This is a genomic window from Ruegeria sp. HKCCD7559, assembly GCF_013110575.1.
Taxonomy (GTDB): domain Bacteria; phylum Pseudomonadota; class Alphaproteobacteria; order Rhodobacterales; family Rhodobacteraceae; genus Ruegeria.
In genome coordinates this window covers 113,799-170,654 of record NZ_WVQU01000003.1, presented here as the reverse complement: position 1 = coordinate 170,654, position 56,856 = coordinate 113,799, and the positions used below count along the sequence as shown (strand labels likewise).

General features: G+C 58.4%; 58 protein-coding genes, 1 tRNA gene and 1 riboswitch (2 of these 60 running past the window's edge). Of the genes, 22 read left to right on the top strand and 37 right to left on the bottom strand.

Going from position 1 to position 56,856, the window contains the following annotated elements:
* The 3 genes in view from GS605_RS11340 to GS605_RS11330 are tightly spaced (at most 18 nt apart) and all read left to right on the top strand, a layout consistent with a single transcriptional unit that may run on beyond the window.
* On the top strand, nt 1-77 hold the end of the coding sequence (locus tag GS605_RS11340) for an ABC transporter permease (protein WP_171724056.1). Its footprint begins 775 nt before the window's first position; 77 of the gene's 852 nt are visible here — the last part of the coding sequence; the start codon falls outside the window, past its left edge; its stop codon occupies nt 75-77.
* A 7-nt stretch (nt 78-84) separates the two neighbouring features.
* Nucleotides 85-906 (top strand): ABC transporter permease, encoded by an 822-nt coding sequence (locus tag GS605_RS11335; RefSeq protein WP_010442232.1) that lies wholly within the window; start codon nt 85-87, stop codon nt 904-906.
* A gap of 18 nt (nt 907-924) precedes the next feature.
* Nucleotides 925-1,683, top strand: coding sequence for an SDR family NAD(P)-dependent oxidoreductase (locus GS605_RS11330; RefSeq protein WP_170343551.1), 759 nt, complete (start codon nt 925-927; stop codon nt 1,681-1,683).
* 229 nt (nt 1,684-1,912) lie between these two features.
* Here GS605_RS11330 and GS605_RS11325 read toward each other — a convergent pair whose 3' ends face one another.
* From GS605_RS11325 to GS605_RS11310, 4 genes are all read right to left on the bottom strand, one after another.
* Nucleotides 1,913-3,469 (bottom strand): relaxase/mobilization nuclease domain-containing protein, encoded by a 1,557-nt coding sequence (locus GS605_RS11325; RefSeq protein ID WP_171724055.1) that lies wholly within the window; start codon nt 3,467-3,469, stop codon nt 1,913-1,915.
* Nucleotides 3,466-3,792, bottom strand: coding sequence for a plasmid mobilization relaxosome protein MobC (gene mobC / locus GS605_RS11320; RefSeq protein ID WP_371807753.1), 327 nt, complete (start codon nt 3,790-3,792; stop codon nt 3,466-3,468). Before mobC ends, GS605_RS11325 begins: the two co-directional genes overlap by 4 nt.
* A gap of 139 nt (nt 3,793-3,931) precedes the next feature.
* Nucleotides 3,932-4,789: a hypothetical protein gene (locus tag GS605_RS11315; protein WP_171724054.1), complete on the bottom strand. Its 858-nt coding sequence runs from the start codon at nt 4,787-4,789 to the stop codon at nt 3,932-3,934.
* A 155-nt stretch (nt 4,790-4,944) separates the two neighbouring features.
* Nucleotides 4,945-5,021: transfer RNA gene (locus GS605_RS11310), tRNA-Arg, on the bottom strand.
* Between the two features lie 115 nt (nt 5,022-5,136).
* Here GS605_RS11310 and GS605_RS11305 point away from each other — a divergent pair.
* Together GS605_RS11305 and GS605_RS11300 are read left to right on the top strand one after the other, a co-directional pair.
* Nucleotides 5,137-6,162, top strand: a complete 1,026-nt coding sequence (locus GS605_RS11305; protein WP_171724053.1) for a LacI family DNA-binding transcriptional regulator — start codon at nt 5,137-5,139, stop codon at nt 6,160-6,162.
* Nucleotides 6,159-7,379: a winged helix-turn-helix domain-containing protein gene (locus tag GS605_RS11300; protein WP_171724052.1), complete on the top strand. Its 1,221-nt coding sequence runs from the start codon at nt 6,159-6,161 to the stop codon at nt 7,377-7,379. The genes GS605_RS11305 and GS605_RS11300 overlap by 4 nt, the downstream gene beginning before the upstream one ends.
* 3 nt (nt 7,380-7,382) lie before the next feature.
* Here the strand turns inward: GS605_RS11300 and GS605_RS11295 are convergent, their stop codons facing one another.
* Nucleotides 7,383-8,081, bottom strand: coding sequence for a fumarylacetoacetate hydrolase family protein (locus GS605_RS11295; protein ID WP_171635793.1), 699 nt, complete (start codon nt 8,079-8,081; stop codon nt 7,383-7,385).
* A gap of 608 nt (nt 8,082-8,689) precedes the next feature.
* Nucleotides 8,690-9,124: a homoprotocatechuate degradation operon regulator HpaR gene (gene hpaR / locus GS605_RS11290; protein WP_171206457.1), complete on the bottom strand. Its 435-nt coding sequence runs from the start codon at nt 9,122-9,124 to the stop codon at nt 8,690-8,692.
* A 232-nt stretch (nt 9,125-9,356) separates the two neighbouring features.
* Here hpaR and GS605_RS11285 point away from each other — a divergent pair, with 232 nt between their 5' ends.
* Nucleotides 9,357-10,127 (top strand): HpcH/HpaI aldolase/citrate lyase family protein, encoded by a 771-nt coding sequence (locus tag GS605_RS11285; RefSeq protein ID WP_171724051.1) that lies wholly within the window; start codon nt 9,357-9,359, stop codon nt 10,125-10,127.
* A 4-nt stretch (nt 10,128-10,131) separates the two neighbouring features.
* Here the strand turns inward: GS605_RS11285 and GS605_RS11280 are convergent, their stop codons facing one another.
* Entirely contained in the window at nt 10,132-11,274 is a 1,143-nt protein-coding gene (locus GS605_RS11280) for a DUF3095 domain-containing protein (protein ID WP_171724050.1), read from the bottom strand.
* Nucleotides 11,275-11,415: 141 nt separating this feature from the next.
* Here GS605_RS11280 and GS605_RS11275 point away from each other — a divergent pair, with 141 nt between their 5' ends.
* The 5 genes from GS605_RS11275 to GS605_RS11255 all read left to right on the top strand — a co-directional run bounded on the left by GS605_RS11275 (nt 11,416) and on the right by GS605_RS11255 (nt 17,041).
* Nucleotides 11,416-12,588, top strand: coding sequence for an MFS transporter (locus GS605_RS11275; RefSeq protein ID WP_171635481.1), 1,173 nt, complete (start codon nt 11,416-11,418; stop codon nt 12,586-12,588).
* A 19-nt stretch (nt 12,589-12,607) separates the two neighbouring features.
* On the top strand, nt 12,608-13,663 hold the full coding sequence (locus tag GS605_RS11270; RefSeq protein ID WP_171724049.1) for a glycosyltransferase family 4 protein: 1,056 nt from the start codon (nt 12,608-12,610) through the stop codon (nt 13,661-13,663).
* 95 nt (nt 13,664-13,758) lie between these two features.
* Nucleotides 13,759-14,781: an aspartate-semialdehyde dehydrogenase gene (locus tag GS605_RS11265; protein WP_171724048.1), complete on the top strand. Its 1,023-nt coding sequence runs from the start codon at nt 13,759-13,761 to the stop codon at nt 14,779-14,781.
* Between the two features lie 150 nt (nt 14,782-14,931).
* A complete protein-coding gene (locus GS605_RS11260; protein ID WP_171724047.1) occupies nt 14,932-15,858 on the top strand; it encodes a DMT family transporter in 927 nt (308 codons plus the stop codon).
* Nucleotides 15,859-16,123: 265 nt separating this feature from the next.
* On the top strand, nt 16,124-17,041 hold the full coding sequence (locus GS605_RS11255) for an endonuclease/exonuclease/phosphatase family protein (protein WP_171724046.1): 918 nt from the start codon (nt 16,124-16,126) through the stop codon (nt 17,039-17,041).
* Between the two features lie 47 nt (nt 17,042-17,088).
* On the opposite strand, the gene GS605_RS11250 is transcribed toward GS605_RS11255, so the two are convergent.
* Both GS605_RS11250 and GS605_RS11245 read right to left on the bottom strand, forming a co-directional pair.
* Entirely contained in the window at nt 17,089-17,625 is a 537-nt protein-coding gene (locus GS605_RS11250; protein WP_171635473.1) for an SRPBCC family protein, read from the bottom strand.
* Between the two features lie 98 nt (nt 17,626-17,723).
* Nucleotides 17,724-18,374, bottom strand: a complete 651-nt coding sequence (locus GS605_RS11245; RefSeq protein WP_152459543.1) for a carbonic anhydrase — start codon at nt 18,372-18,374, stop codon at nt 17,724-17,726.
* Between the two features lie 144 nt (nt 18,375-18,518).
* On the opposite strand from GS605_RS11245, the gene GS605_RS11240 reads away from it, so the two are divergent.
* From GS605_RS11240 to GS605_RS11230, 3 genes are all read left to right on the top strand, one after another.
* Nucleotides 18,519-18,908 (top strand): hypothetical protein, encoded by a 390-nt coding sequence (locus GS605_RS11240; RefSeq protein WP_170345768.1) that lies wholly within the window; start codon nt 18,519-18,521, stop codon nt 18,906-18,908.
* 63 nt (nt 18,909-18,971) lie between these two features.
* The gene (locus GS605_RS11235) at nt 18,972-20,354 is read left to right on the top strand and encodes a M17 family metallopeptidase (RefSeq protein ID WP_171724045.1); all 1,383 of its coding nucleotides are present in this window, start codon (nt 18,972-18,974) and stop codon (nt 20,352-20,354) included.
* A complete protein-coding gene (locus tag GS605_RS11230) occupies nt 20,351-21,088 on the top strand; it encodes a C40 family peptidase (RefSeq protein ID WP_171724044.1) in 738 nt (245 codons plus the stop codon). Before GS605_RS11235 ends, GS605_RS11230 begins: the two co-directional genes overlap by 4 nt.
* Here the strand turns inward: GS605_RS11230 and GS605_RS11225 are convergent.
* The 14 genes from GS605_RS11225 to GS605_RS11160 form a co-directional block, all read right to left on the bottom strand.
* A complete protein-coding gene (locus tag GS605_RS11225; protein ID WP_117871396.1) occupies nt 21,085-21,435 on the bottom strand; it encodes a DUF2794 domain-containing protein in 351 nt (116 codons plus the stop codon). The two genes, GS605_RS11230 and GS605_RS11225, sit on opposite strands and share 4 nt — an antisense overlap.
* A gap of 73 nt (nt 21,436-21,508) precedes the next feature.
* The gene (locus tag GS605_RS11220) at nt 21,509-23,173 is read right to left on the bottom strand and encodes an iron ABC transporter permease (protein ID WP_171635788.1); all 1,665 of its coding nucleotides are present in this window, start codon (nt 23,171-23,173) and stop codon (nt 21,509-21,511) included.
* 122 nt (nt 23,174-23,295) lie between these two features.
* Nucleotides 23,296-24,513, bottom strand: a complete 1,218-nt coding sequence (locus GS605_RS11215; RefSeq protein ID WP_171724043.1) for a phenylacetate--CoA ligase family protein — start codon at nt 24,511-24,513, stop codon at nt 23,296-23,298.
* Nucleotides 24,514-24,532: 19 nt separating this feature from the next.
* The gene (locus tag GS605_RS11210; protein WP_171724042.1) at nt 24,533-25,366 is read right to left on the bottom strand and encodes an ABC transporter ATP-binding protein; all 834 of its coding nucleotides are present in this window, start codon (nt 25,364-25,366) and stop codon (nt 24,533-24,535) included.
* A 107-nt stretch (nt 25,367-25,473) separates the two neighbouring features.
* Nucleotides 25,474-26,757: an ABC transporter substrate-binding protein gene (locus GS605_RS11205; RefSeq protein WP_171724041.1), complete on the bottom strand. Its 1,284-nt coding sequence runs from the start codon at nt 26,755-26,757 to the stop codon at nt 25,474-25,476.
* A 74-nt stretch (nt 26,758-26,831) separates the two neighbouring features.
* A complete protein-coding gene (locus tag GS605_RS11200) occupies nt 26,832-27,908 on the bottom strand; it encodes a branched-chain amino acid ABC transporter permease (RefSeq protein ID WP_171635463.1) in 1,077 nt (358 codons plus the stop codon).
* A gap of 3 nt (nt 27,909-27,911) precedes the next feature.
* Nucleotides 27,912-28,169: a hypothetical protein gene (locus GS605_RS11195; protein WP_170345775.1), complete on the bottom strand. Its 258-nt coding sequence runs from the start codon at nt 28,167-28,169 to the stop codon at nt 27,912-27,914.
* 3 nt (nt 28,170-28,172) lie between these two features.
* On the bottom strand, nt 28,173-29,159 hold the full coding sequence (locus GS605_RS11190) for a branched-chain amino acid ABC transporter permease (protein ID WP_171635458.1): 987 nt from the start codon (nt 29,157-29,159) through the stop codon (nt 28,173-28,175).
* Nucleotides 29,160-29,188: 29 nt separating this feature from the next.
* On the bottom strand, nt 29,189-30,007 hold the full coding sequence (locus GS605_RS11185) for an ABC transporter ATP-binding protein (RefSeq protein ID WP_171635456.1): 819 nt from the start codon (nt 30,005-30,007) through the stop codon (nt 29,189-29,191).
* Nucleotides 29,997-30,260: a hypothetical protein gene (locus GS605_RS11180; protein ID WP_171724040.1), complete on the bottom strand. Its 264-nt coding sequence runs from the start codon at nt 30,258-30,260 to the stop codon at nt 29,997-29,999. The genes GS605_RS11185 and GS605_RS11180 overlap by 11 nt, the downstream gene beginning before the upstream one ends.
* Nucleotides 30,257-32,200: an AMP-binding protein gene (locus GS605_RS11175; protein ID WP_171724166.1), complete on the bottom strand. Its 1,944-nt coding sequence runs from the start codon at nt 32,198-32,200 to the stop codon at nt 30,257-30,259. Before GS605_RS11175 ends, GS605_RS11180 begins: the two co-directional genes overlap by 4 nt.
* Nucleotides 32,201-32,373: 173 nt before the next feature.
* A complete protein-coding gene (locus GS605_RS11170; RefSeq protein WP_171635455.1) occupies nt 32,374-32,772 on the bottom strand; it encodes a (deoxy)nucleoside triphosphate pyrophosphohydrolase in 399 nt (132 codons plus the stop codon).
* On the bottom strand, nt 32,769-33,995 hold the full coding sequence (argJ, locus tag GS605_RS11165) for a bifunctional glutamate N-acetyltransferase/amino-acid acetyltransferase ArgJ (protein WP_171724039.1): 1,227 nt from the start codon (nt 33,993-33,995) through the stop codon (nt 32,769-32,771). Before argJ ends, GS605_RS11170 begins: the two co-directional genes overlap by 4 nt.
* A gap of 6 nt (nt 33,996-34,001) precedes the next feature.
* Nucleotides 34,002-34,850, bottom strand: a complete 849-nt coding sequence (locus tag GS605_RS11160) for a peptidylprolyl isomerase (RefSeq protein WP_171724038.1) — start codon at nt 34,848-34,850, stop codon at nt 34,002-34,004.
* A 176-nt stretch (nt 34,851-35,026) separates the two neighbouring features.
* Between GS605_RS11160 and secA the strand changes: the two genes are divergently transcribed.
* From secA to GS605_RS11145, 3 genes are all read left to right on the top strand, one after another.
* Nucleotides 35,027-37,744 (top strand): preprotein translocase subunit SecA, encoded by a 2,718-nt coding sequence (gene secA, locus GS605_RS11155; protein ID WP_171724037.1) that lies wholly within the window; start codon nt 35,027-35,029, stop codon nt 37,742-37,744.
* Nucleotides 37,745-37,843: 99 nt separating this feature from the next.
* On the top strand, nt 37,844-38,761 hold the full coding sequence (locus tag GS605_RS11150) for a hypothetical protein (protein WP_171724036.1): 918 nt from the start codon (nt 37,844-37,846) through the stop codon (nt 38,759-38,761).
* Between the two features lie 24 nt (nt 38,762-38,785).
* Nucleotides 38,786-40,342: a phosphate ABC transporter substrate-binding/OmpA family protein gene (locus GS605_RS11145; protein ID WP_171724035.1), complete on the top strand. Its 1,557-nt coding sequence runs from the start codon at nt 38,786-38,788 to the stop codon at nt 40,340-40,342.
* 3 nt (nt 40,343-40,345) lie between these two features.
* On the opposite strand, the gene radC is transcribed toward GS605_RS11145, so the two are convergent.
* The 13 genes from radC to dnaK all read right to left on the bottom strand — a co-directional run bounded on the left by radC (nt 40,346) and on the right by dnaK (nt 52,016).
* Nucleotides 40,346-41,101, bottom strand: a complete 756-nt coding sequence (radC, locus tag GS605_RS11140; protein ID WP_171724034.1) for a DNA repair protein RadC — start codon at nt 41,099-41,101, stop codon at nt 40,346-40,348.
* Nucleotides 41,102-41,136: 35 nt separating this feature from the next.
* Complete coding sequence (locus GS605_RS11135; protein WP_152459564.1) at nt 41,137-41,871, bottom strand: ABC transporter permease; 735 nt, start codon at nt 41,869-41,871, stop codon at nt 41,137-41,139.
* On the bottom strand, nt 41,868-42,596 hold the full coding sequence (locus tag GS605_RS11130) for an ABC transporter ATP-binding protein (protein ID WP_171724033.1): 729 nt from the start codon (nt 42,594-42,596) through the stop codon (nt 41,868-41,870). The genes GS605_RS11135 and GS605_RS11130 overlap by 4 nt, the downstream gene beginning before the upstream one ends.
* Nucleotides 42,593-43,267 carry a thiaminase II gene (tenA, locus tag GS605_RS11125; RefSeq protein ID WP_171724032.1) on the bottom strand — a complete coding sequence of 225 codons (675 nt, stop codon included), beginning with the start codon at nt 43,265-43,267 and terminating at the stop codon, nt 42,593-42,595. The genes GS605_RS11130 and tenA overlap by 4 nt, the downstream gene beginning before the upstream one ends.
* Complete coding sequence (locus tag GS605_RS11120; protein WP_171724031.1) at nt 43,264-44,199, bottom strand: ABC transporter substrate-binding protein; 936 nt, start codon at nt 44,197-44,199, stop codon at nt 43,264-43,266. The genes tenA and GS605_RS11120 overlap by 4 nt, the downstream gene beginning before the upstream one ends.
* A 20-nt stretch (nt 44,200-44,219) precedes the next feature.
* On the bottom strand, nt 44,220-45,185 hold the full coding sequence (locus tag GS605_RS11115) for a HesA/MoeB/ThiF family protein (protein ID WP_171724030.1): 966 nt from the start codon (nt 45,183-45,185) through the stop codon (nt 44,220-44,222).
* The gene (locus GS605_RS11110) at nt 45,182-45,778 is read right to left on the bottom strand and encodes a thiamine phosphate synthase (protein ID WP_171724029.1); all 597 of its coding nucleotides are present in this window, start codon (nt 45,776-45,778) and stop codon (nt 45,182-45,184) included. The genes GS605_RS11115 and GS605_RS11110 overlap by 4 nt, the downstream gene beginning before the upstream one ends.
* Nucleotides 45,775-46,539 (bottom strand): thiazole synthase, encoded by a 765-nt coding sequence (locus GS605_RS11105; RefSeq protein ID WP_171635428.1) that lies wholly within the window; start codon nt 46,537-46,539, stop codon nt 45,775-45,777. Before GS605_RS11105 ends, GS605_RS11110 begins: the two co-directional genes overlap by 4 nt.
* Nucleotides 46,540-46,541: 2 nt before the next feature.
* Entirely contained in the window at nt 46,542-46,736 is a 195-nt protein-coding gene (gene thiS, locus GS605_RS11100; RefSeq protein WP_171635425.1) for a sulfur carrier protein ThiS, read from the bottom strand.
* Entirely contained in the window at nt 46,720-47,697 is a 978-nt protein-coding gene (gene thiO, locus GS605_RS11095; protein WP_171724028.1) for a glycine oxidase ThiO, read from the bottom strand. Before thiO ends, thiS begins: the two co-directional genes overlap by 17 nt.
* Nucleotides 47,694-48,497, bottom strand: coding sequence for a bifunctional hydroxymethylpyrimidine kinase/phosphomethylpyrimidine kinase (gene thiD / locus GS605_RS11090; RefSeq protein ID WP_171635419.1), 804 nt, complete (start codon nt 48,495-48,497; stop codon nt 47,694-47,696). Before thiD ends, thiO begins: the two co-directional genes overlap by 4 nt.
* 44 nt (nt 48,498-48,541) lie before the next feature.
* Nucleotides 48,542-48,647: riboswitch (TPP riboswitch) on the bottom strand.
* A gap of 238 nt (nt 48,648-48,885) precedes the next feature.
* Nucleotides 48,886-50,034: a molecular chaperone DnaJ gene (gene dnaJ / locus GS605_RS11085; RefSeq protein ID WP_171635418.1), complete on the bottom strand. Its 1,149-nt coding sequence runs from the start codon at nt 50,032-50,034 to the stop codon at nt 48,886-48,888.
* Between the two features lie 74 nt (nt 50,035-50,108).
* Nucleotides 50,109-52,016, bottom strand: coding sequence for a molecular chaperone DnaK (gene dnaK / locus GS605_RS11080; RefSeq protein ID WP_171724027.1), 1,908 nt, complete (start codon nt 52,014-52,016; stop codon nt 50,109-50,111).
* Between the two features lie 212 nt (nt 52,017-52,228).
* On the opposite strand from dnaK, the gene GS605_RS11075 reads away from it, so the two are divergent.
* Nucleotides 52,229-52,831 carry an alpha-ketoglutarate-dependent dioxygenase AlkB gene (locus GS605_RS11075; RefSeq protein ID WP_171724026.1) on the top strand — a complete coding sequence of 201 codons (603 nt, stop codon included), beginning with the start codon at nt 52,229-52,231 and terminating at the stop codon, nt 52,829-52,831.
* Here the strand turns inward: GS605_RS11075 and GS605_RS11070 are convergent.
* A complete protein-coding gene (locus tag GS605_RS11070; RefSeq protein WP_171616598.1) occupies nt 52,828-53,652 on the bottom strand; it encodes an ABC transporter permease in 825 nt (274 codons plus the stop codon). The genes GS605_RS11075 and GS605_RS11070 overlap by 4 nt on opposite strands.
* A 122-nt stretch (nt 53,653-53,774) precedes the next feature.
* On the opposite strand from GS605_RS11070, the gene cysQ reads away from it, so the two are divergent.
* The 4 genes from cysQ to GS605_RS11050 all read left to right on the top strand — a co-directional run.
* A complete protein-coding gene (gene cysQ / locus GS605_RS11065) occupies nt 53,775-54,572 on the top strand; it encodes a 3'(2'),5'-bisphosphate nucleotidase CysQ (RefSeq protein ID WP_171724025.1) in 798 nt (265 codons plus the stop codon).
* Nucleotides 54,572-55,372 carry a manno-octulosonate cytidylyltransferase gene (locus GS605_RS11060; protein WP_171724024.1) on the top strand — a complete coding sequence of 267 codons (801 nt, stop codon included), beginning with the start codon at nt 54,572-54,574 and terminating at the stop codon, nt 55,370-55,372. Before cysQ ends, GS605_RS11060 begins: the two co-directional genes overlap by 1 nt.
* Before the next feature lie 70 nt (nt 55,373-55,442).
* Nucleotides 55,443-56,426 (top strand): UDP-glucose 4-epimerase GalE, encoded by a 984-nt coding sequence (galE, locus tag GS605_RS11055; RefSeq protein ID WP_171724023.1) that lies wholly within the window; start codon nt 55,443-55,445, stop codon nt 56,424-56,426.
* A 7-nt stretch (nt 56,427-56,433) separates the two neighbouring features.
* Nucleotides 56,434-56,856, top strand: partial view of a glycosyltransferase family 2 protein gene (locus GS605_RS11050; RefSeq protein WP_171724022.1) — the 5' end (the start) only. The gene runs 621 nt beyond the window's last position; only the first 423 of its 1,044 coding nucleotides appear in the window; it begins with the start codon at nt 56,434-56,436; its stop codon lies beyond the right edge, outside the window.

The following is a 56,856-nucleotide window of genomic DNA, read 5'->3' as shown; positions in this document are numbered from 1 at the left end:
TGCTTGTCACTGTCTCAATTTACATGAAATTCATCTCGCGCCTGGGTGGCCAGCGCGAAGATGTCTCGCTGATGTGAGGGTCCGATGCGCTTATACGCGATTTGCGTCTACCTTTTTCTCTATATTCCAATCGGCATCATCGCGCTTTTCAGCTTTAATGCCGGACGACACGCAAGCCAGTTCATGGGGTTCTCGACCCAATGGTATGGTAAAGCGCTGAACAACCCATTTGTAATGGACGCGCTCGAGACCAGTCTGCTTGCGGCATTCATAACTGCTTGCCTCGCATCCACTCTCGGAACCATGGCGGCCATCGCTTTACAAGGGGTTAAGGGATGGCTCCGAACTTTGTTTGATGCGATGATTTATATTGCAATAATGATACCCGGTATCGTCATCGGCATCGCGACACTCATTGCCCTGGTCACCGTATTCGGCTGGCTAAACCCGCTTCTTGCAAGCCTATGGCCCGATGGAGCAAATCCCCCGCAACTTTCCATGGGGATGCCCACGCTTGTCGCCGCACACACCATGTTCACAATGGCGCTGGTCATAATCATCGTACGTGCAAGGCTATCGGGTATGGACCGCGCGCTCATGGAAGCTTCGGCTGACCTCTTTGCGACGCCCTGGGGCACCTTTCGACAGGTGACCCTGCCGTTGATAGCACCGGCAATTTTGGCAGGCTTCCTGCTCAGCTTCACTTTCTCATTTGATGATTTCATCATCGCGTTCTTCGTAGCTGGCTCAGAAACAACCCTGCCAATCTACATATTCTCATCCATCCGGCGCGGCGTAACACCCGAGATCAATGCCATCGGCACTATGGTTATGGGCGCGTCGCTCTTGTTGCTCGTAGCAGCGCAGCTGCTTTTGCGCCGAGGCGCCTCAAAATCGAATAATTAAATAAAGGAGCCAAGTGACATGCGGCTTGCAGGTAAGGTCGCGCTCGTGACGGGCGCGGGATCAGGAATTGGTCGGGCGGGTTCAATGGCAATGGCACAAGAGGGTGCGCATGTTGTGGTAACCGATCGCGATGCAACCCTTGCTGAAGCCACTGTGGCCGCGATCGTAGCGCAGGGAAATCAAGCATCTGCCATACAGCTTGATGTGACCGATGACGATGCCCTTACCAGAACCATAGACGAAGCAGTTAAAAACTTCGGTCGGCTTGACGTGTTGCACTCTCACGCTGGGTTGCAGATCGAAGGAACGCTGGAAGAAGTGGAGCCAGATGGAATGGATGCTTCTTGGGCATTGAATGTCCGCGCTCACTTCATTGCCGCGCGTGCAGCCGTCGCCCATATGAAATCACAAGGTGGAGGCAGCGTGATCGTCACGGCCTCCAATTCTGGGGTTCAATATGACCGGGGTATGATCGCCTATGCGACCACAAAGCACGCTGCTGTTGCGATGGTCCGGCAGATGGCAGCCGACTACGCTGTCCATGCAATCCGTTTCAATGCCCTATGTCCAGGATTTGTAGACACCCCTTTCAATGCAGGCTTCGAAAAGCAGATGGGAGGCCGTGCCAAACTGGAAAGCTACATCGAGCAGGCGATCCCCATGAGTCGATGGGCGACAGTTGAAGAGATTGGCCATGGGATCGTCTATTTAGCTTCAGATGAATCCGCTTTTATGACGGGGCAAGCCCTGGTTATCGATGGCGGTGAATGCATTTAGTGATGGGTTAGACCGCTCAAGAGAATGTCTATCGCCGCAATTCATTTTGGCGAGCACATTTAAGTCCGCTTTGGGCTCCTTTCGAGCTCTTCGCTGCATTCTACATGAAGTTCCGGTTTATCCGCATACGCACCCAGCAAAGAAATCGCAGACGTGTGGTGAATTGCTGCAGAACGAATCTAAGATTCCCACTGCAGACCCTCGAACCACGCCAACATTTGCAGTTAGATCAAAGCGAATGTCCGGCGCTGCGGTGGCTATCTCTCGCGTCTAACTCTCTTTCAGCCGCTTCTCGGCGTCTTTCGCTAGTTTCCAGCTGGTCTCTAATCTCGCCTGAAGCGTGTCGTAATTCTGCTCCTCGCGCAGCAAGGCGGCCAATGTGGTGACGGACGTGAGATGTGATTTCATCAATAGCGCCACGCAATGCGCCAAGCCATTCACCTTGCTTTCGATCCTGCTGGTCGAGCGCTTCTCCAAGGCGTGCAATTCCTTGGCTGAGCTCTCGCAGGCCGTCACCAACCGTTCGACGGATGCGAGTAATTCGCGCTCCAATGCTGTCAGGGGCTGCGTCATTTAAGGCTCCTTTATCTCGATGCAGATGATCGGCGTCTGCGCCAGTGTGCAGGTCTTCAATTCGGTCTGGTCGGGGTCCAGCGTCACCCATGTCTGCCCGGACTGTTCGATCCGTGTCAGGCCAAGTTCCGTCATCTCTGAATGCGCCATCAAACCCGTCCAAAACCAACTCGCCATCAACACTGTCGTGATCCAGGCTGAGACCATGCCCACGATCACCCACGGCGAGATCGTCAACCAGCGCCTGATCGTCTCGCTCCGCCTCTCCAACTCGCTCTTGCTGTCGCTGAGAAAGAACCTGATATCGGTCTCGATTGTATGCAGCGCGCTGGTCGCAATGCTGCTGAAATCGTTCCTGAAGATCTCCAACTGAGATGCCATCAAGGCGGCGTGGTCGCTCCGGACCGTCTCCAGGTCCGCGTTCAATTTCTCGGCGAGGCGGTTCGGCTTGCCAGTCGTCATGGAAAATCTCTCCTTTCAAACGCCAGCGCTCGCCGGTGTCGGGGTCTTTGGCGGTGATGTAATTCTTGCTCGCACGGGGGATCTCGAAACCCGCCTCTGATAGCGCGTCGATCATGCTGGCGCGGTCGGTGTTGCTGCCGACGCTGATCTGATCGAGGATCCATTCGTGCAGCGCTTCGCGACCTTGCGCGCGCGTCGGCGCTTCAATCGTCGCCCTCACTTCGCGGGCGCGATCTGGCTCCAAAGGGTCTGCCCAACCGTGGGTCTTGTTCATCAGATCGCGCAGGCTGGAAAAGGCGCTCTCATGTCCAGGCGGTGCGATGTTCAGCGCCTTGCCCGTGCTGAGCTCAAGGCGTGGCGCGCAGAAGTGTAGCTCGACATTGCCCTCATGCGAGTGGCGCACCCAGAGACAATTGTATTGATCCCTGTCCAGCCCAGCAAAGGCCAGAGCTTCAAATAGCTCAATGGCCTCTCGCTGGGCGTCGGGATTGGGATCATCGCTATCGGCAAAGCTGATGACGCCTGCCGTGTAGCTCCACTTGTTGGGGCTTACGTCGATCAGGTAGCGGGTCTGATCGGGGTTGCCGTGCAGCACCTCGGGCAGCGGGTCGCGGATCTTGGTTTGCGGCTGGCCGGTGTCGTCGCGGATCAGATTGCGGTTCTCGTCATAGGCCAGAACTTCACGCGCTGTCAGGTAGTCTACGGGAGCTGCACCGCCACCAGTGCCGGTGGAGAAGAACGAGATGATCATTCGCCGCCGCCTGTGTGCGCCGCCACGATCTGCGCCATCTGCCGCTCGATGACCACCAGTTGTGTCGCGACCTTGAGCGCATCGATCTGGCTCGCGCGGCCGGATTTAACCGAGCCGTTGATCCAGCGGGAGAGCTGATTGAGGTTGCCGCCGACGCGGGCAATCGCAAAGGTCAGCTTAGGATCAACACGGGGGGCGGGCTTGCGCCGACGTGCCTCGATCAGCCCCAAGGCCTCGCGCATCAACGTGGCATTGGGCAGGCCAGCGGCGTGCGCCTTGGCCACAAGCGCTGCCTTTTCCGACGGGGTGCATCGAAAGATCACACTCTCGGAAAGGCCCTCTTTGACGCCGCTTGCGCGCGTCTGGTTGGGGTTTGAAGGGGGGCTTGCCGCCCCTCACAAGTCCCGCCGATGTAATCGGTGGGTAACCTTGCTCTCTGCTCTTTGTAGGGATCAGTTGCGTTCATGATCGGAGCCCCGCTGCCTCGATTTCAGCAGGGCTGACCAAGTTTGCGGCCAGCAACGCGGTCACTTGGCCGGGTGTGATGTGGCGACACAGCGGATGGCGATCCGTGACCCAATCGGCCAAGCCCTTCAGCAATTCCACCTCTTTGGCCTTGCCCGCTTCTCGTGCCTCCTCAACGTCATGAAGGTATTTCAGCCAACGGCCAGAGGTGAACCAGTTGTCGGAGAAGCACACCTTCGAGCGGGTGAATCCTTCGCTTTCGGTCGCATAGGACCGCACGGCGTCCTCGAGGTCTTTTGCATCCACTCCGTCGGCCAGCGCCTGGCGGATTTGCGAGAGGCAAACCGCTTTCCCGCGAATGCGATCCTCCGGATAGGCGGACAAAATCTTCTCAGAAACTTCATCCTCCACCGCCGCCTTCGCGTGCGAAGGGATTGGTTTTTGATATGGTTTATATCTGTTCTTATAGGATTTGCCCTCTGGGGCAGATGGCTTGCCCTCAAGGGCAAATGCATCATTTTCCCGTTCGGTCGGATCGATTTGCCCATTTGGGCAAATGGAGTTGCCCAGGGCATACCAACAGGTCCGGTCATAGCGATCATCGCTGAAATTGCCCTTGATGATCAGCTCTGCGCTGACCAACTTTTCGAGCGCTGTTCGGATCTGCTTTTCGCTCAGATAGGGGAACAACTCACCAAAGGCCGAGATCGAATTGTAAGTCCAATACCGCCCGTCTCGAAGATTGCGGCGATTGGCTTGGTTCTTCTCGATCCAGAAGGTGATGTTTTGGAAAATCACCGCTGCATTGAGACCCACACGCCCGGCGATTTCGGGATCAAAGCTATGGCGGCTCATGATTGGCCCCCGAAATACGCACAAACGTGCGAATTTTGTACAGGTTTTGTACGAGAAATCGATCGTTTCAGCCGATTTCGCCGCGAAAGCTCACGGGACTTTTTGCACGCTTCTGCACAAAGCCCTGTAAATAAGACATATTTTTCAGGTGGTTTTGGCGACCCCGGCAGGATTCGAACCTGCAACCTGCCCCTTAGGAGGGGGCTGCTCTATCCAGTTGAGCCACGGGGCCGCGCCCTGCCTTCTGTAACCGGGATTTTCCGGGTTGTCATCGCCTTTGCACAATTGTTGTACACACCGACCTGTTCACGCTAGCATCGGACAAAACAACAACGCAGGTGCCTCCCGTGAACAGTGAAACCAAACGCCCGCTTACCCTTCGTGATGTGTCCGAGGCTTCCGGTGTCTCAGAGATGACGGTGAGCCGGGTTCTGCGTAACCGGGGGGATGTGTCCGACGCCACCCGCACCCGCGTTCTGGCCGCCGCCAAAGAGCTGGGATATGTCCCCAACAAGATCGCGGGCGCCCTGGCATCCAGCCGGGTCAACCTGGTCGCGGTGATCATCCCCTCACTTTCGAACATGGTATTTCCCGAGGTGATGACCGGCATCAATCAGGTGCTCGAAGATACCGAACTGCAACCCGTGGTTGGCGTGACGGATTATCTGCCCGAAAAAGAGGAAAAAGTGCTGTACGAGATGCTCTCGTGGAGACCCTCGGGCGTGATCATTGCAGGGCTGGAACACACCGACGCGGCGCGCGCCATGCTGGATTCGGCTGGCATTCCGGTGGTCGAGATCATGGATACCGACGGCAAACCTGTCGACGCGATGGTCGGCATCTCGCATCGCCGCGCCGGGCGCGAAATGGCGCAGGCGATCCTGAAGGCCGGGTATCAGCATATCGGCTTTATGGGCACCAAGATGCCGCTGGATCACCGCGCCCGAAAACGCTTTGAAGGGTTTACGGAAGTGCTGGGCAAACACGGGATCGAGATCGAAGATCGCGAGTTCTATTCCGGTGGCTCTGCCCTGGCCAAAGGGCGCGAGATGACACAGGCCATGCTTGATCGGTCACCCGATCTGGATTTCCTGTATTATTCCAACGACATGATCGGAGCTGGTGGTCTGTTGTACCTGCTGGAGCAAGGCGTGGATATCCCGGGGCAGATCGGTCTGGCGGGGTTCAACAACGTGGAACTTTTGCAGGGTCTTCCGCGCAAATTGGCGACGATGGATGCCTGTCGTCTGGACATAGGACGTCAGGCCGCGCAGATCATCGCTCAACGCCTGAAGGACCCGGAGGCCGAAATCGAGACACGGGTCACGCTGACCCCCAAGATCAGCTATGGCGACACTCTGAAACGACGATGAATGCGCCCCTGAAGCGGCTCGACAACCGGACGGCCCGCGCCGTTTTCCTGGATCGCCATGCTTTGGCCGAACAGCCTGCGGGCGCGGCCAAGGGCGCCGGGCTTCTTGACCTTGTCCAGCGGTTGGGGTTCGTGCAGCTTGACAGCATCAACACCGTTGCCCGCGCTCATGACATGATCCTGTTTTCCCGACGGCCTGCGTATCGCAGCGCCAACCTGAAAAGGCTCTATGAAAGGGAAAAAGCGCTGTTCGAACACTGGACACATGATGCGGCCGTAATCCCCATGTCGTTCTATCCGCACTGGCACCTGCGCTTTCAGCGTGATGCGGATCTGTTGAAGGCGCGCTGGAAAAACTGGCGGCGGGATGGGTTTGAGCAACAGTTCGAGACTGTCTTGCAACACATCCGCGACCACGGGCCCGTGTGTTCGTCAGACGTTGGCAAGGATGAAAAGAAAGGCTCGGGCGGTTGGTGGGACTGGCACCCGTCAAAAACCGCATTGGAGTTTCTGTGGCGTTCCGGGGCCCTGACCGTTGTGGGCCGCGACGGGTTTCAGAAACGGTATGATCTGACTGAACGTGTGATCGAAACCCGCCTGTGCCCCGGGAACATGGCCTGTGATGCGACGGCGACCGTGGATTGGCTGTGCAACGCAGCGCTGGACCGGTTGGGCTTTGCCACGTCCGGCGAGCTGGCCGCGTTCTGGGGCACGGTTACCACCGCCGAAGCCAAAGACTGGTGTGCCACGGCGTTGGCTCAAGGCAATATCGAAGAGATCGAGGTCACTTGCGCCGATGGACGCCTGCGCAAAACCTTTGCCCGCCCTGAATTGATGGATCGGGCAACCGACTTGCCGCAACCGCCCGGTCGGATCCGAGTGCTCAGCCCGTTTGACCCCATGCTTCGGGACAGAAACCGGGCCGAGCGGCTGTTTGGCTTTCACTATCGCATCGAAATTTTCGTGCCCGAAGACAGGCGCACATATGGGTATTACGTCTTCCCCTTGCTTGAAGGCGATCGATTGATCGGCCGGATCGACATGAAGGCGCATCGCGATCGCGACCTGCTGCATGTCAAAGCGCTCTGGCCCGAACGCGGAGTGCGCTGGTCTGACGCCCGCACCCGCCGCCTGAACGCTGAGCTGGACAGGGTGCGTAGGCTGGCAGGCGTCACGCATGTAGAGTTCGCAATTGACTGGCTGAAAGACCCTAAATAGGGTCTATTCGACGTCAGACAGCGTGAGCTGAATCGGCTCCAGCCCATCGATTTCACCAGTCAGAACATCTCCTGCTACAACCGGGCCCACGCCAGCGGGCGTGCCGGTCAGGATCAGATCGCCGGGGCGCAGATGGTAAAAACCGGACAAGTGCACAACGATTTCGTCTATCTTCCAAATCAGCTCTTCCAGTGTCGCGTTCTGGCGCAGTTCGCCGTTTACACTGAGGCGGATGTGTTTGTTTTCGTCCGGTGACCAGGCAGCGGCGGGCGTCAGCGGTGCGAATACCGCTCCGTTTTCGACGTCTTTGCCCAGATCCCAGGGTCGCTGCTTGTTTCGCTCGCGGATTTGCAGGTCGCGGCGGGTCATATCAAGCGCACAGCCATAGGCGTAGACAGCATCCCATGCCTGCGCACGGGTGGTCCGAAACACAGGCTTTCCAATCGCCAATGCCAATTCCATCTCATGATGGTAATTCTCGGTCCCGGCTGGATACGGGACGGTCGAACCAGTCAGAATCGCGTTTGGCGCAGATTTGGTGAAATAGAAAGGTGCTTCGCGATCCACTTCATTCCCCATCTCGGCAGCATGGGCCGCGTAGTTTCGACCGACGCAGAAAATGCGCCCAACAGGATACCCTGCGGTCTCGCCAACAATGGGGATGGTGATTGGATCGGGAAGGGAAAACACACTGTTCGACATGTTGGTTCCTGAATATTGCTTTGCCGTCATCTTACGCCTGCCAGAACAGTCAGCAAGCCGGGAAAGCGCGCTGGATTTCGCCGCTATCCAAGAGTTGTTTCAGCGCGAACCTGCTCAATTCTGAACTGAAAGAAAACCGCCGTATCAAAACAAGTGCATATCCGTCTTTATGGACGCATCAAGGTACAAACAAAATCGGGTTAACACTTGGCTCAGACGAAAGTCGGGCTAGGTACTGAGGAAGACTGGTTTGACGCATCCATCTTATGAGATGCGAAGACAGCAACACCGCGCCCTTGACACCATAAGCGACCAAAGTGACGCGAGGAAACCACTTGCGGACCCACGTAACGATCGGCAATTGCCTAAGTCTGTTTCGGAGAGCATAGGTGCATGGCCCTTCCCCCAAGGGCCGAAAGACCCTAGTCAGAGCCACATTTCCGGCTCTTCAATACTCCGATGCGCAGGCCGGACCGTCAGGCAAGGCGTGACGCAACCGGCCTCAGGCCAGGCCTAACCCAAATCCAAGTCTGGCCACCCCGTCGGAGATCGCCCCTAAAATCTCCGGCGGGGTCCTTGCAGATGACACCCATGTTCTGCGACCGGCATCAGGTATCCAGGTCGTTCAACTCGTTCAGAAGATCCAGCAACAATTCGTGTTTTTCCGGCCCCAGAAGGGAACGAATGCGTTTCGCCTGTGCCATGCTGGCGGGCTGATTGGCATGAATGATCTGAACGCCACGCTCACCGATCTCGACAATCTGGCGGCGCCGGTCCGCCGGATGGCATCGTCGGGAGATCAGGCCGCGATGCTCCAGTTTCTGCAATATCCGTGTCAGGCTTGGCAACAACAGACAGGCGCGTTCGGCAATATGCGTCGGTTCCTGCGGGCCTTCTTCGTTCAATACGCGCAACACGCGCCACTGCTGTTCGGTGACACCGGCGTCGGCCAGCATTGCTCGGATGGGTCCCATAACCTTTTCCCGCGCCCGCAAAAGCGCAATGGGCAAAGATCGCGACGTCAGTGGGAGGTCGTCGGTCATGCCAAAATTATCGCCGAAATCCGTGATTTACGCAAGGGAACCCTCGGCTTTCGGTTTTAAGCACAAGAACCGCAGGGGCGCCGCCACCCTTGCGTGGCGCGCCTTTGCCGCCGTCAATCCGATGACGCCAAATTGCATTAAAACTGGACAATTTCGCGCCACGGAAGAAGATGTGGAAACGGCCACTTTCGCGACCACGTCGCGCCGAAGATTTTGCAACAAAGGAAACAGTATGGCTGCGCAGCAAAACGCGTTCAAACAGGCTCTGAAAAAGGGAGAAACGCAGATCGGGTGCTGGATGAGCTTTGCCGAGCCCGCAGCGGCCGAGATGATGGGAACCGCGGGTTTTGATTGGCTGGTAATCGATGGAGAGCATGCCCCTAACGATATCCGGTCGATCCGGGACCAGCTTCTGGCACTTGCGGCAAGCGACTCTCATGCGGTTGTGCGGGTTCCCGTGGGTGAGACCTGGTTGATCAAGATGGTTCTGGATGCGGGTGCTCAAACCATTCTGGTTCCGATCGTGGAAAGCGCCAAGCAGGCGCAAGATCTGGTTCGGGCCTGCCGTTATCCCCCTGCCGGTGTCCGTGGCGTGGGCGCGATGGCATCGCGGGCGACGATGTACGGATCGGTCGGAGATTATATTCAGACCGCAGATCAGGAGATTTGCCTGTTGTTGCAGGTGGAAACCCGCGCCGGAATTGCTGCTCTGGACGACATTCTTGATGTTGAAGGCGTGGATGGCGTATTCATAGGCCCTGCTGATCTGTCGACCGATATGGGCCATCAGGGCAACAGCGCGGCACCCGAGGTGCGCGCGGTTATCCGGGATGCACTGACGCGGATCAAGGCCGCAGGCAAAGCGCCGGGCATTCTGGCCACAAATGACGAGGCCCGTCAGGCATATCTGGATATGGGCGCACAGTTTTTGGCGGTTGGCATTGATGTGATGCTTCTGACGCAAACGGCACGTGATCTCGCCGCACGATGGAAAGCCGACTAACCGCTCAACGGACCATGGCCGCTGCGGCTTGGGCGTATCCGCCCGAGGCACCGTCGACGAAATGCACATGATCGTCCCGTGTGGCCGACGGGACGAAACAGGTCATCATCGCCTCGTCCTGCACGTGCAGACCGTATCGGATTTTGCCGCGCCCGCGCGCTTCTTTCAGCAAGTGTTCGATCTGTCGCAAAGTGGCCGGGTCACAATCCAACGTCATCTTCAGGCCGTCATCGAACTTGCGGAAATCGGCATTGCTGCTGACCATCGTCCTGTAGTGTTCGGGTTCGAACTGTCCCAGCTTCTTGCGTGTTTTGAACAATATCGCGATCAGCAGGTTCTGAAACAGAAGAACGAGCTTGTGCAGAAACAAATTCCGCCCGTTGCGCGAAACATGCGCATCAATGTCGAGGCCGGGGGGCGGCCACGTCATGGGCGGACCATTTACAGGCACCGGATGACCTGCGCGCTCCAGCTCTTCTGACGCAGACAGAACCAATTGCGCAAGGTCTGCAAAATCGCGTTCAGTTGCTGACGCGGTGGGTTCAACAACCAGTGACACGATCTGACCATGCCGCGCCGGGCTGTTGGACCATCTGCATGACAGGCCTGTCAGGTTCGGCTGCGCACCCGGTTCGGCAGGCGCGATCATATGACGACCCGCCTTCATCTCTGCCTCGGCCCAGGCCAATCCTCCGCCAGAAAACATGGCATAATCCACGCCAGAGGACGGGGCAAAACGGGCGACACGCAAGTCCCTGCCCGCTTTTCGGATTTCCGCCACCGATACCAGCGCCGCACGCAACGGCATGGAAAACTCCTCTTCCGCCCAGCGCCGCAAAGCTGAAAGAGTATCCCGCGCTGCTTCAACTTCGCTGGGAGGGACCGCAAACGCCGCCCCGTCGCCGCCAAAGACATAGGGAAACAACTTGCCGTCCATCGCGTTTATCATCGCCGAGATTACGGCAGCCCCAACCGTGTTGACGGTTTTGTATCGTCCCCGTGCAATCTCGCCGGTTGAATCGACGATGTCGGCGACCCCCAGAAACCAGTCGTCGGGCACCGGCGAAAACTGCGCCGGGTCTGCCAGGCGGGTGAAATCCCGCAACAGGGGCAGGTTTTCATAAAATGCAGAATGGAGGTCTTTCATTTTCCCCCTCGAAATCAAACTTCTGACAATGATAGCCGGAATGCGGCCCAAGTCCTGCTACTGAAACATAGTACACATGCTTGTGCGTTGCATCATTGCGTGCCAAGCATTCCCTTCGGATGAGCGGAAAAGAGGCGGGATATGCAGGCGGGTTTGGTGGTTTTGTGCCTGGGCTATGTGCTCAGCCAGTTTTTCCGTGCATTTCTGGCTGTGCTCAGCCTCGATCTTGAACGCGACATCGGCGCCACACCCGAAGATCTCGCCTTTGCGTCGGGCCTTTGGTTTCTTGTGTTCGCTGCAATGCAAATCCCGGTTGGCTGGGCGCTGGACAAGGTTGGGCCCAGGCTGACCGCAGCCGCGCTTCTTCTGGTTGGTGGTGCAGGAGGATCCGCGATTTTTGCGGTCGCGACCTCACCGTTGCATGTCAGCGTTGCCATGGGCCTGATCGGGGTTGGGTGCTCTCCGGTTCTGATGGCTTCCTATTTCATCTTTGCCCGCGAATACCCGCCCGCGAAGTTCGCGACACTGGCCGCCGTCATGCTGGGCGTCGGCTCGGTGGGCAATCTCGTGGCCTCCTATCCGACTGCGCTTGCTGTCGAATGGATGGGATGGCGCGCCACCATGGTTGGGCTGGCCGTTATATCTGCTGCGATTGCTTTGGGTATTTGGCTGAGCCTGCGCGATCCAGCGAAGGTTGATACGGAACACAAAGGTTCACTTCTGGACCTGCTGAAAGAGCCTGCACTGTGGCTGATCATGCCCTTGATGCTGGTGGCCTATGCGCCCTCTGCCGCGCTGCGCGGGCTATGGGCCGGGCCGTATCTGAACGATGTCTTCGGGCTCAGCACCACCCAGATCGGCACCGCGACACTGGTCATGGGGTCTGCGATGATCGCCGGTACCTTTGTCTACGGACCGCTGGATCGTGTCTTCGGCACTCGGAAGTGGGTTATCTTCACGGGCAACGCGCTGGGTGTCGTGGCGCTGACCCTGCTTTGCGTTTGGATCGACCATGCCACATGGCTGTCCGTTCTGCTGTTGGCCATCATAGGGTTCACCGGGGCCAGTTTTCCGGTCATCATGGCCCATGGTCGGGCCTTCGTTCCCGCCCATCTGGTGGGCCGAGGCGTAACCCTGTTGAACCTTTTCGGAATCGGAGGGGTCGGCATCGCCCAATTTGTCACCGGACGCATTCATGCCGCCACGGCCCAGGCCGGAACGACCGCGCCCTACACCGCGATTTTCGGGTTTTTTGCGGTAACCCTTGCCATCGGTTGCGTGATTTATCTATTCAGCGAGGATAATGTGGATTGAAGCAATTGCGGAGCAAGCCGTGCAGGATATCGAGGTTATAGCGCCGAACCTGAAACACAGCCTCTCCGGCGTCACCACAACCGTCATCCGCCTGTTGCCGATTCAAAAGCATATGATCAGGATCGTCGCCACGGGACCCGGCCTGCCGGGTGATCTGCCCCATATCCGGTTGATCAAAGTTCCGTTCCTTTCGAACAGAACGCTCCGGGTGTGGCATGCACGGCGCAACACCGAAATGCTGATGGGTTTGTTTCTGAAACATGTGCTGCGACGCAATCTGAAACTTCTGTTCACCTCGGCTGCGCAACGAAATCATTCGGGGTTCACCAAGTGGCTGATTTCGAAGATGGATGCGCTGATCGCCACAACGCCGCAAGCGGCGTCGTTTCTGGAACATCCCGCAACCGTCATCATGCACGGTGTGAACACCGAACTGTTTCACCCGGCCGAAGACAAAACCGCCCTGCGGCAGAAGCTGGGGCTGCCGGAAGGGACCTTGATCGGGTGTTTCGGGCGTATTCGACCTCAGAAAGGTGTCGATCTGCTGGTGGATGCGGCGATCGAGATTCTGCCGAACCATCCCGACGCCAGCATCGTGTTCACCGGGCGCGCCACCAAAGAATTTGAAACCTTCCAACAGGAGCAGGAAGCCAAACTCAAAGCTGCCGGGCTGTCGGAACGGGTGCACTTCCTGGGCGAGCGCCCTTGGGAGGAGATCGTTGAAACCTACCGCGCCCTTGACCTGTTCGTGGCCCCGGCCCGTCACGAAGGGTTCGGCCTTACACCGCTTGAGGCGATGGCCTCCGGCGTGCCTGCAATCGCCTGCCACGGGGTCGGAGCGTTCAGCGCCCAGATCGAGGACGGGAAAACCGGCCGCTTGATCGAAAAGGACAACGCCGGGGCGCTGGCTGAAGCACTGGAACAGATGTTGAGCGATCCGGACAAGCTGGTGCAATCCGGTCAGGCCGCAAGACAGCGTGTCGAGCAGCATTTTCGAATCGAAGGTGAGGCCGAGGCCATCGTGCGGGTCTATCGGTCTTTGCTGAACATGGGTGAAAAAGCGCATTCGGGTTAAAATCGACGTCAATTCGGCCAATTCACCCGTGATAGCCCTTTTTTCTTTGCTGCAACGCGGCTATGAACGCGCGTCCTTAACTTTGGAGACATGAAATGGGCTATCGCGTCGTTGTCGCCGGCGCCACGGGTAACGTGGGCCGCGAAATGCTGAACATTCTGGCGGAACGCCAGTTCCCAGTCGATGAACTTGCCGTGCTGGCAAGCCGTCGTTCGCTGGGTACGGAAGTAAGCTTTGGCGACAAGACACTGACCACCCAGGACATCGACACCTTCGATTTCACCGGCTGGGACATGGCCCTGTTCGCCATCGGCTCGGACGCAACCAAGACCTATGCCCCCAAAGCGGCTGCGGCTGGCTGTGTGGTGATCGACAACTCGTCGCTCTATCGCTATGACCCCGACATCCCTCTGATCGTGCCGGAATGTAACCCGCAGGCGATCCACGACTACAAGAACAAGAACATCATCGCCAACCCGAACTGTTCGACCGCGCAGATGGTTGTCGCGCTCAAGCCGCTGCATGACCGTGCCAGGATCAAGCGCGTTGTCGTGTCGACCTATCAGTCGGTGTCGGGCGCGGGCAAAGAAGGCATGGATGAACTTTGGGATCAGACCAAGGCGGTTTACAACCCCACCACGGACGTGCCGCCGAAGAAATTCCAGAAGCAGATCGCCTTCAACGTCATCCCGCAGATCGACGTCTTCATGGAAGACGGCTCGACCAAGGAAGAGTGGAAGATGGTTGTCGAGACCAAGAAGATCGTCGATCCGTCGATCAAGGTCACAGCCACCTGCGTGCGCGTTCCCGTGTTTGTCGGCCACTCCGAGGCCGTGAACATCGAGTTCGAGGAATTCCTGGACGAAGACGAAGCCCGCGACATCCTGCGCGAAGCACCGGGCATCATGGTGATCGACAAGCGCGAAGCCGGTGGCTACGTCTCGCCGGTCGAATGCGCGGGCGATTTCGCCACGTTCATCAGCCGTATCCGCCAGGACTCGACCATCGAGAACGGTCTGAACCTGTGGTGCGTTAGCGACAACCTGCGCAAGGGCGCCGCCCTGAACGCGGTGCAGATCGCGGAACTTCTGGGCCGCGAGGTTCTGAAAAAGGGCTGACATCCCGATTTTCGTCAAAGCTTGAAAACCAGGAAACCCGCTGATTGTTCGGCGGGTTTTTTGCGTTTCCCAATAGCCGGTTTGCGGACGACGTGACGGTTCGGTCAGGTTGCTGATGCCAACGGAAATACTGCATGGTAGGTGTTAAAGATGGGCCGACCAACATCAACCAAGCACGATCCAATACCCTACGCCCTTGCCGGGGCGGGAGTGTTCTTTGCATCCATCTGTTTTGGCTTTGTACCCTATTTCAGCCGGGGTCTCACTGACCACGGACTCGCGCCCTACGCAGTTGCGTTTAATCGGTACATTTTGACGGCGATCCTATTGTTGCCAACCCTTCTGAAGCATCGTTCAAACCGGCGGGAAATAGTCTGGGGTATGGCTGCGGGGGCAGTCATGGGGCTTGGGTGGGTCGGATATGTTACCGCACTTGAAACAGTGCCGGCATCAACGGTGGGTGTTCTTTACATGACCTACCCGGTGTTTACGATCATCATCGCTTGGGCGATATTCGCCGATCCGCCGACGCGGCGCAGCCTTGTTGCGGCCGGTTTGATTGTTCTTGCGGCAGGCATTGCAGGGTCTCCGGCATCCGTACCGATTGACCAAATTCCAACGCTGCTTGTCTCTTTGGCTGCACCTTTCGGATTTGGCTTCGGCATATGCGTGCTTGTACACCGTCTTTCGCGAATTGCTCCTTTGGCCAGGATAGCGTCGGTTTCGTTGGGGTCGGTCGTCGGGCTAACCCCTTTGATTATCTCTTCGGAAATTGGCGAAGTCCTGCCAGCAGGCGGCAGTGACTGGTTTCTGATCGTCGGGATCGGTCTTATGACGGCACTGGTTCCCCAGCTGATTTACACCGTCTGTTCCCCTGTCATCGGGGCATCGCGCACGGCCGTTATCGGCAGCATTGAACTGCCGACAATGTTTGCCGTGGGCGTTTTTGCCTTCGGTGAAACAATCACAGGTGCGCAAGCAGTGGCCTGTGCCTTGGTTTTGAGCGCCATTGCACTTGCACAAAGTCGCGCAACACGAACCTTTACCACCGTGATCAGCAGTCAACGTCACAGGTGAGTCCGCGCCCGAGGTGGCCCGTCAATGCGCTCAACAGAACCGGCTCGGATCACCTCTTCCACCAAATCGGCACCTTCCGGTCCATCACCCGCATCCATCATGGCTGCGCTATGAACCTCGGTTAGGGTACAGTCTTGCGCGCGGTGAAAATCGCCAACCTGTTGACAAAACCAGACACGCTTGCCACCTAAAACTGAACCTTGTTCGTGGCGGATGTCGGAAGTCCGGAAAAAAACCGCCCGGTGCAAGGTAAAAGAGGCAGGGCATGCACATTTCGACCAGACGCAGGATTGCCAGAACCCTGACCATCGGATGCACATGCGTTCTGATGATACTGGTCGTCATTGGCTTTACGGGGCAGGTTTTTGCCGTGGGAGATTCAATCGCTCTGCTCCGGCCTCAGGCTGGTGTTTTGCTTCTCCCCTGCGCGGTAATTCTTCTTTTCATGCGCGCCAGATATCTTGCATTGGCCACCTTGGTCTTTTCCGGGATTGCCATCGGGTCCATCGCGGCTAGCGTTGCCGCGCCCTCGGACGATTGCGACGACACCTGCCTGACGCTGTACCAGAAGAACCTGATGAGCAAAGCCTGGCCCCGGTATTCGCTGGCCGATGATATCCTTGAATCAGACGCTCAGATCGTGACCTTGCAGGAAGTCTCCAGCCACAACCGCAAGTACATGAGCAACCTGTTCGAGCATTACCCCGAACAGGTGATCTGTGAATTCCGCCCCGAACAAAACGTCGCCATCCTGACGACCTTGCCGATTGTCGAGAATTCCGAGTTCTGTCTGCAAGGTTATGGGCTTGTGGGGTTACAGGTCAAAGCGCCCGGCGGTGACTTGGTCTGGGTTGTTTCAGTTCATCTGAACTGGCCATTTCCTTACGACCAGTCCAGGCAAAGCCAGGTGATTGCCGACCGCATCAGCCAACTTGAAGGACCGGTTCTGATTGCCGGGGATTTCAATATGGTGCCCTGGGGCGAAAGCGTCAGACGGATCGGAGCAGCCGCAAACAACCAAAGCTTTGGAACCGTCCTGAACACCCACAACCTCGGCAGTTGGAAAATCCCATTGCCGATAGACAACCTGTTGTTCCCCAAAGGCACAACCGGAACAGTTGAGCTGCGCCCCTTCATGGGATCCGATCACCTGGGAAAGCTTGCCCGGTTTCGACTGGGCTAGGGCTTCGGTCAAGCACACCTCCGCATGCTTTCCCACAAACAAGCAGCCTAGCTTTGGTTTTCAACCAGTGCTTTCAGATTGGTCAGACCACGGTCATAGTCCTCGCCCACCCACGTATCCATCATCAAACCCATCCAGCGGGACATGGGATTCAGACCCAGATCCGAGTCAAACCCCCAGGTCACTCTGGTTCCCGCCCCGTCAGGCTCAAGGATGAAGGACGCTGTGGCAGTACCCATCGGGCCAAAATCCAGCGCCGTTTTGACCCGTTGGTTTTCCAAGCTTTCGACGATTTCCTGTGATCCCGTACCGACCTGCGGGTGATCCGACGCCCAGTTCAGAGTGTTCCCGACTCCGGCGGCAGGGCCGGAATAGGTCAGTTTGGTTTCGGGGTCCCGGTGCAGCCACGGAGACCACTTTTCGGTTTCCTGCATCGAATTCACGTACGGAAAGATGGCGCTTGCCGGCGCGTCGATCGCGATGCTACGCGAAACTTCCGCCTTTCCCGGCAACAGATAGGAAACCGCGACCAGAACCAGAATACAAACGACCAATCCTGCGAAGATGCGCTTGATGACTTTCATGGCAGGCTCCAATCTTCAGGTGTAATGGGTGGAGTATACCAAAAACGGCCCTGAATCAGAGCCGCCATTGTTGTTTCGGATTTCCAGCTCTGTCACTGTCAGACCGGGACGAACTTTTTTTGGTAAGGGTCATAGCTTTCAAGCCCGCCTGCGCCGATATCCGTCCACAAGCCGTGCAAGCTCAGCGCGCCTTGATCAACGGCTGACGAGACGAAGGGGAAGGTCATCAAGTTTTCCAGCGAAGCGACAACCGATTGACGTTCGAACTGCCGGGCCTGTTCGACACCGTCCTCGATATCCGCGACCAGTTCGAATTTCGGCTTCAGAATATCCATCCAGCGGCCAACAAAGCTGTCCTTGGCATCCAGTTGCGGCGCCTGCCCCTTGCACATGTCGATGCAGCCCTGCACGCCGCCGCATTGCGAATGCCCCAGCACGATCAAATGAGCGACCTTGAGCGCCGTTACAGCGTATTCGATCGCGGCGCTGGTGCCGTGGTGGTCCCCGTCCGGTGCATAGGGCGGCACCAGGTTGGCGATATTGCGGTGAATAAAGAAATCGCCCTGGTCAGCGCCGAACATGGACGTGACGTGAACCCGGCTGTCGCAGCAGGATATGACCATGGCGCGGGGGCGTTGCCCTTCATCGGCGAGACGGCGATACCAGACCTGGTTTTCCGAATATGTTGTGGCCTTCCAACCGTGATACCGTTTTACAAGGTAGCTCGGCAGAGGTTTGGCAAATTCCATTTCAATGTCCCCGTTCTTGTCGCTGAAGGATGATCTAAACCGAATTCAACGAAAATTCGAGCCATTATCCAGTTTCCCCGCAAGGTTTTGCAAAGGAATTTTCTGCCAGGATCAACACCGCGCCGTGGGGGCGTTTGAACTAGGGTGAATGTGGTGGAAAAGATTATCACGCTTGAACATAAGGAATCCGTCCGTCTGGACTCGGATCAACTGAGCGGGCTGTACCGGCAACTTGGCGACAAGAATGCGCTGGATGTTCTGTGTCGCACGGTCGAAGAGCTTGCCGTGCGCCTGTCAAACTGCGAACGCTACTGGCGTCAGCGCGAATGGGCGGACCTGCGCAAATGCGCCAGGTCACTGGTCGCTATATCCGAACAGATCGGGATGACGGCCCTGGCCCGGGTGGCGGGTGACGTGGCCCACACCGTCGATGCCGGTGACGCCGTTGCGGCAGGCGCGACGCTTGGGCGTTTGATCCGCGTGGGCGAACGATCGCTGACCGCCGTCTGGGACCAGCAGGACCTTTCCGTCTGACAGGGGTTGCGGGCAGATCATGCGCGGCTAGTCTGTGCGCAGAAACCATCAGCCGAGACGCCCATGACCCTGTCCTTCGCCCCATCCTCTGACCCGTCCATACCGCTTCATGTGATTGCGCAGCCGGATTTGGACAGTTGGTTGCAGGACCAGCCGGATACCGTCCGGACCTGGGTTGCCGCAAGCGGGTTTACAGGTGCGATGGGGCAGACCCTGCTGGTGCCAGGCGCGCATGGCGCGGTTGATTTTGTGCTGGCCGGGTATGGAACAGAAGACAAGCGCGCGCGAAAAAGGTTCCCATTGGCCGCCGCAGCCATGGCATTGCCCGAAGGAACCTATCATATCGCGTCCGGAATTCCCGCTGATCGTCTGGAAATGGAGTGCTTTGGCTGGTTGATGACAGGTTACACCTTTGATCGCTACGCGTCTCAATCTGCTGGAACCGCGGCGCTGGTTGCGCCCGAAGGTGTCGACGCCAACCGTATCGAAGCGATGGCCAATGCCGAAGTTCTGACCCGCGATCTGGTGAATACGCCAGCCTCGGATATGGGTCCTGAGCAGTTGCAGCAGGCGGCCGAGGCTCTGGCCGGTGAATTCGGTGCCGCGTGCAGCGTGATCAGCGGCGCGGCCTTGCTGGAACAGAATTTTCCTATGATCCACACCGTAGGGCGCGCCGCCGAACAAGCCCCCCGGTTGATCGAGCTGAATTGGGGCAGCAGCGGCCCCAAACTGACTCTGGTCGGCAAGGGGGTGTGTTTCGATACGGGTGGATTGAACCTGAAACCGGGCGCATCCATGGGTCTGATGAAGAAAGACATGGGTGGCGCGGCCAATGTGTTGGGGTTGGCGCGGATGATCATGCAGCTGGGTTTTCCCCTGCAATTGAGGGTCTTGATACCGGCAGTCGAAAACGCGCTTGCCGGAAATGCCTTCCGCCCAGGGGACATCCTGACCTCTCGCAAGGGACTGACGGTCGAGATCAACAATACGGATGCCGAAGGGCGTCTGGTGCTTGCTGACGCGTTGGCGCTTGCTGAGGAAGGTGAACCCGATCTGGTGATCTCGATGGCGACGCTGACCGGGGCCGCCCGTGTGGCTGTGGGCCCCGATCTGGCACCTTTCTATACCGATGATCAGCGCTGCGCGTCTGCCCTGTCGCATGCCGCTGAGGCTTCGGCTGATCCGGTCTGGCGCATGCCGTTCCACACGCCCTATGAAGCGATGATTGAACCCGGCATCGCCGATCTGGACAACGCGCCGTCGGGCGGGTTTGCAGGGTCGATCACAGCCGCTCTGTTTCTGCGCAGGTTCGTGGGCACACGCCGCTACATCCATTTCGACATCTATTCCTGGCAGCCCAGCAAAGAGCCGGGGCGCACCAAGGGCGGTCTAGGTCAGGGACCTCGTGCCGTGCTGACGGCGTTGCCGGAGATATTGGGACTGTGACACGCCATCGAGTTTCCGCACCCGTTGTCGATTTGCTGCGCAGCCCAGACGGGCCACGCGACCGGCAATTGTTGTTCGGTGATACGGTTCAGATCGAGGAAACAAAGAGCGGGTGGAACAGGGTCATCGCAGACAAAGATGGGTATACCGGCTGGTTGCGAACAGATCAGCTGACGGCGGATGCGCCTGCGACGCATTGGATCACGGCGCCTGCAACGCATGCCTACCAGGAAGCGGATTTCAAAAGCCGCGATCTGGTGTCGCTGAGTTTCGGAAGCAAAATCCAAGCCAGGACCGAGACGGACCGGTTTGTTGAAACCGAACTGGGATATATCCCAAAGGTACACACGGCGCCGATGACCGAAAAGCCTGACGACCCGGTCGAAGTGGCCCAGCTGTTTCTGGGCACACCCTATTTGTGGGGCGGCAACAGCCGGTTCGGCATCGATTGTTCCGGGTTGGTTCAAGCGGCGCTTTTGGCTTGTGGCCTGCCGTGCCCCGGCGACAGCGGCGATCAGGAACGCGCTTTGGGCAAAACCGTGATCGAAGGGGGCCCTGCGCAACGGGGTGATCTGTTGTTCTGGAAAGGGCACGTGGCCTGGGTTTCGGGCCAAAACATGCTTTTGCATGCGAACGCCAGCCATATGGCGGTGGTATTCGAACCAATGGATCAGGCGATCCGCCGCATAATGGATCAGGGTGACGGGCCGGTCACGGCCCACAAAAGGCTCTAATCCGGGTTTACGGCCCGGATCAGCTTGCGTTCCAGCACCCGCAGTACTGCCCGCAGATCGTGGCCGCGTTTCAGGATGCGGCCATCCATACCTATGACGGAATACATTCCCTGCCGGGACCTCAGGCGCGGGTGCTTTTCGACGCGGTAGATCGGATGTTCCGCGGTGCGCCGAAAGATCGAGAACACCGCCATGTCGCGCAGGTTGGAAATACCGTAGTCGCGCCATTCTCCGGCGGCGACCATCCGACCATAAACGGATAGGATTTGAGACATCTCATGCCGGTCGAAAGCCACGGGCATCTGCGCTGCGCTTGCCGAGAACCGGCTGGGAGGCTGCATATTCATACCTCCAGCCTTGCCGGAAATCGTGTTTGAATCAAGCCTGATGCGCAGTTGCCCGACAATTACGACGCAAGTGTTACCGTCGGCCGACCTGACGGCAGATCAGGATTACAGGTAACAGACCCACCGCCAGAATGACCAGCGAAGGCACGGCGGCGCCCTCCAGCCTCTCATCCGAGGCCAGCCGATACGCCTGCACCGCCAATGTGTCGAAATTGAACGGGCGCATGATCAGCGTGGCGGGAAGCTCTTTCATCACGTCCACGAACACGATCAGCAGGGCCGTCAGCAGAGAGGGGGTCAGAATCGGCAGATGAACCCGTCGCAATGTTCCCAACGGCGTCTGCCCCAGTGAACGGGCTGCGGCGTCCATATTCGCATGTACAGTGCTTTGGCCCCCCTCATACGCGCTAAGCGCGGCAGCCAGGAAGCGCACCATGTAGGCAGCGACCAGCAGCCAGATGGAACCTGTCACCAACAGCCCCGTGGACACGTCGAAGGTCTGTCGCATCCAGACGTCCAGCGCATTGTCAAAACTCGCAAAGGGGACGATCAGGCCAACCGCAATGACGCCACCGGGAACGGCATATCCCAGACGCGCCATATATGCGGTCGCAGACGAGGCGCGCCCGGGCCTCAGACGTTGAAAGAACCCGACACTGATCGCCGCAAAGACGGTGATGACCGCCGCCGTACCAGCAAGTATCAACGAATTCTGGATGAAACTGATATAACGCTGCGACAGCAGGTTCTGTTCGGAGTCCAAGCCCATCTCGACCAGAATGATGACAGGCAGCAAAAAACCGAAAAGAACGGGTATTGCACACAGCAGAAATGCCCCGCAGGCGCGCAGACCCGTCAGATTTGCCGCCGGTTGCGCCACATGCTGTTTCCCCGCCTGATAGTATTTTGCCTTGCCACGCTGGGTGCGCTCGGCCACGGCCATGATCAGGGCAAAGACCAGCAGGCACAGGGCCAGTTGCGCCGCTGCCGCACGATCGGCCATGGAAAACCAGCTTGTGTAGATCCCGGTGGCAAAGGTCTGCACACCGAAATACGACACGGTTCCGAAATCTGCGATGGTCTCCATGACGGCCAGCAGAACGCCGCCTGCAATGGCGGGTCGCGCCATCGGCAGTGACACGCGCCGAAAAGCCAGCCATGGATTGTTGCCCAGCGCCCGCGCCGCCAGAAACGCGGTTGCGCTTTGTTGCAGGAACGCAGCCCGCGCAAGCAGATAGACATAAGGGTAAAGCACAAGGATCAACATGACCGCCGCACCCTCGGTCGAGCGGATTTCCGGGAACCAATAGTCGCGCGGGCCCCACCCCGTTACATCACGCAGCGTGCTTTGAACGATGCCCGGGTGATCCAGAATGAAGGTGTAGGCATAGGCCAGAACATACGCCGGAAAGGCCAGCGGAAGGACCAGTGCGATCTCCAGAAACCGCACGCCGGGAAAACGGGTCATCGTTACCAGCCAAGCCGCCCCGGTGCCGATGCTGAACGTGCCGGCCGCAACCAGGACCACAAGAATCAGGGTCGTCGCGATATAGCCGGGCAGCACCGTCTCCATCAGGTGCGAGATCGTGTCCGTTCCCCCGGTTACAGCCGCCAGGACCACGGCGATCATCGGCAAAAGGCACGCGGCAGCCACGACGTAGGCGATCCCCGCCAGCAGTCGGGTACCGCGTACACCGCGATTGCGCGATCCGTTCTGTGAAAACTCGATTTCGGCCATCATCCCGGCTTGTGATTGGCAAAGGCGAAGGGTTCGCCTTTAATCGACCAAAAAGCTCGGAAACACCAGTGCATCGGTCAACAAATCTGCGGCACAAACTGCCGCAGATCTGAAAAACACCGCTATTCGTAGACGCGCTGATCCTCGATCACCACCCCGTCCTTGGGAAGGGATCCGGGGGCCACGACCTCGATCGCACCTTTCAGTTTCAACACTTCGGCCACTGACTTGGCATATGCCGGGTCGTCACCGCGCGGACTTTCGATCCGGACCGTCATCGTGTCCATCTCACCCTGGCGGGCTGCAATAACGCGGGCTTTGACAATTTCCTCATGCTTGTCGACCAGGGCCGCAACCTGTTCCGGGCGTACAAACATACCCTTGATCTTGGTGGTCTGATCGGCGCGACCCATCCAGCCTTTGATCCGGGTGTTGGTCCGGCCACAGGGCGAAACACCCGGCATGACGGCAGAAAGATCCCCGGTCGCAAAGCGGATCAGAGGGTAATCCGGGTTGAGAGAGGTTACAACAACCTCGCCCACCTCGCCCGGCTCTACCGGGGTTCCGGTTCCGGGCGTCACGATTTCGACGATCACATGTTCGTCGATGATCATCCCTTCCATCGCGGCGCTTTCATAGGCGATATTACCCAAATCCGCCGTCGCATAGCATTGCAGGCACGAAATACCGCGATCCGCATATTCCTGACGCAAAGACGGGAACAGCGCGCCACCACCAACAGCGGCCTTGGAGAAATTCAGCGAAATGCCCATCTCGTCAGCCTTGTCCAGGATGACTTTCAGATAATCAGGCGTGCCCGCATAGGCGGTGCAGCCAACGTCACGCGCGGCTGTCACCTGCAATTCGGTCTGCCCGGTTCCCGCCGGCAGAACGGCAGCACCAACAGCGCGGGCGCCGTTTTCAAAGATCATGCCAGCCGGTGTCAGGTGATAGCCAAAGCAGTTCTGAACAATATCGCCAGCTGCAACACCAGCGGCATGCAGGAACCGGCCCATGCGCCACCAGTCGTGATCGGTGCTGCCCGGTTCATAGATCGGCCCGGGGGACTGGAACACGTGATGAAAGTGGCGCGCGGGCTTCACGGTGAACCCACCAAAAGGGGGGCGTTCCGCCTGCGCCCGGATCAGGTCCGATTTGCGCAGCACCGGCAACATCGGCAAATCATCTGCCGAGACCACCTTGTTAGTGTCTGATTCAGAAAAATGTGCAGCAAACCCGGGGGCAGATGCAGCACGTTTGATTTGCTCTACCAGCGCTGCGGCCTGATCCGAAGCGCGTTCGTCCGCCGAGCGTGTTTCGAGTGCGTCGAAATACATCATCGCCATATCCTCCATCCGCTCACAGCCACCTCTTGCGGCGACGATAGGACCGCACATCGCGAAAACTTTTGCGGCCTTCATCCGACATGCCAAGGTAGAATTCCTTGACATCTGGGTTCTCGCGCAGTTCGGCGGCCGGGCCATCCATCACAACGCGCCCGGATTCCAGAATGTATCCGTAATGCGCGAACCGAAGGGCAACATTTGTGTTCTGCTCGGCCAACAGGAAGGAAACGCCCTCTTTCTCGTTGAGATCCTTCACGATGCCGAAAATCTCTTCGACCAACTGCGGCGCAAGTCCCATCGAAGGTTCGTCCAGCAGGATCGTCTCGGGGCGCGACATCAAAGCCCGGCCCATGGCAACCATCTGCTGTTCACCACCCGACGTATAGCCTGCCTGCGAGCGGCGGCGCTCTTTCAGGCGGGGGAAATAATTGTAGACCAGCTCCAGATCCTGCTGGATCGCTGCGCTGCCGTCCTTGCGGGTATACGCGCCCGTCAGCAGGTTTTCTTCAACCGTCAGGTGTTCGAAACAGTGACGGCCTTCCATCACCTGAATCACGCCTTTTTCAACCAATACGGCGGGGTCGCTTTCGTGTACGTTCTGGCCACGATACTTGATCGTGCCTTTCGTGACTTCGCCGCGTTCTGAATGCAGCAGGTTCGACACTGCCTTAAGCGTGGTCGTCTTGCCCGCGCCATTGCCCCCCAGCAAGGCCGTAATACCGCCCTTGGGCACAGTCAGGCTTACGCCCTTCAGCACGAGGATCACGTGGTTGTAGATCACCTCGATATTGTTGACCTCAAGCAGGTTTTCCGCCTGCACGTCAGTGGTTTGTGCCGCATCAAGCATCAGCGCGTGTCCTCATGCCTGTCCCCTTCGGGACTGTTCGTGAGGAGCGGCGGCAAACCGCCGCTCCGGAGTTTTGAGAGCCGGCCTCAGCCGGGAAGAAACCGACTTTATTCGCAGCGCGGTTTGATGTTGTTTTCGGCCGCGTACGCTGCCGAGTCTTCCGCGATAAGCTGGCCGATCACTTCCTGATCAGTTGGCATAAAGTCCTGAAGCTTGTTCCAGGTACCGGTCGAGGCATCCCATTGAACAACACCCACCAGACCCGGGCCGCCATGGTTTTCACAAGTCACGCTGAATTCGGGACCAAATCCACTCATGCCCAGAGATTCCATCTTGGCATTGGTGATCTCCAGCGCCTCCATACCGTCGCGCATCATCGCTGGGGTGATATCGGTCGCGCCATGGATTTCTTGTGCGGTCTTGATGGCTTCAGCCGCCAACATCGCTGCATAGAGACCACGGTTGTATTGCACCGCGCCCAGTTGATCACCGGCGCCCGCAGCTTTACCCGAATCGACGACGTATTTCTTTAGGTCGTCGTAAACCGGGTAGTCATCGCCCAGACCGGTGAATGTAAGCGCCTTGTAACCGGTTGCTTTATCACCAGCAGGCTCAACGTCGAATTCTGCGCCCGACCACCAGACACCGATGAAGTTTTCCATTGGGAAACGGATGTTCGCAGCTTCCTGAATTGCGACCTGGTTCATCACGCCCCAGCCCCACATGACCACGTAATCCGGCTTTTCACGACGGATTTGCAACCACTGCGACTTCTGCTCCTGACCCGGGTGGTCCACTGGCAGCAGCGTCAGCTCATACCCATGCTTTTCAGCCAGCATTTCCAATGTGCGGATCGGCTCCTTGCCATAGGCAGAGTTGTGATAGACCAGCGCGATTTTTTTACCGTTCAGGTCACCATCGTTTTCGCTCAGCAGATAGTTGATCGCGCCCGAAGCTCCGTTCCAATAGTTGGCCGGATAGTTGAACACGTTGCTGAACACCTTCCCGTTTGCAGCCGAAGTGCGGCCATACCCCATCGTGTGCAGCGGAATTCCGTCTGCCGTCACTTTGGGGATCAACTGATAGGTGATACCAGTCGACAAAGGCTGATAAACCAATGCACCTTCGCCTTTGGTCGATTCATAGCATTCCACACCCTTTTCGGTATTATAGCCGGTTTCACATTCAACCACCCGGATCGGTTCTCCTCCGATACCGCCATCCCGCTCATTGAGCAGAGTGAAATAGTCGTTGTAGCCGTCCGAGAACGGGATACCGCCTGCAGCATATGGCCCGGTGCGATAGCTGAGATCAGGGATCACAAGATCCGCCATCGCTGGCCCAGCGGCCATAAGGGCGCTCAGCGCCACGGTTGCCAGTTTCTTGTTCATCGGGTGTATCCTCCCTTGATTGATCCGATGGTGTATTCGGGTTTTCGCACCCGTCTTTTTGATTGGGCCTACCCTTAGTGCGGGAACGGCCAGAGTCTGAGTTTCTCTTTCGCGACGCGCCACAGCTGTGCCAGCCCATGGGGTTCGAGGATCAGGAACATGATGATCAGGGCGCCGACAATCACCAGCTGAAGATGGGCAACGATATCTGTGGGCCAGCCCAGCACATCGACGCCGACCACTTTCAGGACCACCGGCAAAAGCACAAGGAATGCAGCGCCCGCAAAGGATCCGAAAATAGAGCCTAACCCGCCGATAATAACCATGAACAGAACCAGGAACGATTTTTGGATGCCAAAGACTTCACCGACCTCAACCGCGCCCAGATAGACCGCAAAGAACAGTGCGCCCGCGATGCCCACGAAGAACGAGCTTACGGCAAAGGCGGTCAGTTTCGCCTTGAGCGGGTTCACCCCGATGATCTCGGCGGCGATGTCCATATCGCGGATCGCCATCCATGTCCGCCCTGTCGTACCGCGTGTCAGGTTGCGCGCAACGAGGGCGCAGACGGTCAGGAAAATCAGACAGAACAGATAGGTGGCCCAGGCCGATGCATTCGGACCGGTGATGATGATGCCGAAAACATCCCGTTCCGGCGCGTTGATCTGCCCCGAAGCCGAGTAATTGTAGAACCACGGCACTCGGTTGAACAGCCAGACCAGAAAGAACTGCGCCGCCAGCGTCGCCACCGCAAGGTAAAACCCCTTGATCCGCAATGACGGCAAGCCGAACAGCACGCCCACGATGGCGGTGATGCCACCGGCCAGGATCACATGGATGAACATCGACACGTCTGGAAAGGCGGTCATCAACTTGTAGCAGGCATAGGCCCCAACGGCCATGAAGCCCCCGGTACCCAGGCTGACCTGCCCGCAATACCCCACAAGAATGTTCAGCCCAATGGCCGCGATCGCATAAATCAGGAAGGGCAGCAGAAGTGCGTTGGCCCAATAGTCGTTGATGATGAACGGGATGATCCCGAAGGCCACCGCCAGCACCACATAGTACCGATACCGATCGAACTTGATCGGGAAAGTCTGGCTGTCATCCACGTAGGAGGTTTTGAAATCTCCGGCCTCACGATAGAACATGTCTTACTTTCCCCATTGTTCCTGCGCCCGATTCCGGGCTTCGGCGTCCAGTTGATTGGACCCTTTGGCATATCCGCTCGCCTCCGAGGCGCGCACCAGTTTCAGGTAGGCCAGAACCCCCATGATCAGCCCTGCAAAGGCCAGGATCGCTGCAATCGTCAGTTGGCCTTCGGTCAGATCGTCTGATGTGAGGGCGATGTAGCCAAAAGCCCAGAACCCCGCCCATGCGATCACGTTGATGATGGCGATCAGCTTGGTCATGCCCTATACCCTCTCGATGATCTTCTCTCCGAACAGGCCTTGCGGCCTGAACACTAGGAAGATCAGCGCCAGCACATAGGCAAACCAGTTCTCGGTTGCGCCACCGACCATCGGTCCGATTGCGAATTCGAAAAGCTTTTCACCCACGCCGATGATCAGACCGCCCACGATGGCGCCTGGGATCGAGGTGAACCCGCCCAGCATCAGCACCGGCAACGCCTTGAGCGCGATCAGCGACAGCGAGAACTGGACGCCTGATTTGGTGCCCCACATGATGCCCGCGACCAGAGCGACAAACCCGGCCACCGACCAGACCATGACCCAGATGAAGTTCAGCGATATGCCCACCGAAAGCGCCGCCTGATGGTCATCCGCCACTGCGCGCATGGCCCGGCCCTGCTTGGTGTACTGGCTGAACGCCACCAGAGCGGCTACCAACAGCGCCGCGATGACCGTCGCCACGATGTCCAGATTGTCGATGAAGAAGCCGTAGTCGAAGATGTTATAGGTGGTCTCGTCAATCCACAGATTGATGCCCTGCGGCAGACCCACATCCAGCGTCTTGATTTCAGACCCCCACATCAGGTCGGCCACGCCTTCAAGGAAGTACGCCAGACCGATGGTCGCCATGAACAGAATGATCGGTTCCTGCCCCACCAGATGGCGCATGACGAACCGCTGCACGGCCCAGGCCAGCAATACCATCACACCCATCGTCAGAATGATGGCGAACAGCGCTGGCACATTCCACCCGAAATAATGGATATGGGTGCCGAAAGTCGCGTTGATCAGATGGGCAAACGGCACCTGCCCATTCATAATCCCGACCAGCGTCATCGCCGCGAACAGGGCCATAACCCCTTGGGCATAGTTGAAAATACCGGACGCCTTGTAGATCAGCACAAAGCCCAGCGCGACCAGCGCATAAAGCACCCCGGCCATCAGACCGTTGAGGATGACCTCCATCGCGAAGATAAGTTGTTCAGGCATGCCAGCCCCTCCCCAATTCTGCCCAGAGCTTAATCATGGCTGACCCCCAGATAGGCGTCGATGACTTCCTGATTGTTGCGCACCTCATCGGGTGTGCCGTCGCCGATCTTCTTGCCGTAATCCATCACGACCACCCGGTCGCTCAGATCCATCACAACGCCCATATCGTGCTCGATCAGGGCGATGGTGGTGCCGAATTCGTCATTCACGTCGAGGATAAAGCGGCTCATGTCCTCTTTCTCTTCGACGTTCATGCCCGCCATCGGCTCGTCCAGCAGCAGCAGCTTGGGCTCTGCCGCCAGCGCGCGGGCCAGTTCGACGCGTTTCTTCAGACCGTAGGGCAAGCGCGACACCGGCGTCTTGCGGATGTGCTGAATTTCAAGGAAGTCGATGATCTTCTCGACAGCTTCACGGTTTTCTGTCTCTTCCTTCTCGGCCTTGCCCTTCCACAGTGCCTGCTGAAGGATATTGGTCTTCATGTACCCCAGCCGCCCGGTCATAACGTTGTCCAAAACGCTCATCCCTTCGAACAAAGCAATATTCTGGAACGTCCGGGCAATGCCCTGCTGCGCCACCTCAAAGGGCCGCATCGGCGGGCGTTTTGACCCATGAAACCAGACCTCGCCTTCCTGCGGAACATAGAAGCCCGAGATCACGTTCAGCATCGAGGACTTACCGGCGCCATTGGGCCCGATGATCGCACGAATCTCACCCTCACGGATATCGAACGAGATATCCTTGATCGCCACCACACCACCAAAGCGCAGGGTGATGTTCTTCATTTCCATCACCACACCGCCGATCTTGCGACCGTCTTCGGTGACATATCCTTCGGAATTATCCAGCATCATTCGCCCACTTCACAATACGGTTCAGGAAAAGGCAGCTAAGCACACCGGCTCCGACATACGCGTAGATTGCGCCGCCATCGAAAGCCTTCGCGGGATAGGCAAGGGCGCTCAGAATACCCACGATTACGCCGATGAACCCGCTGAAAACGTAGGAATAAACGTTCGAAACTCGCTCGGAAAAATAGACGACCGCTCCGGCACCAACACCCATCGACAAAGCGACAATCAAGATTGGCAAAATGAAACTCATTCTGCGGCAACCTTGTGTTGGGCGACGGGAACAACCGGCGCATCGACAATTTCCAGCGTCGCCGAAATCGATCCTTTGCGACCATCCTCATAGGTCACCTCGGTCGTGGTCGAAACCGTCTTGGACCCGTCATAAAGCGCGGCAATGATGTCGCTGAATTTGTCCTCGACAAACCCGCGCCGCACCTTGCGGGTCCGGGTCATCTCGCCATCATCGGCATCCAGTTCCTTGTGCAGCACCACAAAGCGGTGCACCTGGCAGCCCGACAGCATCTCGTCAGCGGCGACCGACTTGTTCACCTCTTCCACATGCGCCTTGATCGTCTCTAACACACGCGGATGTCCCGCCAGTTCCTGATACGAGGCATAGGCCACGTTGTTGCGCTCGGCCCAGTTGCCGACCGCGGTCAGATCGATATTGATGAAGGCGACGCAGCGATCCTTGCCATTGCCGAACAGCACCGCCTCCAGAATATCGGGATAGAACTTCAGCTTGTTCTCGACATATTTCGGCGCGAACATCGACCCGTCGGCCATCTTGCCCACGTCCTTGGCGCGGTCGATGATCCGCAGATGACCCGAGCTTTCCTCGATGAACCCCGCGTCGCCCGTGGCCACCCAGCCTTCAGGGTCCTTGGTCGATGCGGTCGAGTCCGGGTTCTTGAAATATTCGACGAAAACGCCGGGCGAGCGGTAGTGGATCTCGCCCTTGTCGTCGATCCTGATCTCGACATCGGGGGCCGGGACGCCAACGGTGTCGGCGCGCACCTCGCCGTCGGGCTGGACGGTGATGAACACGGTCGCCTCGGTTTGGCCGTACAACTGTTTCAGGTTGATGCCTAAAGAGCGATAGAAATCAAAGATCTCCGGCCCGATCGCCTCACCCGCCGTATAGCCCACCCGAAAGCGCCCATATCCCAGCGTGTCTTTGAGCGGCCCGTAAACCAACAGATTGCCCAGCGCATATTTCACCTTGTCACCCAAGCTCACCGGCTTGCCATCCAGCAACCGACCGCCGACCTTCTTGGCATGCGCCATGAAGTAGTGGAACATGCGCTGCTTGAGCTTGCTGGCATCCTCCATTCGGATCATCACATTGGTCAGCTGGCTTTCAAATACGCGCGGCGGCGCGAAGAAATAGGTCGGCCCGATCTCGCGCAGGTCGGTCATCATCGTGTCGGCGCTTTCGGGGCAGTTCACGCAGAACCCGCACCAATAAGCCTGACCGATGGAAAAGATGAAATCCCCGACCCAGGCCATCGGCAGATAGGACAGGATGTCTTCGTTGCGGGTCAGGTGGTCGAATTCGGCTGAGTTCTTTGCACTTTCGATCACGTTGCGGTTCGACAGCACCACGCCCTTGGGCTTGCCCGTGGTACCCGAAGTATAGAGCATCACGCAGGTGTCGTCATAGGTGATCTCGCCGATGCGCCTGTCCAGTTCGGCGTCGAAACGCGCATGACCGGCGCTGCCCTCGGCCTTGATGTCGTCAAGGGCATTCATCTGGCTGTGGTCGTATTTCCGCATACCGCGCTTGTCGGTATAGAGGATGTGTTTGACCTGATGCAGGTTTTCCTGAATCTCGATGACCTTGTCGACCTGCTCCTGATCGCCGCAGACGACATATTTCGCCCCGCAATGCTCCAGCACATAGGCCATCTCTTCGGCAACCGCGTCTTGATAGAGAGGGACCGGAATGGCACCGACCATCTGCGCCGCAACCATTGACCAGTAATGTGCCGGACGGTTGCGCCCGATTACGGCGATGTGGTCACCCTTTTCAACGCCAAGTTCAAGAAATCCAAGCGCCAGCGCGCGGATCTCGGCGGCCGTTTCCGCCCAGGTCCAGCATTGCCAGATCCCGAACTCCTTTTCGCGGTAAGCCGGGGCATCCCCGAACTGCGTCGCATTGCGATGTAGCAGCGCCGGAAGGGAGTGCATCCCCTCGGCGCCCGACTGCGTCTGAGCCAATTCTATCTCTCCTCCCCATCCGGCCCCGGGTCGGGCCGGAACGGCGTCGCCGGGTCAGACCGGAACGCTGCTGCCCCGATTAAGGACAAGGAGGACGATCAGCGTCAACTTTTTCGTGATGTTTTCTCAATTCTTACGAATTGTTACAGCCAATCCCGCAAAATCGGAATCAGCGGCACATCCGCCGCCGGCATCGGAAAGTTCCGCAGGTCATTCGCGCGCACCCATTTCAGCGCCTGGCCCTCTTTCGACTGCGGAATACCCTCCCATTTGCGGCAGGCGAACAGCGGCATCAGCAGGTGGAAATCATCATAGCTGTGGCTGGCAAAGGTCAGCGGTGCAAGGCACGAGGCCCAGGTGTCGATGCCCAATTCCTCGTGCAATTCCCGGATCAGGGCGGCCTCGGGGGTTTCGCCGGGCTCGATCTTGCCACCGGGGAATTCCCACAGTCCGGCCATGGATTTGCCTTCGGGACGTTGGGCAAGCAGCACGCGGCCCTCGATGTCGATCAGGGCGACAGCAGAGACTAACACGGTTTTCACGAGCGATAATCCGCGTTGATCTCGATATAGCCGTGGGTCAGATCACAGGTCCAGACGGTGGATTTCCCTTCGCCCAGCCCCAGATCGACCGCAATCACGAGGTCCTGACCTTTCATATAGGCGGCGGCGTCTTCTTCGCGATAATCCGGGCTGACCCAGCCGTTCTCGGCCACAAGAATATCACCGAATGAAATGCTGAGCTTGTCGCGATCCGCTGCCGCGCCCGACTTGCCGATGGCCATGACGATGCGGCCCCAGTTCGGGTCTTCACCGGCGATGGCGGTTTTCACCAGAGGGGAGTTGGCGATGGCCAGACCGTGGGTCTTGGCGTCAGCGTCCGAGGCGGCTCCGGTCACGCGGATTTCCACGAATTTCGTGGCGCCTTCCCCGTCACGCACCACTTGTTGCGCGAGGTCCAGCATCACTGTTTCCAAAGCCCGTGCAAAAGCGGCATCGCCGGTGGCATCAACGCCCGAAGATCCGGTCGCACACAGCAGCAGACTGTCCGAGGTCGAGGTGTCGCTGTCCACAGTGATGCAGTTGAAGGTGCGATCTGTCTGGGCGCTCAGCATTTCCTGCAACGCCGATTGCTCAACCTGTGCGTCGGTGAAGATATAGACCAGCATCGTCGCCATGTCTGGCGCGATCATTCCAGAACCCTTCGCTATCCCTGCAATAGAGACTGTTTTGCCACCGATTTCGACCTGTGCGCTCGCCCCTTTGGGAAACGTGTCCGTCGTCATGATCGCCCGCGCGGCATCTTCGATGGCATGGCGGCTGAGGCCGGATTTCAACGCTTCAAGCTGCGATACGATGCGATCATGTGGCAGCGGTTCACCGATGACACCGGTGGATGACGTAAAGACCCGTTCGACGGGGACGCCGGTCGCTTTGGAAACGGCCTGTGTCACCTCGGCAACCGATGTCTGGCCATAGTGGCCGGTGAACGCGTTCGCATTGCCCGAGTTCACAAGGATCGCCGCAGGTCCATCACTGGGGCCTCCTATTTTCTTCTGACAATCCAGAACCGGTGCCGCGCGGGTGGCCGAGCGGGTGAAGACACCCGCCACCGACGTGCCCGGATCAAGAACAGCCAGCATGACATCCGTGCGACCCTGATAGCGCACACCCGCTTCGACGGTGGCAAAACGCACACCGTCAATCGCAGGCAGTTCAGGGAAAGACGCCGGCGCCAGCGGCGATACCTTCGTGATCGTGGCCACTGGTCTTTACTCCTGAATCAGGTCCAGCTGGCGCATGATCTCGGGGCCTGCGCCTTCCAGCGCGGGGCGTTCGATCTGTGCCTGCTGCGTCAACTCGTCGATCCGCGCCTGAATGGCATCTTGTTGGATCGTTTGGGCCAGCTCATCGCGCACCGCGTCCAGTTCGGGGGCTTCGGTTTTGCGCTTGTCGTTCAGCTTGACCAGATGCCAGCCAAACTGAGTTTGCACCGGATCCGACACCTGCCCTTTTTCCAGCGCGATCACGGCTGCCTCGAATTCAGGTACCATCTGGCCTTTTCCGAACCATCCCAACGCGCCACCATTCGGACCGGACGGACCGGTCGAGTTCTCGCGGGCAAGTTCCGCAAAATCTGCACCATCATCAAGCTGAGTCTTGAGCGCTTTGGCTTCTTCTTCCGATTGCACCAGAATATGGCTGGCGTCGAATTCGTCTTCACCCGCAAAATCATTGAAACGCGCATCGTAAGCGGCCTGAATGGCTTCCTCTGTGACGAGATCGTTGGTCAGAGCCGCGACCGTCTGAACCGCCTGAAGCGACCGCTTTTCATTGTCGAGTGTCAGCGCGTTCCGCATGTTCAGGCCATCCTGTTGCTGTCCCAGCAATTGCTGCTGGATCAGCTGTTCCAGAATGAAATCGAACAGCACGTCGTCTTCCGCCTGCTGATATTGCGGTGGCAGAGAAGCGACGGTGGCGATCACGTGACCCAATGTGATCTCATCCCCGTTTACCCGAGCGACCACGGTCGACGCATCCGGCTGGGTTTCGGCGGCCAGCGGCAGGGCCATCACGGCGGCCAGGGCCAGCGATGGCAGAAAAGTGAGACCTTTGGGCATTGAATCATCCTATTTTCTTGCCGCGACAGGGCGCGGCGTTGACACTCTGGAACCTGCCGCTTACATCGCTTTGAAGCCTTGGACAGGGCCGCCTTTCACCCCCCGTATCTATGGGTTGCGCGCAAGGTGGGCAAGCCTGTCGCAACCACGAAAAGAACAGATCCTCTGGAGTGAACATGCTGGGACTCGGAACGCTCGCCAAAAAGGTGTTCGGAACACCGAACGACCGCAAGATCAAGGCGACCCGCCCTCTGGTCGAAAAGATCAATGCGCTGGAACCAGAGTTTGAAACGCTTTCAGATCAAGGTCTGATCGACAAGACCGAAGACCTGCGCAAGCGCGCACTGGATGGCGAAAGCCTGGACGACCTGCTGCCCGAGGCCTTTGCCAACGTACGCGAGGGCGCCAAGCGCGCACTTGGCCTGCGGGCCTTTGACGTGCAGCTGATGGGCGGCATTTTCCTGCATCAGGGCAACATCTCGGAAATGAAGACGGGCGAAGGCAAGACTCTGGTCGCCACCTTCCCGGCCTATTTGAACGCGCTGACCGGCAAGGGCGTGCATGTTGTCACGGTGAACGAATACCTGGCCAAACGTGACGCGGAATGGATGGGTAAGGTGTTTGCGGCCGTAGGCATGACAACTGGTGTGATCTGGTCCGGCCAGCCCGACGCGGAAAAACTGGCCGCGTATTCCTGTGACATCACGTATGCCACCAACAACGAGCTGGGTTTTGACTATCTGCGCGACAACATGAAGGCGGATCTAGAGCAGGTTTACCAGAAACACCACAACTTTGCGATTGTGGACGAGGTCGACTCGATCCTGATCGATGAAGCGCGGACACCGCTGATCATCTCGGGTCCCGCGCAGGACCGGTCGGATCTGTACACCGCCATTGATGGCCTGATCCCGACGCTGAGCGACGATCATTACACCCTGGATGAAAAATCGCGCAATGTGACCTTTACCGATGAAGGCAACGAATTTCTTGAGGCACAGCTGCTTCAGGCCGGCCTGATTCCCGAAGGCCATTCCCTGTATGATCCGGAAAGCACCACCGTTGTGCATCACGTCAACCAGGCGCTGCGTGCCCACAAGCTGTTCCAGCGCGACAAGGATTACATCGTGCGCGACGGCGATGTCGTTCTGATCGATGAGTTCACCGGCCGCATGATGCCGGGCCGTCGCCTGTCCGAAGGTCTGCATCAGGCGATCGAAGCCAAGGAAAAGGTTCAGATCCAGCCGGAAAACGTCACATTGGCCAGCGTGACATTCCAGAACTATTTCCGCCTGTACGACAAACTGAGCGGCATGACCGGCACCGCGTTGACCGAGGCCGAAGAATTTGCCGAGATCTACGGTCTGGGCGTGGTCGAAGTTCCGACCAACCTGCCGATTGCCCGTATCGACGAAGATGATCAGGTCTATCGTACGGCCGCCGAAAAATACGATGCGATGATCGCCGAGACGAAAAAGGCGCAGGAAAAGGGCCAGCCGGTTCTGCTGGGGACCACGTCGATCGAAAAATCCGAACTGCTCAGCCAGATGCTGACCAAGGAAGGCATCAAGCACAACGTTCTGAACGCCCGCCAGCACGAGCAAGAGGCACAGATCGTTGCCGATGCCGGTCGTCTGGGTGCGGTAACCATCGCCACCAACATGGCCGGTCGCGGCACCGACATTCAGCTTGGCGGCAATGTCGAGATGAAGGTCCTGAAAGCGATTGCCGAGAATCCAGACGCGGATCCGTCCGAGCTGCGGGCCGCCGAAGAAGCACGCCACGCCGAAGAAAAAGAAAAGGTTCTGGCTGCTGGCGGCCTTTACGTCATGGCATCGGAACGCCACGAAAGCCGCCGCATCGACAACCAGCTGCGCGGTCGTTCCGGTCGTCAGGGCGACCCGGGCCGAACGGTATTTTACCTGAGCCTCGAGGATGACCTGATGCGCATCTTCGGCTCGGAACGGCTGGACAAGGTATTGACCACGCTGGGCATGAAAGAAGGCGAGGCGATCATTCACCCCTGGGTGAACAAGTCGCTGGAACGCGCGCAGTCCAAGGTCGAAGGCCGCAACTTTGACATGCGCAAGAACGTTCTGAAGTTCGACGACGTGATGAATGACCAGCGGAAGGTGATCTTCAGCCAGCGCCGCGAAATCATGTCTGCAAACGACCTGTCCGAGATCGTTTCGGATATGCGCGAACAGGTGATTGACGACCTGATTGACGAATACATGCCGCCGAAATCCTATGCTGATCAGTGGGATACTGAGGGTCTGCACGTGGCGATAAAGGACAAGCTGAACATGGACGTCCCGGTTCAGGACTGGGCCGCCGAAGAAGGCGTGGATGACGAGCAGGTGCGCGAACGTCTGATCAAGGCCGCGGATGAGATGATGGCCCAGAAGGCCGTCGCCTTTGGCCCTGAAAACATGCGCAACATCGAAAAACAGGTTCTGCTTCAGACCATTGACAGCAAATGGCGCGAGCATCTGCTGACCCTGGAACACCTGCGCTCGGTCGTTGGGTTCCGCGGTTATGCCCAGCGCGATCCTCTGAACGAATACAAGAACGAAAGCTTCCAGCTGTTCGAAAGCATGCTGGATTCGCTGCGCGAGACCGTGACACAGCAATTGTCGCGCGTACGTCCGCTGACCGAAGAAGAACAGAAAGAAATGCTGGCGCAGATGGCCGGGCAGCAGGCTCAGGCGCAGGAGGCCGTGGACAAGGCCGCGAAACAGGCCGAAGCCAAGGCCGAGGCTGCGGCCTCGGGTGATGCGCTTCCGGGGTTCGACGAAAGCGATCCATCGACCTGGGGCAACCCGTCGCGAAATGATCCGTGCCCGTGTGGCTCGGGCAAGAAGTTCAAACACTGCCATGGCCGACTGACCTAACGTTGCCCGCCGAATCCACAATGTGTTCGCCTTGCGGCCACAAATTGGCCGCGATTCGTGGCGAATGTGCGATTTGCTCCTTCAACTGGGGAGGGTTTCTTGTTTGTAGTTCGAAACTACGTGACCATGTGCGGCACGGTCGCTTGTGCTTTGGGCATAGGCTACCTGATGCAGAACGGACCAACCGCGCAGCCTGCGAACGCGGGGGGTAGTGTTGATGTTGCCTCGGCATCTCAGCAATCCTCGGTTCTGTCGGGGTTGGATGCTATCGTACTGACTTCGGCTCCGGCGTCTGACGCAGATTTCGGGGCGGCAGCGCCCGAACCTCGCGCAGTTCCGTCAGCACCGAAAACAACGGATTGCAACATCAGCGCGCGCGCCGTCGCCGTCCCCGGCGCCATGGCACACCTGTCGCTGCGGGCACCCTGCCACCGAAACGAACGCGTTGAAATTCATCACAGCGGCCTGACGGTCAGCCAGAACACCGACGATTCCGGTGCCTTGAACATGTCCATCCCGGCACTGTCGGAATACGCGATTTTCCTGATTTCATTCGAAGATGAAACAGGCACGGTCGCCACCACTCACGTGACCGACATTGCCGAATATGACCGCGTCGTCCTGCAATGGCAGGGTGATACCGAGTTGCAGATTCACGCGCTGGAATTCGGGGCAAGCTATGGCAACAGCGGCCATGTGTGGAACGATTCCTCGGCAAATGGCGCAGGAGAAGTTCTGCGCCTGGGCCAGACGGGTCTGGGTCGTGCCAAGAATATCGAAGTATATTCCTTTCCGACGGGCGCGTCGGATCGGTCCGGCAGCATCGACCTGACGGTCGAAGCCGAAGTGACCGAATCCAACTGCGGGCAAACGCTGAATGTGCAGGCGCTGGAACTTCTGTCAGATAGCCGGCTGCGGTCGCGCGACATGTCCCTGACCCTGCCGGATTGTTCACAGGCCGGTGAGTTTCTGGTGTTGAATAATCTGCTCTCAGACCTGACAATCGCGGCAAAGTAATCCGCAGGCAGGCTCGACTCTCTTATGACTTTCTTTCGTGCGGCTGTGACCGCGCTGTTTACCGTTGCAGGTGCGACCTGTGCAATGGCGCAGGACATCACACTGACGTCTCATGACGGCAAGGTCGAAGTAACAGGCAACCTGCTGGGCTTCGACGGCGAATTTTACCGCGTTGATACGCAGTTCGGTGAGTTGACCGTTGATGGCTCGGGCGTCACCTGCGACGGACCTGCGTGCCCCAGCCTGACGGATTTCGTAGCCGAGTTGCGGTTTTCCGGATCGTCTGTCATGGCCGAAACGGTCCTGCCCGCCCTGATCATCGGGTTTGCGCAGCAGGAAGGCTTGACCGCAACGCCTGCCCGCGTGGATTATGACACCTTCGTCTATGAGCTTTTTCAGTCAGGCCGTGACGCCCCGTTGGCGCGGTTCTACTTTGACGTCGGGACCACGGATCGCGGCTTCGCCAAGTTGATCGGGGATCAGACAGATATCGTGATGGCCCTGCGCGAAGTACGCGAGGCAGAGCGGGATGCAGCCGATGCCGCGGGGCTGGGTGATTTGAAACGGGCCCGGCGATCCAGGGTTGTTGCATTGGACGCCATGGTTCCGGTGGTGGCATCCGATAGTGTGATGCGTCAGATTTCGCTGGCCGACTTGGCGCGCATTCTGTCAGGTGAAGTGAAGAACTGGGTCGACCTGGGCGGGCCGGATGCTCCGATCGCCTTGCATGTGCCGGATCCGGGATCGGGGCTGGCGCAGGCTGTCGAGGATCAGGTATTGAAGACCGCTGGCGTGGAACTGACCGATACCGCAATCCGTCATATTCGAACGAGCGATCTGACCAAGGCCGTGGCAAAGGACCCGTTTTCCATCGGAATCGCCAGCAAAGCGACAGCCGACAATACCCGAGCCCTGCCGCTGACCGGAGGGTGTGGGCATCCGCTGGCCGCCACCCGTCAATCGATCAAGACCGAAGATTATCCGTTGAACATGCCGATGTTTCTGTATCTGCCCGAACGCCGCCTGCCGCGGATTGCACGGCAATTTCTGGCCTTTAGCCTAAGCCCCGGGGCCCAGATGGCCATTCGTGACGCAGGTTATGTGGATCAATCGCCTGAAACCTTGCCGGTTGGCGTACAGGGCGACCGGCTTGCCAATGCCATCGCCACCGGAGGGCCCGAAGTTGGGCTGGATGAGCTTCAGCGCATGATCGAAACCCTGCGTCCGCTGTCACGGCTGTCCCTGTCGGTTCGGTTCGAGCCCGGATCATCCCGTCCGGATGCGCAGTCACGTTCCAATATTCAGCAACTGGCACATATGCTTGACGCCGGCACATTGAAGGCGCGCAAGCTGGTGTTTGCCGGTTTCAGCGACGGGGATGGCGGGGCCGCCGCCAACGCCCGCATTGCCCTGCGACGTGCACAGACGGTACGAAACGCGGTTCTGGCCGCAGCCGAGACATCGATATCAGACAGTATCGAGGTGGTCGCGGAAGGGTTTGGCGAAGCAATGCCGATGGCCTGTGACGACACCGAATGGGGCCGCAAGGTCAACCGCCGGGTTGAAATCTGGGTGCAGTGAAGCTCACAGATACCCTTCGGACCGAAAGCTCAACTCGGTCGATTTTCCAATGATCAGGTGGTCGTGCAGGGTCAGGCCCAAGGCCGCACAGGCATCCTGAATACGGTTGGTCATGTCGATATCCGATTGCGAGGGCGTCGGATCACCCGACGGGTGGTTGTGCACCAGAATCAGGGCCGAGGCATTCAGTTCCAGCGCTCGTTTGGCAACCTCGCGCGGGTAAACCGGCACGTGATCCACGGTGCCTTTGGCCTGTTCCTCATCCGCGATCATTACGTTCTTGCGATCCAGATAGAACACGCGAAACTGTTCGATCTCACGATGCGCCATGGTGGTGTGGCAATAATCCAGTAGCGCATCCCATCCCGAGATCACATGCCGCTGCATCACCCGGGCGCGGGCCATCCTGTGGGCGCAGGCCTCAAGAATTTTCAGGTCGGTAACCACGGTATCGCCAACGCCCTTGATCTGGCGCAGCCGTTCCTCGGGCGCGGTCAGGACACGATTGAAATCACCAAAAGTGTCCATCAATGCCCGTGCCAGTGGCTTCACATCCTGACGGGGAATGGATCGGAACAGGACCAGTTCAAGCAGTTCGTAATCCGGCATCGCCGCCGATCCGCCGGTCCTGAACCGTTCGCGCAGCCGCTTGCGGTGGTCTTTTATGTAGGAGGGTAACCGGCCAGAGGGCAGCGGCTGCGCCGGCGCTTCGTCCGTATCAAACAGCATCGGGGCTTCGGCAAAGGCGTCCTGTGTCATGGGCGCACCCTGACCCAGAATCGGTTTCTGATTGGTTAACGCACCTCACCCGCCATGCGTGCCGTGGCCCGGCGGACAATCATGTGCAGAAGGATCGAGAATACGCCCAGGGTCAGCATCGCGGCAAACATGAGATCGGTCTTGGCACGTCCATTGGCCAGCAGCATCAGATAGCCCAGCCCCTGCGACGAGCCGACCCATTCGCCGATCACCGCTCCGATCGGGGCATAGACCGCCGCCAGCCGCATCCCCGACGCCAGCGACGGCAGAGCGGCCGGGATACGGATATGCCACAATACGGCGCGCTTGCTGGCCTGCATCGTTCGGGCCAGATCCAGATACCCCGACGGGGTGCGCATAAGCCCGTCAAAAAAGGATGAGGTGATCGGGAAATAGATGATCAACACCGCCATGGCGACCTTGGACCACAGCCCATAGCCCAGCCATAGCGTTAGCAACGGCGCCAATGCGAATACCGGCAGAGCCTGCGTGAACACGAGCATCGGCTGCACCAGGACCCGCGCCGCCCGCGAATTCGCCAGTTGCAACGCAGTAACGACACCCAGCAGCGTTCCGCATGCCAGACCGATCACCACTTCGATCGCTGTGATCCAGGTATGCTCGGCGATCACCCAGCGGTTCTGCCACCAGGTTTCGGCCACGACGGCGGGTCCGGGCAGGATGAACTTCGGCAACCCGGTCAGGGTCACGATGCCCTGCCAGATCAGCAAGGCAAACAAAGTTGCGGCCAGTGCAGAAAAATACTTCATGCCACGCCCTCGCGGAGAAGACGCAGCAAGGCACCCTGGGTTTCCAATGTCTCCAAATCATCCACGCGGCGCGGGGCCTGGGCCCGGGGCGCTTCGCACTGCGTCAATCCGTGTTCGGTCATCACCACGATGGATTGCCCCAGACGCGCGGCCTCTGCGGGATCATGGGTCACAAGAAGGACGGTGCGACCGTGCAATGCTTCAGCGGCCAGATCCTGCATGTCAGCGCGGGTGCGGGCATCAAGGGCCGAAAAGGGCTCGTCCAGCAAAACAACGGGGCGATCTTCCATCAGTGTCCGGGCCAGGGCGACACGCTGACGTTGCCCGCCGGACAACGCATTGGGCTTCTTGTTCATGTGATCCTGCAACCGCATACGCTCGATCAGGCGGTCACGTCGATCAAGATCAACGTTTTCCCCGCGCAGACGCGCACCCAGCGAGACATTCTGCGCGACAGTTGCCCAAGGCAAAAGAAGATCATCCTGCGCCATGTATGCGACACGCTCAGCCACAGGCAAGCCATCACTGGCCGTGATCCGTCCAGCGAAGACAGCCCCGGTCTCGAGCCCCGCAATCAACCTCAGAACCGTGGTTTTTCCCACGCCCGAACCGCCCAGCAGGCATGTCCACGCCCCGGCCCCTAGGGTCAGGGACAACGGCGAAAACAGGGTCGCGCCGTCGATCGTGGCAGTGCCGTTGATGGTCAGTTCGGGCGCAGGTGTCATGGCGTCAAACCCATCTGCCAGAAGTCGACTTCAAGCTCTGTCGCCTTGCGGAAGGTCTGGCACAGTCGATCCCAGCGTGGTGACGCCTGAAAATCAGCCCCAATACGTCTTGTTAGAGCCTGATCCAGCAACTCGCCTACCGCCACACACGCGGCTTGGTAATCTTCGCCGGCATAAGTGTCGATCCAGCCGCGATATGTCTCGGACGTTGCCTCGGCGGACAGGCGCGTACCGATCTCACCATACCCCATGACGCAAGGAACAAGGGCCGCCAGCAGGTCCAGAAGATCTCCGCTGTAGCCTGCTTCCAGGACAAACCGGGTATAGGCCAGATTCTCGTGTCGCTCTGGCGTGGCAAACAACTCTGCCTGCGAGATACCTTCCGCCGCGCAGATACCGATATGCAGTTTCATCTCTTCGCTGATCAAACTGTTCACAGTTCGCGATGCGGCAAGCATTTCTTCATGCGTTTCTGATTTCACCACGGCCAACGCCCAGGCACGTGAGAAGTGGATCAGAAACACATAATCCTGCCGCAGATAGTGCAGAAACGCATCGCGTGGCAGCGTTCCGTCTTTCATACCCTCTACGAAGGCGTGGCGGGTATAATCCCGCCACGGATCCGCCGCAGCATCGCGCATCAGCGCAAAGGCTTTGCCATAATTGCTCATTGCGCGGTCACGTCGATGGTGATGTCACTGACCGGAAGGACGCTGTCGATCATCCCGCTTTCATTCAGGAAGGTTTCGAACCGGGCATAACGACCGGCATCAAAACCTGCCGGACGCAGCGCAAAGCGCGGCAGTGTATCGACCCAGGCGCGGGCATTCAGCTCGTCCTGAAGTTCAGGCGAGGTCGCCGCGAAGATTTCCCAGCTTTTTTCCGGATTATTGACGATAAATTGGGTCGCTTTTTCAGTCGCGGCGAGGAACCGGGCGATCTTGTCCTTGTCCATCGTTTCCGGATTGGCGACATAGATCAGTTCATCATAAGACGGAACGCCCTCTTCCTCGATATAGAAGCAGGTGCCGGGACGACCTTCGATATCCATCTGGTTCAGTTCGAAGTTGCGATAAGCGCCAATCACCGCGTCCACCTGACCGGTCATCAGCGACGGCGAGAGGGAAAAGTTGACATTGATCAGCTCGACATCGCCCAGCTCAACATCGTATTTGCCTAGAACGGTGCCAAGGATGGCTTCTTCGACCCCCGCGACCGAGAAGCCGATTTTTTTACCCTTGAGGTCAGCAGGCGACTTGATCGGCCCGTCTTCCAGCACCAGAAGACAGTTCAGCGGCGTTGCAACCAATGTGCCGACACGCTTCAGAGGCAGGCCCTCGTGAATCTGCAAGTGCAATTGCGGCTGGTAAGACACCGCCAGGTCGGCTTGGCCGGCAGCCACCAAACGGGGCGGGGCGGACGGGTCGGCGGGCGGAACGATCTCGACCTCAAGCCCTTGTTCAGCAAAATAGCCGTTTTCCTGCGCCACGATGATAGGACCATGGTCAGGGTTGATGAACCAGTCCAGCAGGACGGTCATTTTGTCTTCGGCCCATGCCGGCGCGGCGGCCAGAAGGGCGATGGCTGTCATCAGCTTTTTCATATCTCGCGTTTCCCTTTTCTTCACGAGGTTGAGGCCGCGACGAGGACAATCTCGCCCGGCCAATCTGGTTGAATTTGTTCTGCGGCACGCCATGCCCGCAAACCGGTGGCACAGCAAAGAGCCAGCCTTTTTCCGCCATTAGGGTCTATTTCGCGCAAATTATCCGGCGAAATGCGCGTCGCGTTCGAATGGATGGGAACAGGGGCTTCCTGCGAACTGCGCAGCTCGATGATCTGATCCGTGCCCTTCAGCTGGCTTGCGGACAGAAAGCGAAAGCAGTTGCCGGGCTCGGGTGCGTCATCAAAGCGAAACCCGGTGCTGCGCAGGGTTCTTGCGTCATATTGAACCAACTGCCCAATGGGTGAGGGATCAAGTCCAAGGATCAAGCTGAGCGCCATCTGCGCCTGCATCGCCCCGATCACGCCAACCACGGGGCCCAGAACCCCCGCAGTGGCGCAGCTGGCGCCACTGTCCGGTGCATCGGGAAATACAGCGCGCAGCGATGGGCCCCCGCCGCAGAAACCGCCCACATAACCCGAAAGCCCCAGCACCGAGGCGCTGATCAAAGGTTTGCCCTGCGCCAGACACGTGTCCGACAGGATGTAGCTGGCTGCGTAGCTGTCGGCACAATCCAGAATGATATCGGCTTGCGACACCGAACCGGGCGCATTTTCACTGGTCAGAGCCTGATTCAGACCGATGACATCGGTGTCATCATTCAGCGCGCGGCAACGGGCGGCGGCGGTTTCCGCCTTGGGTTGCCCGCAATCGGCCTCGGAGAAAAACGTTTGACGGTGTAGGTTCGACAGATCGACGGTATCCCCGTCCATGACCGTGATCCGCCCCACCCCGGCCCCTGTCAAAAGTGGCAGAACCGGTGCAGCCAGACCGCCCGCACCAACGACCAGAACACGGGCCGCTGACAAGCGTGCCTGCCCCTGTGCCCCGACTTCGGGCAAAAGCGTCTGGCGGGCATATCGACTCATCGTGTGACCTCGATCCACGCGCGCACCCGTTCTTCGGGGTCGGGGTTCAGGGTGATATCCGTGACTGCCGAGACGATGTCCGCCCCGGCCTTCAGAACACCGGCTGCGCGCTCGACACTCATGCCGCCAATACCGACCAAGGGAATATCACCAACCCGCGCCTTCCATTCCGTTACGCGGGGCAGGCCCTGCTGGTGCCATTTCATCTTTTTCAGAATGGTGGGGTAGACCGGGCCCAGTGCCACGTAATCGGGATCCATGGCCAGCACACGCTCAAGCTCATCGTCGTCATGGGTGGAAACGCCCAGTTTCAGACCCGCTTTTCGGATGGCTTTCAGGTCGGCGTCGTCCAGATCTTCCTGCCCCAGATGGATCCAGTCGCAGCCCAGATCGATCGCGTGTTGCCAATAGTCATTGATCACCAGAACCGCCCCATGGTCGCGGCACAACTCGCGTGAGACTGCGATCTGGTCACGCACCGCATCGCCTGGCTGATCCTTTATGCGCAGCTGCACCAGCTTGACGCCCAGCGGCAACATCCGCCGCAGCCAGTCCGAGTGATCAAAGATCGGATAGAAACGGTCCAGCGTCATGACAGGAAGGCCTTTCCAACAACAGGAGTAGAGGGTTCCGCCATGTCGCGCGGCTCGATCGGGTCGGCCTGATGGGCCAATTGCCCGGCAAGGGTAGCCTGCGCCATCGCCTTGGCCATCAGAACCGGATCTCCGGCACGGGCCACAGCGGTGTTCAGCAGAACCGCGTCAAAGCCCAGCTCCATCGCGCGGGCCGCGTGGCTGGGCAAGCCGATACCGGCATCCACCACCAGGGGAATGTCAGGAAATTCGGCCCGCATCGCGCGCAGGGCGTATTCGTTGTTCAGCCCGCGTCCTGACCCGATCGGTGCGCCCCAGGGCATCAGCACCTCGCATCCCGCTTCCAACAGGCGTTCGCCCACGATCAGATCATCGGTGGTGTAGGGAAACACCTCGAACCCATCCTCGGTCAGAATGCGGGCGGCTTCTACCAGTTGGAAAACGTCCGGTTGCAGACTGTCCGTATGTCCGATGAGTTCCAGCTTGATCCATCGGGTCTCGAACACTTCGCGGGCCATATGGGCGGTCGTCACGGCCTCTTTCACCGTATGGCAACCGGCCGTATTGGGCAGGATCAGAACTCCCAATTCGCGGATCATGTTCCAAAAGGTCTGGCCTGCACCCGCTTCACGCCGCAAGGATACAGTGGCAACGCCTGCACCGCTTTCGCGAAACGCCTGTTCCAGAATGGCCGGGCTTGGATATTGCGCCGTGCCCAGCATCAGTGAGTTGGGCAGTTCAGTGCCGTAAAACGTTTTCATCTTCAGCCCCCCTGCATCGGTGCGACGACCTCGACCCGGTCACCTTCGGCCAGCTTGTGAGCGACGCGCAGGCTTGAGGGTACGAATTCTTCGTTCACGGCGGTGGCCACACGGCCCGAGAAACCGCATTCGTCCAACAATTCCGACAGGGTTTCGGCGCGCACCTCGCGCGTCTCGCCGTTAAGCACGATCTTCATCTACCATCTCCGAATGTGTGTTGTTCAGCGCCAGATCCGCAACACCCCGCGCCAGCGCCGGTGCCAACAGATATCCGTGGCGATAAAGCCCGTTGGCATAGATCGTGCGGCCCAAACGCCGGATGCGCGGTAAGTTGTCGGGAAAGGCGGGGCGCAGATCGACGCCTATCTCCAACACTTCGGCTTCACCAAAAGCCGGGTTCACGGCATAGGCCGCGCTGAGCAATTCCAGCATCGAACGGGCGGTAATGCGGCTGCTATCCTCGGATTCGATCATGGTCGCACCCAACATGTAGACGCCGCCGCCGCGCGGAACGATATAAAGCGGCATCCGCGGGTGCAGCAAACGAACCGGGCGCGTCAGCTCCACGTCAGGGCATCGTATGACCAGCATCTCACCCTTCACGCCGCGCAGATCATGTAGGTATTCGCGGGCGTGAAGGCCACGGCAGTCAATTGCATTCTCCAACTGGGCGGGCGCCAGCTTCCGGTGGAACACGACGCCCTGGCTTTGCAGTTGACGATACAGATCTTGCAGCGCCTGACGCGGATCAACATGGGCTTCGCGTTCGAAGAACAGGCCTTGGCCAAACCCCGTCAGATCAGGCTCTAATTCAGATATTTCTGCCCGTTCGACCTTGGTGAACTCTTTTGTTCGACGCGCAAATCGGCGCAGGTCCGGCACATCACGGGCACTTGCGACAACAAGCGTTCCCCGCCGGGTCACTTTGGTGCGTTGGGCCCACCATTCCATCGCGGACTGCCCCAGACGCAACACCGGTTCTTCCGCGTTTTCATATTCGCACCAAGGTGCCAGCATTCCTCCGGCCCACCATGAACACCCATGCGGGCCCGGTGGCCCGCCGGGGTCGAATATCTGCACTTTTGCACCGCGCGACACCAGTTCGCTGGCAACGGCAAGACCGGCAACCCCTGCCCCTATGACAGACCAAAGCGTCACGAGGGCCAAACCCGGTGGAAATGATGCACCGGCCCGTGCCCAGCGCCGACATTCAACTCATCCGCGCGCGCGATGGCCCCTTGCAGATAGTCATGCGCCTGCGCAACTGCGTCCTTCAGGGTCAGCCCCCTGGCCAAACCGGCGGTGATGGATGACGACAGGGTGCATCCTGTTCCATGGGTGTTTTTCGTATCCTGACGTGGGGCCTGAAACTCGGCCATGACACCCGACGGATCGATCAGCAAATCGTGGCAGATATCACCTGACCCGTGTCCGCCTTTCATCACGACTGCACCCGCACCCAAGGCGCACAATGCCCGGCCCTGTTCAGCCATCAGCTCACGCGTTTCTGCCGCTGGCATGTTCAGCAGGCACGCCGCCTCAGGCAGATTCGGCGTAAGAACAGTCGCCGTTGGCAACAACACATCGCGCAGCGTCCGGACCGCCTCTTGCTCCAACAGAGCGTCGCCGGATTTTGCAATCATAACCGGATCAAGAACCACGGGACCGTCGAACGCCGCCAGGCCCCTGGCGACCGTATGAATGATCTCAGGTGTCCCAAGCATGCCGATTTTAACGGCCCTGACGTCAAGATCGTTCAGAACCGCGTCGATTTGGGCGGAAATCACATCCAGCGGAATTCCATGCACAGCGGTGACAGCTTGCGTGTTCTGCGCGGTAACGGCGGTGATGACACTTGCGCCAAAAACACCCAGCGCCGACATTGCCTTAAGGTCAGCCTGAATGCCCGCGCCGCCGCCACTGTCGGATCCTGCTATGGTCAGGGCAATTGCCACCATGTCGTTGCTCCATCTTCTATGGGCAACGGAGTAGAGAAAACGTCTGTGTTCAAGAGACCGTTCCCTACGCCGGAATTGCCCGGATCAGGTTCGATGGGTTAACGCGGTTGCGTCTCTCAGCCCTGTCAAAGGGCACCCCAACGGTTGAAGCGGACAATCTCAGGGTCGAAGGCCGGAATCAAGACTCAATTTTCCAGATGTATTGCCACTTTCAGCTTTCTGCTAAGGCCAAAACTGCATGTTTAGGACAGTGACATGCGAGGCTCTGCCTCGCGCTCCGGGATATTTTTTGCCAGATGAATACAGGGTCCCTTGCTTCATCTGGCTGAAAATATCCCGGGGGAGTCGCCCAAAGGGCGGCGGGGGCAGAGCCCCCGTTCATGGTCGTTCAGCCTTTCATGCCATCCCAGAAAGACTTGACGGACGAAAAAAAGCTTTTTGATTCCGGATGGTTGTCTTCACCCAGATCATCAAACTCGCGCAGAAGTTCTTTCTGGCGGCTGGTCAGGTTGACCGGGGTTTCCACGGCCAGTTCAATGAACATGTCACCAACACCACCGCCGCGCAACGCAGGCATGCCTTTGCCGCGCAGGCGCATTTGCCGACCCGACTGGCTTCCGGCCGGAATCTGAACACGGCCGCGACCGCCATCAATGGTCGGAACCTCGATCGATCCGCCCAGCGCCGCCTTGGCCATGCTGACCGGCACGCGGCAGTAGAGGTTTACGCTGTCGCGTTCGAACAGTTTGTGCTCGGCCACTTCGACGAAAATATACAGATCGCCCGGAGGGCCGCCGCGCATTCCCGCCTCACCTTCGCCTGCCAGACGAATTCGCGTACCGGTTTCGACACCGGCAGGAATGTTCACCGACAAAGCGCGGTCTTTTTCGACCCTGCCGGCCCCCTGACAAGATTTACAGGGGTTCTTGATGATCTGACCCAATCCCGAACAGGTCGGGCAAGTCCGTTCTACCGTAAAGAAGCCCTGTTGTGCCCGCACTTTCCCCATGCCCGAACAGGTGGGGCAGGATGTGGGTTCAACGCCACCTTCAGCCCCGGTACCTTCGCAGGACGAACACGCCACGGCCGTTGGCACGTTGATGGTTTTTTGCAGGCCCGAGTAGGCTTGTTCCAGCGTCACACGCAGGTTGTAGCGCAGGTCCGAGCCGCGCGCGGCGCGACGTCCGCCGCCGCCCCTTTGACCACCCATGAAATCACCGAACAGGTCGTCAAATACATCCGAAAATGCACTGGAGAAGTCGCCTTGACCGCCAAAGCCGCCACCGGGGCGGCCACCGCCGCCCATGCCGTTTTCAAATGCAGCATGGCCAAAGCGATCGTAAGCCGCCTTCTTTTCGGCATCGCGCAGCACGTCGTAAGCCTCGTTGGCTTCCTTGAACTGCGCCTCGGCATCCGGGTTGTCCTTGTTGCGGTCTGGGTGCAGCTCTTTGGCTTTCCTACGAAAACCCTTCTTGATCTCATCCGCCGAAGCGCCCTTGGACACGCCGAGCACTTCGTAATAGTCGCGTTTTGACATCAGTGTTTCCTTCCGCCTCAACGTAAATAGGCCGGCCCGGCATCCGGACCGGCCCATACTGGCCCGGTTACCCGTTACTTACGCTTGTCGTCGTCGAGGTCTTCGAACTCGGCGTCAACGATGTCATCGTCGCCTGGTGCAGCGTCTGCGGCAGCAGGTTCATCTTCGCCTTCTTCGGCTTGCGCCTTATAGATGGCTTCGCCCAACTTCATCGCGGCTTCGGTGACGTTCTGGATGCCCGACTTGATCTTGTCGGCATTTTCGGTTTCCAGCTCGTCCTTCAGCGCGGCGATCGCCAACTCGATGGCTTCGATCGTGGTCGGGTCGACCTTGTCGGAATGCTCTTCCATCGACTTTTCGGTCGAATGAATGAGGCTTTCCGCCTGGTTCTTCGCCTCGATCAGCTCGCGGCGTTCCTTATCAGCTTCCGCGTTCTCTTCGGCGTCCTTGACCATCTTTTCGATATCCTCATCGGACAGCCCGCCCGATGCCTGGATGGTGATCTTCTGTTCTTTGCCAGTGCCTTTGTCTTTGGCCGAAACCGAGACGATGCCGTTGGCGTCGATGTCAAAAGTCACCTCGATCTGAGGCATGCCGCGCGGTGCCGGCGGGATGTCTTCAAGGTTGAACTGACCGAGGATCTTGTTGTCCGCAGCCATTTCACGCTCACCCTGGAACACGCGGATGGTCACGGCGTTCTGGTTGTCCTCGGCGGTCGAGAAGACCTGAGACTTCTTGGTCGGGATCGTGGTGTTGCGGTCGATCAGGCGGGTGAACACGCCACCCAGCGTTTCGATACCCAGCGACAGCGGGGTCACGTCCAGCAGAACCACGTCTTTGACGTCGCCCTGAAGAACACCGGCCTGAATGGCGGCGCCCATGGCAACCACTTCGTCCGGGTTCACGCCCTTGTGCGGCTCTTTGCCGAAGAATTTGGTGACCTCTTCGATCACTTTCGGCATCCGGGTCATACCACCGACCAGAACAACTTCGTCCACGTCAGCAGCCGACAGACCCGCGTCTTTCAGAGCGGCCTGGCACGGTTTCAGCGACTTCTTGATCAGGTCCGACACCAGCGATTCCAGCTTGGCACGGGTCAGTTTCATGACCATGTGCAACGGCTGACCGTTGGCGCCCATCGAGATGAAGGGCTGGTTGATCTCGGTCTGCGAGGTCGAGGACAGTTCGATCTTGGCTTTTTCAGCGGCTTCTTTCAGACGCTGCAGGGCCATCTTGTCGGCAGACAGATCGACACCGTGTTCCTTTTTGAACTCATCCGCCAAGTAGTTGACGATGCGCATGTCAAAGTCTTCACCACCCAGGAAGGTGTCGCCGTTGGTCGACTTAACCTCGAACAGGCCGTCGTCGATTTCCAAAATGGTCACGTCGAAGGTACCACCACCCAGGTCATAAACCGCGATGGTTTGGGTTTCTTCCTTGTCCAGACCATAGGCCAGCGCAGCCGCTGTCGGTTCGTTGATGATCCGCAGCACTTCCAGACCGGCGATTTTACCGGCGTCTTTGGTGGCCTGACGCTGGGCGTCGTTGAAATATGCCGGAACGGTGATAACCGCCTGCGTGACATCTTCGCCCAGATAGCTTTCGGCGGTTTCCTTCATCTTGCCCAGAGTGAAGGCCGAGATCTGGCTCGGGGAATACTTTTCACCGCGGGCTTCAACCCACGCATCACCATTGCCGCCATTCACGATGGAATACGGCACCATTTTCTTGTCTTTTTCGACTTCTGCATCATCCACGCGACGACCGATCAGACGTTTGACGCCAAAAATCGTGTTGTCGGGGTTGGTGACCGCCTGACGTTTTGCAGGCTGACCGACCAGTCGCTCATCTTCGGTGAAGGCGACGATCGAAGGCGTGGTCCGCGCCCCTTCGGCGTTTTCGATGACCTTCGGCTGCGAGCCTTCCATGATGGCCACGCAGGAGTTCGTGGTTCCCAGGTCAATCCCGATTACTTTTCCCATTTTTGCAATCCCTTTCTCTTCAAGGCGATGTCCCGAGGGTCGGACCCTTTATGGCATCCCACCCCCGATCTGATGTGCGCGACAGCACTACCATCGCACGTCTCGGCGTATATAAGGGCGAGGCAAGAGGCCTGCAAGCACCGTAGAGTGCAGGTTTTCGGGAATTTGAGGTCTTTTTTGGCAAGAAATTGGAAAGGTTTGGGGTTTCCGGAATGACGCGAGTTGTCTTGCGAGGGTTCGAAATCAGGAAAGGCTATATTGACCCTGCTGCCCAGGCACGGCTGATCGCGGCCCTTCGACCGATTCTGAAAGCGGCACCCTTGTTTCGACCCGTCACGCCTTCGGGCAAAGAGATGTCGGTAAGAATGACCTCGGCCGGGGATCTGGGATGGGTGACCGACAAGGCAGGCTATCGCTATCAGGACAAGCACCCGAAAGGCGGGGTCTGGCCTGAAATCCCCACGAACATTCTTGATATCTGGCACGATCTGGTCAGCACCGAGCGCGCACCGGATTGCTGTTTGATCAACTACTACGGGGAAGGCGCCAAAATGGGCCTGCATCAGGACAAGGACGAGGCAGATTTTTCCTGGCCCGTTCTGTCGGTTTCCCTAGGCGATGACGCCCTGTTCCGGATTGGGAACACGACCCGTGGCGGCAAGACCGAGTCGATCTGGCTCGGCTCGGGCGACGTGGTAGTGATGGGCGGCCCGGCACGATTGGCCTATCACGGAGTCGACCGGATCAGATACGGAACATCCCGGCTGTTGCCAAAAGGCGGACGGATCAACTTGACGCTGCGGGTCGCATGTTAGCGGCGCGCGTTCCAGCTTTGTGAAACATGCTGGCGCGTGAAAAACTCAGCCATCAAACCGATCATCAACAAAGCTATCCCGACCCATAGCGCATATTCCCAACTTGTGTTTCGCGGAAAGTAGTTTCGGAAGATGAAGCCCCGGCACTGGTCGATAATATGAAACAGCGGGTTCCAGGCGAACATCATCAGCAATCCGCCGCCCAGCGTGTTTGCGACGAACATCTTTCCCGAAAACACCATGTTCAGGCGACGGTAGATATTGGTGAGCATTCCCACAGTCGTCGGAAACCAGGGTTTCATCGCCATGAACACCAAACCCACGGCGCATCCGGTAAACCAGGCCAATATCAGCATCGCGAAAGCACCGCCGGGATCCTGCACCTCGATCGGGGCGACCGCGACGCTGTAGATGAACAGGATCACGAACATAGCCAGCAGTTGCTTGTAAAGAATACCGAGCGCCGCAGACAGGATCGTCACCATCACATTCATCGGCGAATGGAGCATCATCGGATTGTTCGCGGACCCAACCCCTGAAATCGCGCCTATTGACTGGATGTGCAGCATGAAGGGGAACACGCCGGACAGAACATACAGCAGAAATTCGCCCCTGATCTTTGGAATTCCGCCCCGGCCCATCAGTGACATGAGCAGGTAGAAAGTGGTTCCCATCACCACAAGCTGCAAAACATTGATCAGGATGGCGACTATTGCATTCGGATGTTGCGAGCGCACCTTTCGCACGGTGGCATGGAATACCAGCTCAGCCGTCGTGAAAGCGCCGCCCAGCAGCGTTTGGTTGCGCTTGAAATAGAACATTCAAAGGGTCTTTTCTGCTTCGTCGCCTCTAAACTGGCATGAATATCTTGCCGTTCCGTAACCGCCGCATCATAAGTCGATCGCGATTTTGGATCAACAAACCACAGGAACGGAGCTTTTTTGTGACCTACGATGCGCTTATTCCCGTCATCCGGCGACTGGCTCTGGAGGCAGGCGACAAGATCATGGAAATCTACGAGGCGGATGATTTCGATGTCAAAGTCAAATCCGACTCCAGCCCTGTGACCGTGGCAGACGAAGCCGCTGATGCATTGATTTCGGCAGGCTTGCGTGCGGCATTCCCGGATATTCTTCTGATCACCGAAGAACAGGCCGCTTCGCATTCGGAAAAAGGCGATACTTTCCTCATTGTTGATCCGCTGGACGGCACCAAGGAATTCATCAACCGTCGCGGCGACTTTACCGTCAACATCGCGCTTGTCGAAAACGGAGTGCCAACCCGGGGAGTGGTCTATGCCCCGGCGCGGGGTCGTATGTTCTTCACGCTGGCTGATGGCCGCGCGGTCGAGGAAACGGGCGCTTTCGACAAAAACGAGACCGGTTCTTTGACGCCCATATCAGTCTCTGAACCGGATAATTCCGGGCTTTTGGTCGTGGCGTCGAAGTCCCACAGGGATCAGGCCACCGAGGACTACATCAACAAATATCATGTGAAGGACAGCAAAAGCGCGGGTTCGTCGCTCAAGTTCTGTCTGGTTGCCACGGGCGAAGCGGATATCTATCCGCGCGTCGGGCGCACGATGGAATGGGATACGGCGGCAGGCCACGCGGTACTGGCCGGAGCCGGTGGCCAGGTTGTGCGTTTTGACGACCATACTCCGTTGGTTTATGGCAAGGACGGCTATGCAAATCCGTTCTTTATTGCTTACGCTCCGGGTGTTGAACTGAAGGAAGCCTGATGTCCGTTCTGATTGCCATTCCCGCCCGTTACGCCTCGACCCGCTATCCCGGCAAGCCACTGGTTCCCCTGACCGGCGCAAAAGGCGCATCCATGACACTGATCGAACGGTCCTGGCGTGCAGCCATGTCAGTCTCGGGTGTCGATCGCGTTGTTGTTGCGACGGATGATGAGCGCATTCGCGACGTGTCCGAGGGTTTTGGGGCCGAGGTCGTGATGACCTCGGAAAACTGTCAGAACGGCACCGAACGATGCGCCGAGGCGCATGAGGTTCTGGGTGGCGGGTATGAAATCATCGTCAACCTGCAAGGCGACGCTCCGCTGACCCCGCATTGGTTTGTCGAAGATCTGGTTTCCGGCCTGCGCGCCGCCCCGGATGCCGGTGTTGCGACCCCTGTCCTGCGCTGTGACGGCAGTGCGTTGAACAGTCTGCTGAACGACCGCAAGCATGGCCGTGTAGGTGGCACGACGGCAGTGTTCGGACGCGATCACAGTGCGATGTACTTCTCGAAAGAGGTCGTCCCCTTCACGTCGCAGACATACGCCGGCGATGAAGCGACACCCGTGTTTCACCATGTCGGCGTTTACGCCTATCGGCCCGACGCCCTTGCGGCGTATCCGGGCTGGCCAACCGGGCCTCTGGAACAGCTGGAAGGCCTGGAACAGCTCAGGTTCATGGAAAACGGGCGCAAGGTTCTGTGCGTCGAGGTCGAGGCAAGGGGCCGTCAGTTCTGGGAACTGAACAACCCGCAGGACGTGCCCAAGATCGAAGAGATGATGGCAGCCATGGGGCTGGAGTGACGTCTTTTCCCCATGACTCTGACGGCGCCCCTGTAGAAACTGTGCCTCAACCAGCCCCAATGGATATGCCATGAAGACAATTCTTGTCACCGGTGGTGCCGGGTATATCGGTTCACATGCCTGCAAGGCGCTTGCGCAGGCAGGTTACCTTCCTGTGACCTACGACAACCTGATCACGGGTTGGCAGGATGCGGTGCAATTTGGCCCTTTTGAACAGGGCGACCTTTTGGACCGGGACCGCCTGGATGAGGTGTTCGCGAAACACAAGCCAGATGCGGTGATGCATTTCGCGGCGCTCAGCCAGGTTGGCGATGCCATGCGCCAGCCCGGCGTGTATTGGTCGAACAATGTCACGGGCTCGCTGACTCTGATTGAAGCAGCCGTCGAGGCCGGCTGTCTGGATTTCGTATTTTCGTCCACATGTGCAACGTATGGCGAGCACGACAATGTGGTTCTTGATGAATCCACGGCGCAGTATCCTCTGAACGCCTACGGGGCATCAAAACGCGCGATCGAAGATATCCTCAAGGATTTCGAGGCGGCTCATGGGCTGCGCCATGTCATCTTCCGGTATTTCAACGTTGCAGGTGCAGACCCCGAAGGAGACGTGGGCGAGTTTCACCGCCCCGAAACCCATCTGATCCCGCTGATGTTGGACGCGATTGACGGCAAGCGGGACGGTCTGACCGTCTTTGGCACAGATTATGATACGCCCGACGGCACCTGTATCCGCGATTATGTACATGTTTGCGATCTGGTAGATGCGCATATTCTGGGGCTGGGCTGGCTGGAACAGGGCAAAGGCAGCCGTGTCTTCAATCTGGGCACCGGGTCCGGGTTTTCCGTTCTTGAGGTGATCGAGCAATCCAGGTCCGTCACCAACCGTCCCGTGCCGTATACAGTGGGCCCTCGTCGGGCAGGAGATTGCACCAAGCTGGTATCTGGTTCTGTGCGGGCTGAAAATGAACTGGGATGGAAGCCAAAAAGATCTACGTTAGAGACGATGATCGCAGACGCCTGGCGCTGGCACCAGAACGGCCACTACGAAAAATGAGGACCCGGTGACATCCAGCTCTGCTTTGACACTTCCCCGGATCGGATGGGCACGGAAGTACAGGTTGCGCTGGAAACGCCGGCGGCTGCTCTGGAGGTCGCTGCGCAGCCGACATCAGTTGACCCGCCAGAAGGATCAGACATCCCGAATCCAGCGGGGTGACATATTGGCCTTTGTCACCTTGCGCAATGAAATCATCCGCCTGCCCTGGTTCTTTCGTCACTATCGCGCCTTGGGCGTCGATCATTTTCTGATCGTCGACAACGGCAGCGACGATGGATCATCCGAGTATCTGCAAGATCAACCGGATGTCTCGGTGTGGAGAACCCATTCCAGCTATCGTGGATCGCGGTTTGGCCTGGACTGGCTGACCTGGTTGCAGATGCGCTATGGCCACCGCCACTGGTGCCTGATGGTGGATGCGGATGAA

Coding starts and splice junctions, on each gene's coding strand:
- GS605_RS11335 (WP_010442232.1), top strand. CDS start 85: ATGCGCTTATACGCGATTTGCGTCTACCTTTTTCTCTATATTCCAATC.
- GS605_RS11330 (WP_170343551.1), top strand. CDS start 925: ATGCGGCTTGCAGGTAAGGTCGCGCTCGTGACGGGCGCGGGATCAGGA.
- GS605_RS11325 (WP_171724055.1), bottom strand. CDS start 3,469: ATGATCATCTCGTTCTTCTCCACCGGCACTGGTGGCGGTGCAGCTCCC.
- GS605_RS11315 (WP_171724054.1), bottom strand. CDS start 4,789: ATGAGCCGCCATAGCTTTGATCCCGAAATCGCCGGGCGTGTGGGTCTC.
- GS605_RS11300 (WP_171724052.1), top strand. CDS start 6,159: ATGAATGCGCCCCTGAAGCGGCTCGACAACCGGACGGCCCGCGCCGTT.
- GS605_RS11295 (WP_171635793.1), bottom strand. CDS start 8,081: ATGTCGAACAGTGTGTTTTCCCTTCCCGATCCAATCACCATCCCCATT.
- hpaR (WP_171206457.1), bottom strand. CDS start 9,124: ATGACCGACGACCTCCCACTGACGTCGCGATCTTTGCCCATTGCGCTT.
- GS605_RS11285 (WP_171724051.1), top strand. CDS start 9,357: ATGGCTGCGCAGCAAAACGCGTTCAAACAGGCTCTGAAAAAGGGAGAA.
- GS605_RS11280 (WP_171724050.1), bottom strand. CDS start 11,274: ATGAAAGACCTCCATTCTGCATTTTATGAAAACCTGCCCCTGTTGCGG.
- GS605_RS11275 (WP_171635481.1), top strand. CDS start 11,416: ATGCAGGCGGGTTTGGTGGTTTTGTGCCTGGGCTATGTGCTCAGCCAG.
- GS605_RS11265 (WP_171724048.1), top strand. CDS start 13,759: ATGGGCTATCGCGTCGTTGTCGCCGGCGCCACGGGTAACGTGGGCCGC.
- GS605_RS11260 (WP_171724047.1), top strand. CDS start 14,932: ATGGGCCGACCAACATCAACCAAGCACGATCCAATACCCTACGCCCTT.
- GS605_RS11255 (WP_171724046.1), top strand. CDS start 16,124: ATGCACATTTCGACCAGACGCAGGATTGCCAGAACCCTGACCATCGGA.
- GS605_RS11250 (WP_171635473.1), bottom strand. CDS start 17,625: ATGAAAGTCATCAAGCGCATCTTCGCAGGATTGGTCGTTTGTATTCTG.
- GS605_RS11245 (WP_152459543.1), bottom strand. CDS start 18,374: ATGGAATTTGCCAAACCTCTGCCGAGCTACCTTGTAAAACGGTATCAC.
- GS605_RS11235 (WP_171724045.1), top strand. CDS start 18,972: ATGACCCTGTCCTTCGCCCCATCCTCTGACCCGTCCATACCGCTTCAT.
- GS605_RS11225 (WP_117871396.1), bottom strand. CDS start 21,435: ATGAATATGCAGCCTCCCAGCCGGTTCTCGGCAAGCGCAGCGCAGATG.
- GS605_RS11220 (WP_171635788.1), bottom strand. CDS start 23,173: ATGGCCGAAATCGAGTTTTCACAGAACGGATCGCGCAATCGCGGTGTA.
- GS605_RS11215 (WP_171724043.1), bottom strand. CDS start 24,513: ATGATGTATTTCGACGCACTCGAAACACGCTCGGCGGACGAACGCGCT.
- GS605_RS11210 (WP_171724042.1), bottom strand. CDS start 25,366: ATGCTTGATGCGGCACAAACCACTGACGTGCAGGCGGAAAACCTGCTT.
- GS605_RS11205 (WP_171724041.1), bottom strand. CDS start 26,757: ATGAACAAGAAACTGGCAACCGTGGCGCTGAGCGCCCTTATGGCCGCT.
- GS605_RS11200 (WP_171635463.1), bottom strand. CDS start 27,908: ATGTTCTATCGTGAGGCCGGAGATTTCAAAACCTCCTACGTGGATGAC.
- GS605_RS11195 (WP_170345775.1), bottom strand. CDS start 28,169: ATGACCAAGCTGATCGCCATCATCAACGTGATCGCATGGGCGGGGTTC.
- GS605_RS11190 (WP_171635458.1), bottom strand. CDS start 29,159: ATGCCTGAACAACTTATCTTCGCGATGGAGGTCATCCTCAACGGTCTG.
- GS605_RS11185 (WP_171635456.1), bottom strand. CDS start 30,007: ATGCTGGATAATTCCGAAGGATATGTCACCGAAGACGGTCGCAAGATC.
- GS605_RS11180 (WP_171724040.1), bottom strand. CDS start 30,260: ATGAGTTTCATTTTGCCAATCTTGATTGTCGCTTTGTCGATGGGTGTT.
- GS605_RS11175 (WP_171724166.1), bottom strand. CDS start 32,200: ATGCACTCCCTTCCGGCGCTGCTACATCGCAATGCGACGCAGTTCGGG.
- GS605_RS11160 (WP_171724038.1), bottom strand. CDS start 34,850: ATGCCCAAAGGTCTCACTTTTCTGCCATCGCTGGCCCTGGCCGCCGTG.
- secA (WP_171724037.1), top strand. CDS start 35,027: ATGCTGGGACTCGGAACGCTCGCCAAAAAGGTGTTCGGAACACCGAAC.
- GS605_RS11145 (WP_171724035.1), top strand. CDS start 38,786: ATGACTTTCTTTCGTGCGGCTGTGACCGCGCTGTTTACCGTTGCAGGT.
- radC (WP_171724034.1), bottom strand. CDS start 41,101: ATGACACAGGACGCCTTTGCCGAAGCCCCGATGCTGTTTGATACGGAC.
- GS605_RS11135 (WP_152459564.1), bottom strand. CDS start 41,871: ATGAAGTATTTTTCTGCACTGGCCGCAACTTTGTTTGCCTTGCTGATC.
- GS605_RS11130 (WP_171724033.1), bottom strand. CDS start 42,596: ATGACACCTGCGCCCGAACTGACCATCAACGGCACTGCCACGATCGAC.
- tenA (WP_171724032.1), bottom strand. CDS start 43,267: ATGAGCAATTATGGCAAAGCCTTTGCGCTGATGCGCGATGCTGCGGCG.
- GS605_RS11120 (WP_171724031.1), bottom strand. CDS start 44,199: ATGAAAAAGCTGATGACAGCCATCGCCCTTCTGGCCGCCGCGCCGGCA.
- GS605_RS11115 (WP_171724030.1), bottom strand. CDS start 45,185: ATGAGTCGATATGCCCGCCAGACGCTTTTGCCCGAAGTCGGGGCACAG.
- GS605_RS11110 (WP_171724029.1), bottom strand. CDS start 45,778: ATGACGCTGGACCGTTTCTATCCGATCTTTGATCACTCGGACTGGCTG.
- GS605_RS11105 (WP_171635428.1), bottom strand. CDS start 46,539: ATGAAAACGTTTTACGGCACTGAACTGCCCAACTCACTGATGCTGGGC.
- thiS (WP_171635425.1), bottom strand. CDS start 46,736: ATGAAGATCGTGCTTAACGGCGAGACGCGCGAGGTGCGCGCCGAAACC.
- thiD (WP_171635419.1), bottom strand. CDS start 48,497: ATGGTGGCAATTGCCCTGACCATAGCAGGATCCGACAGTGGCGGCGGC.
- dnaJ (WP_171635418.1), bottom strand. CDS start 50,034: ATGTCAAAACGCGACTATTACGAAGTGCTCGGCGTGTCCAAGGGCGCT.
- dnaK (WP_171724027.1), bottom strand. CDS start 52,016: ATGGGAAAAGTAATCGGGATTGACCTGGGAACCACGAACTCCTGCGTG.
- GS605_RS11075 (WP_171724026.1), top strand. CDS start 52,229: ATGACGCGAGTTGTCTTGCGAGGGTTCGAAATCAGGAAAGGCTATATT.
- GS605_RS11070 (WP_171616598.1), bottom strand. CDS start 53,652: ATGTTCTATTTCAAGCGCAACCAAACGCTGCTGGGCGGCGCTTTCACG.
- GS605_RS11060 (WP_171724024.1), top strand. CDS start 54,572: ATGTCCGTTCTGATTGCCATTCCCGCCCGTTACGCCTCGACCCGCTAT.
- galE (WP_171724023.1), top strand. CDS start 55,443: ATGAAGACAATTCTTGTCACCGGTGGTGCCGGGTATATCGGTTCACAT.